Here is a 55008-nt window from a genome sequence, read left to right on the forward strand (position 1 = left end):
GGTGAATCGATCTTTCTGGGCCTCACCCCCGCCATTCAGGAAATGCGCCGCCTGATGGACGAGGCCCGCGCGTGATCACGCCCGGCTTCGTCGCCATCTGGCTGGCCTGGCTGATGGCTGGCGGCTCTCCAGGGCCTGCCACGATGGGTATTGCCGGAACTGCGATGAACGAAGGCCGCCGCGCCGGCCTGGTCTTTGCGCTGGGCATCTGTGCCGGATCTGCTGCTTGGGGCATAGCCGCTGCGCTGGGTTTGTCGGCGATCATGCTGGCCAATGTCTGGGTGTTCGAAGTGATCCGGTACATCGGTATGGCCTATCTTGGCTGGCTGGCCTTCAAGGCCCTGCGCCGCGCGATGACCTCGGACGAAGTCGCTTTGGGCAAACCTGTCACTGGTTCGCTGCCGACGATCTTTGCCAAAGGCGCTGCGATCCACCTGACCAATCCCAAAGCGATCCTAAGCTGGGGCTCCATCTATGCCATTGTCGCGCCCAATGATGCCAGCCTGTCGATGCTGTTGGGCTATTTCGCCATGCTTTATGCCGGATCGCTGCTGATTTTCATCGGGTACGCGTTTTTGTTTTCATCCGAACGCATGGTCCGCACCTACCGCCGCGCCCGCCGCTGGTTCGATTTCGCCTTTGCCGGGTTCTTTGGCGTTGCGAGCTACAAGATATTGACGGTGCGGTTTTCATGATCCTCGGCATCGGCACAGACCTTGCAAACATCGACCGCATCCAGGGCACGCTTGATCGCTTCGGCGACCGGTTCCGCAATCGTGTCTTTACTGATACCGAACAGCGCAAAGCCGAGCGCCGCCACGATACAGCTGGCACCTATGCCAAGCGCTGGGCGGCGAAAGAGGCGTGCTCTAAGGCGCTGGGCACCGGACTGCGCATGGGCATCGCATGGAAGGATATGGCTGTCACCAATCTACGTACAGGCCAGCCGGTCATGCATGTCACCGGCTGGGCCGCCGAGCGCCTTAAGGAAATGACCCCAGACGGGCACGAGGCGATCATCCACGTGACGCTGACCGATGACCATCCCTGGGCACAAGCCTTTGTGGTGATCGAGGCCCGTCCGCTTCAAGAAGCGCCCGCGCAGCCTTGACTTGCCCCCACCTGACCCGCATGTAGCACCCCAACCACGCATAGACTGGAGAGAGCAGTATGGCCGAGGAAGCCAAAACCGGAAATCCCGTTTGGGAGACGATCAAAACCGTCGTCTATGCTCTGCTGATCGCGGGCGTATTCCGCACCCTCTTCTTTCAGCCATTCTGGATCCCCTCGGGCTCGATGAAGGAAACGCTGCTGATCGGTGATTTCCTTTTCGTAAACAAGATGACCTATGGGTATTCCTACGCGTCCTGTCCCAGCCTGATCATCCCCAGCGTTGGTCTGAACGTGGATGCCGAGGATATCTGCGGCTGGATGCAGGGTGACGGTGACAGCCGCATCTGGGGCGGTGAGCCCGAGCGCGGCGATGTCATCGTTTTCCGCCATCCGGTCACGGGCCGCGACTATATCAAGCGTTTGATTGGTCTGCCGGGTGATCGTATCCAGGTTCGGGAAGGTCAGATCATCCTGAACGATGTTCCGGTTCCACAGCAACCCGATGGCGTCTTCACTGAAGTTGCCGCGCCGCAAGGCCCGCAACGTCTGCGTCCGCGCTGTGAAAACGGGCCCGTTGGCATCGGTGGTGCATGCGAAAAATCGCGCCTGATTGAAACTTTGCCCAACGGCGTATCGTATGATGTGCTGAATATCGGGAATCAGGGGTCGGACAACACCGGCATCTACAACGTGCCCGAAGGCCACTACTTCTTTATGGGTGACAACCGCGACAACTCTGCCGACAGCCGCCTTCCACAATCTGCGGGTGGCGTGGGCTATGTGCCGTACGAAAACCTGATCGGTCGGGCTGATCGCATCATGTTCTCATCTGCAGGCCGGTCGATGCTGTTCTTCTGGACCTGGCGCGGTGACCGGTTCTTCAAGGCGGTCAATTGAAGCTTTCGGCTGAAATAAAGGCGTTCCAGCAGCGTTTGGGGTATGAGTTCGCCAATCCTGAATTGCTGGTACGTGCGCTGACACATGGTTCGGTCTCGTCGTCCACTCGGCCCGATAATCAACGGCTCGAATTTCTGGGCGACCGCGTTCTGGGCCTTGTCATGGCAACGGCTTTGCTTGAGGCCGACAAAACAGCATCCGAAGGCCAATTGGCCCCCCGGTTCAACGCGCTGGTCCGGAAAGAGGCCTGCGCCGATGTGGCCCGCCAGATCGATCTGGGCGGGGTGCTGAAGCTGGGCCGGTCCGAGATGTTGTCTGGTGGCCGCCGCAAACAAGCCCTGTTGGGCGACGCAATGGAAGCCGTGATTGCCGCTATCTACCGCGACGCAGGGTTCGAGGCCGCGCGCGATGTAATCCTGGCCCTTTGGGGCGACCGCATCCACACGGTCGAGGCCGACGCGCGCGACGCCAAAACGTCGTTGCAGGAATGGGCGCAGGCCCGTGGTCAAAAACCGCCCTTATATGTCGAGATCAAACGCAGCGGCCCTGACCATGCGCCGATCTTCACCATTGCTGCCCGTCTTCAGGATGGAACCGAGGCACAAGCCACTGCGGGATCCAAACGGCAAGCCGAGCAGGCGGCGGCTAAGGCTTTGTTGGAACAGCTGAATCCCCCCGGTTCTTCTTAGGGACATGAAGATCAGGCCAGCGCAAAAGGCAGACGCTGCCAGTCTGGCTGCTTTGTCCATTGAAGTCTGGATCGGTACTTACTTGCGACATGGCGTGAGTTCGTTCTTCGCCGAGTTCGCTCTGGCCGAGTTTACAACAGCCCGTTTCGAAGCGATTGTCGAGGACGGGAATGACCTTCTGGTGGTCTCGGAAAACCGTGACGGCATTGATGGCTACATTCGGGTGTCCGAAGGCCGTGTCGCTCCTGTTGACGGGCTTTTCGGTCTCGAGATCGCGACGTTCTACGTGCAGCCGCGCCACCATGGTAAGGGCATCGGTTCGGCCTTGTTGCACGTGGCGATTGACTATTGCCGCGATAAAGGTCGGAGTGAGATCTGGCTGACAACAAATTCCGAAAACACACCCGCCATCGATTTCTATCAGTCCAAGGGATTTCGGCAGGTCGGCGTCACGGATTTTCGGATCGGAGACCAATCCTATCCGAACCACGTGTTGGCGCTGGACATTTCAACGCTGGATTAAATTCATTCCACCCGGATGAACCCGGCCAGCCCGGTTTTCTGATGCTCGATCACATGACAATGAAACGCCCAGTCGCCGGGATTGTCGGCAACCAGCGCAATTTCGACGACTTCATCTTTCAACAGAAGAAACGTATCGGTCATCAATGTCGGCAGCTTGCGCAGGTTCGACTTCAACGGCACAAACGCCAACCCGTGCAGGTGGATCGGATGCAGGTTCGGTGATTTATTGCGCATTCGCAGAACATAACTTTTACCCTGCTTCAGCACGGCCAACGGTCCGGTCCCCTGTGCTGCATCCCCGGGCCACGGTGTGCGGTTGATGGACCAAAAGCTATAACCCAGCGACCCGCAAAACCCGTCGTTTGGGGCACCTCCTTCGGGCGTCCAACCGAATACGAACTCGTGCAGTTTTGCCTGATCCAGATTGGGTCGTTGTACAGGGTTTGCAGGCAAAGGATGCAGCTCTTCCAAGGTGCGGGATTCTGATTGACCTGTTGCCCGCAAACGCGCCATGGCTCGGGGCTTTTGTCCGGGAAACTTCGCCATCACGGCTGCAGATTGACCTTCTCCATCAGGCATCCGGACCGCTAGATCCACACGCTGTCCGGGCCCTATCCAAAGGGGCGCGTCCGCTGTGGGTAGAGCCAGGTCAACCTCAACCGGATGCCCGTCCCATGCGATGATCCGGGCCTCAGCCCCTTCAAGATGCAGTTTGTAGATGCGGGTTGTGTCAGTGTTGACCACGCGCAGCCGCACAAGACTGCCCGCCGCATGATCATACACAGCTTCGGTCAGCCAGTTTGCAGTCTGTATATTGCCAAACGTACCGCTACGCGCAGCGCCGCGCGCTGTGTAAGCGGGCAGAAACGCACCCTCTTCATCCAGCCGGAAATCGCGCAGATTGATCACTTGCTCACTGTCAAAGCCGGGGTTTTCGGGCTCGGCAATCACCATGACACCGGTCAGGCCGTGGGCCATCTGGTCCATCGTCATGCAATGCGGGTGGTACCAGTACGTCCCGGCGTCCGGTGGCGTGAATTCATAGGCAAAGCTCTCGCCTTCGCCGATGGGCATTTGGGTCAGGTAGGGCACGCCGTCCATTTCGTTGGCGATGCGCAATCCGTGCCAGTGCATCGCGGTATAGTCGGGCAGAGTATTGCGCACCGTCAGCCGCATCCTCTGACCCTGCTTTCCATAAAGAACCTGTGGCGGTGCGTCCGGCGACAAGCTGACCATCCCGGTGGTTAGTTGATCGCGCAACCTGTAGCTGGCAGGCTGCAGCACCAGCTCTTCCGCGGACCCAGTGGCTGCCATGGACAAACCGCCTAAACCGGCCACGCCAGCGGCAGCACCGCTTCCAAGAAGAAACTCGCGACGTTTCATAAGGACCTCACTGAACGGATGTGTCACCGGGCTGGGAACGGCTGGGTGTCGGTGCAAGTCCTGCCACTACTGATGCATGGCTGCAATGCGACAAATCCCTCTGGCCCGCAGGCCCTTTCTGCTATAGCAGAGCGCAATTGCACACAGGAACGCCAGATATATGACCACACGCGCCGGATTTACCGCCCTGATCGGAGAGCCCAATGCGGGCAAATCCACCCTTTTGAACCGCATGGTCGGGGCCAAGGTCTCGATCGTGACGCATAAGGTGCAAACCACGCGCGCGCGCATTCGTGGCGTCGCGATGGAGGGTGACGCGCAGCTGGTGTTTGTCGACACGCCGGGCCTGTTCAAGCCCCGCCGCCGCTTGGACCGCGCCATGGTCGCGGCTGCCTGGGGTGGGGCCGCGGATGCGGATGTTGTTGTGCTTATGGTCGAGGCGCATCGCGGTATCACCGAAGGGGTTGAACGCATCCTCGAAGGTCTGGACGAGATCGGGCAGGGCCGGACCATCGCGCTGGCGATCAACAAGATCGACAAGGTGCCGTCCGAAAAACTGCTGGCGCTGACCAGCGACCTGAACGCCCGCTATCCGTTTGCCGAGACCTTCATGATCTCGGCCGAAAAGGGCCATGGTGTAGACGATTTGCGCAAATGGCTGGCCGGGGAGCTGCCCGAAGGTCCGTGGCTTTATCCCGAAGATCAGATCGCCGATCTGCCTTTGCGCATGATCGCGGCTGAAATGACGCGCGAAAAACTGACTCTGCGCCTGCATCAGGAACTGCCGTACCAGCTGACTGTCGAGACTGAAAACTGGGAAGAGCGTAAAGACGGTTCGGCAAAGATCGATCAAGTCATCTACGTCATGCGCGACGGCCACAAGGGCATCGTTCTGGGCAAGCGCGGCGAGACAATCAAAGCGGTCAGTCAAGCGGCGCGGGCCGAGTTGGAAGAATTCCTGGACCGTAAGATTCACCTGTTTCTGCAAGTGAAAGTCCGGCCCAACTGGTTGGAAGAGTCCGAGCGGTATTCAGAAATGGGTCTGGACTTCAAAGACGGCAACGCATGACCCGGTTAACTGCTGAATTCTGGGTCCACGCCTATCTGGCGCGGCTTCGGTTTCAGGAAATCCCGGCGTTTGTTGTGGCCCATGGTGACGACACCGCTGGGGCCGTTCTGGTGAAGCTCAATACGCTGGACGGGCAGGCAATTGCTTTTCAACGCAGCTTTGACCTGATGTCCGGCGCGCGCAAATGGGTCGAACTGTCCAGCGGGACTGAGACGGATGTGGATGCCGCCATTGCCAAACAACGCAGCTTTGATCCTGACCTCTGGGTGATCGAGGTCGAAGACCGGCAAGGACGGCATTTACTGGATGAAGATGGGTTGGAGTAAACTCCCTGCCAGACTGTAAAGCCGATGCAAAACTTGGTTTGAGCAGTCAGCCGTCTTCACCAAGGTAAACAAAACTCATCTTGTTTCCGTCCGGGTCGCGCGCGTAGGCGCCGAAGAAATTGGGACCATATTGCGGGCGATCACCCGGATCACCCTCGTTTGTTCCGCCATTGGCCAAAGCGGCTGCATGTGCTTCTTTCACTTCTTCTTTGCCTTGGCATGCAAGGCCAACCATATTGCCATTTCCAACTGTGGCGGCCTCTTGGTTGAACGGCGTCGCTACCCACATGCATCCACCGCCTCGCAGTTCGTAGCAGACGGCATGAGGCATATATTCGGCGACGACTTTGCCGCCTATACTGGACACAACCGCGTCATAATACGTGCGCGCGTTAACAACGTCGTTAGAACCGATCATGACATAGTTAAGTGACATTGCTGAAATCCTCTAATGGAACATATAGAGAACATTAATGCCCGAGTTACGCTGGTGCAACGTGTTTCTTGAAATGCCACAGGCGCAGTACGACCTTGGGTATTAGCCCAACAGTTTATTCACAGTCACTGACCAAGCTATTTTCCCCGGCTCCATCCATCTTCATATTCGCCCAACACTCTGGACAGATGTAGCAGAGACGCAAAAAAGCGTGCGTAGACGTCCCTTGACAACATGGGTTTGTTGTCATCCAACACCTGCAATAAATCCACAACAGCCGAGGCAAAGGTGTCATACACCTGCATATCGGCAGCTGTTGGATCAGGCGTCCAGATTTTGTGTTCGTCGTAAAAGGCGACGGGTTGTGGTTCGTCATCAGTCATAGCGCGGCCCCTTCTGTTTGAACTGCAAGTGGGGCGTGGGTGATCACGTACAAGCCGTCTGGCGCGAAGTCGCAAAACTATGGCGGTTTGAAAAAAAGAACATCCGTCTCAGGAGATTTAGAAGAGTTTACGCCCTTGCGTGCCTGTCCCGCTTGGGATTTTCTGCGGTCCAACTTAACCAGAAGGAAGGTCGATTTTTGGACTGGCGCGATCACGGCATACTCCTGACTTCTCGACGCCATGGTGAAACAGCGGCGATAATCGAGGTCTTCACCGAGGCGCACGGGCGTCACGCCGGTGTGGTGCGCGGCGGAACCAGTCGCAAGATCGCGCCCATCCTGCAACCTGGCGCGCAACTGGACGTACTGTGGCGCGCTCGTTTGGAAGAACATATCGGCACTTTTCAGGTCGAACCTTTGCGGTCCCGCGCGGCGGCGGCGTTTTCAGGGCGGCTAGCCTTGTCCGGGCTCAATGCAGTTGTTTCACTATTGTCATTTTGTCTGCCTGAACGCGAACCACATCCGGCGCTTTATGCGAGGACGGAACAGTTGTTGGACCTGCTGGGTCAGGATGAGATCTGGCCATTGGCATATCTGCGATGGGAATTGGCGTTGCTGGACGAACTGGGTTTTGGCCTTGATCTGACGGCCTGTGCCGTGACTGGCGCGACCGAAGGTCTGGTTTACGTGTCACCTAAGACGGGCCGCGCTGTGAGTGCAAATGGGGCCGGGGAGTGGGCAGACAAGCTTTTGCCGCTGCCACCCTGCCTAAAGGGCGAGGGTATGGCACCCGATCTTGAAGTCGCGGAAGCCCTGCGCACGACGGGCTATTTCCTGGAAAATCGTGTTGCACCGTCGCTTGGGCACAATCCTTTGCCCGAAGCCAGGGCGCGGTTTGTGGATCAGGTCACTCGGCGGCTGTGAAAACCATTTCGTGCTCCGCCTCATTGCGTAGGATCAGCACGTTGCCCGATACTTCGGACTGGGTCATGGCCATCAGAGCGGCAAAATAGATACCTTCGGCTTCAAGCCCGGCACAAGCGGCCCGCGTTGCCCTCAGATCTTGGATCTCGAACCAAGGGTAGGGCGCATTCAGTGTGCCGTTGTAACTGTTGCAGGGGGCGTTTCCGTTGATTTTCCCTTCTTCGGGAAACCGGAGCAACGCGCTGGCTTCATAGGGCTGCCCATCGATTTCCTGCAGGACCCATGTTTGCCCCGCCGCGCCATAGGCGGCGACGGTTTCATCCTTTTCACATTGGAACAAGGCGAGTAGGGGCAACGTAAGGATAAGGCGGGTCATCATAGGGTCTTAATCAATTTTATTGGGTGGGAAAACCTCAATAAGGGATCGCGCCGCTCAACAATTCCTGTCGCACCTCAAGGCGTGGCCTCCAGTTGTACTTAGTGTCCTCACGCACGGGTGCCCAATACAGCGCGCCGCTGTTGCGCCAGGGATCCAGGATGATCCCGTCATGCATCGAATCCCCCTTGGCGCTGATCAACGCCGAATGGTGTATAATGCGAAACTGCGTCGGCGGAGACGTGACCCAATGCAAATCAAGCGTGTCGAAATTTTCCTGCCGCAACCGCGCGGTCATGGCCTGCGCCCAGTCATTGCACAAGCCATACTCGCGAAAGCCGTTTGCGATCTTGGCGTTGTGAATGATGGCTGGATCCGTGATGTTCCATTCCCGCGCCAACTGCTGAGAATAGGTGTACGAAATCGTAGCGGCCTGTTGCGCTTCGACGGGATCAACCTGAGGCCCGAGTGACAGGATGGCTTCTGCCAGCGCATCGATATCGCTTTGGGTGGCGGTTGGCTGACTGACGGAGCAGCCACTCAGCACAAATGCTGCAAGGATCGCCCAAAGCGCAATAATCCGTCGGGTCATATTTTGTTCACCCTCACTCGGATGGGTTTGGTTTCGCTCGGTGCTCTACTGGCGACCAAAACAGATGCAAAGGGGAAGTTTGCAGAGTTGTGAACCTGTGCGCGGTGGTGCGCCGTATGCATTCCGTTTTGTGTTCATTGAAGAATTGTGGACGGTGTCGTCAGGAAAGTCACCACACAAAGAAAAAGACCCGGCACAATGGCCGGGTCAGTTGGGGAAACGGGGTGCCGTAAACCGTTAGCCAAGCAGCCGGCGTGCGATGACCTGCGCTTGAATCTCGGCAGCCCCTTCGAAAATATTCAGAATGCGCGCGTCACACAGAACGCGACTGATCTTGTATTCCAGTGCAAAACCGTTGCCGCCATGAATCTGCAGCCCGTTGTCGGCAGCGGCCCAGGCCACACGGGCGCCGAGAAGCTTGGCCATACCAGCTTCCAGGTCACAACGCTGGCCGTGGTCTTTTTCCCACGCGCTGAAATAGGTCAGCTGACGTGCAATCATGATTTCCACCGCCATCATTGCCAGCTTGCCCGAGACGCGCGGGAAGTTGATCAGAGACTTGCCGAACTGTTTGCGGTCGATCGCGTATTGCATGGCGATATCCAGCGCGCTTTGCGCCACGCCGATGGCGCGGGCAGCGGTTTGGATGCGGGCAGATTCGAAGGTTTCCATCAACTGCTTGAAACCTTTGCCTTCTTCGCCGCCCAGCAGGTTCTCACCTTTGACGTGGAAGCCATCAAAGCCCAGCTCGTATTCTTTCATGCCGCGATAGCCCAGAACTTCGATCTCTCCACCAGTCATACCAGGAGTGGGGAATGGGTTCTCGTCGGTGCCCGGGGTCTTTTCTGCCAGGAACATCGACAGGCCGCGGTGGTCGGTGCTGTCGGGATTCGTCCGTGCCAGCAGAGTCATCACATGCGTCCGCGCTGCGTGTGTGATCCAGGTTTTGTTGCCGGTGATCTTATAGTCACCGTTTTCATCCTTCACAGCGCGCGTGCGCAGGCTGCCAAGGTCCGATCCGGTGTTGGGCTCGGTGAACACGGCGGTGGGCAGGATCTCGGCGCTGGCCAGTCTAGGCAGCCAGTTGGCTTTCTGCTCGTCCGTGCCGCCTGCGATGATCAGCTCAGCCGCGATCTCGGACCGTGTGCCCAGCGAGCCCACGCCGATATAACCGCGTGACAGTTCTTCGGACACCACGCACATTGAGGCTTTGGACAGGCCGAACCCGCCGAATTCCTCGGGGATGGTCAGGCCGAACACGCCCATTTCTGCCAGTTCCTCGATGATCTCCAGCGGGATCAGCTCATCCTTCAGGTGCCATTCATGGGCATGCGGTTCGACCTTTTCCTGCGCATAGCGGCGGAATTGATCGCGGATCATCTCAAGTTCTTCGTCCAGACCAGAGGCACCGAACATGGTGGCACCGGCCTGGTCCTGCATCAGTTCAACCAGGCGGCTGCGCGCAGCCTGAGAATTGGCCTGCGCCATCAGGGTTTGAACTTCGGTCGATTGAAAGCCCGACAGCGCGTCCCAGCCCAGCCCCATATCCTGAAGGCGTACAACTTCGCCCTGGTTCATCGGAATGCCGCCAGCGACCTGATGCAGATATTCGCCAAAAGCGATCTGGTGCAGCAGCTGCTCAACCTCGCCGAACTTACCTTCGGCTTGCAGCGCTTCGGCCCAGCGTTGCATCTGTTGCAGCGATTGAGCGTAGGTGGCCAGCCAAGCCAGGCCATGCGCAGCCGTCTGGTTCGCTTCGATCAGGGCGCCCGAGACGCGCCCATCTGCAGTAACCATAGAGCGAACGGACTCGCGGGCTTTTTCAAATACCGCCTCCACCGCAGGCACAGCGGTACGGGTCAATTCCAGAAGATCGGGCAATACTGCAGCTTTTGTCATCTCGGTCATATCTTGTCCGTCGTGGGCCATGAATCGCGTCCTTTCCTCGGTCGTCTGGTCATATCATGCTGCACGTGCAGCGCAACAAAAATACTTATTACGCTACGAAAAAGTTCAAAAATTACCTGATCATTTTTGCAATGCAGAAGGAATCTTAAATGGTATCTAGAGGGTATGTCCCTGTTTTCCATTCTTTCTCCGCAAGACCTGATGCTTGCTATGGCCGTGGCTTTTGCTGCCGGTTGGATCAAGGGCATTGTTGGTTTCGCCATGCCTATGGTCATGGTGTCAGGGTTGAATTCATTCCTGACCCCCGAGTTGACCCTGGCCGGACTTATACTGCCAACTCTCGTGACAAACGGGCTGCAAGCTTTGCGCGGCGGCGCAACGGCCGCGTATTCTTCAATCCTGCGCTTTCGGGTTTTTCTGATCGTCGGGGGCCTCATGTTGGTTCTCAGCGCGCAGCTTGTCACCATGATCCCCAGTTCGGTTTCGTTGCTTCTGATCGGTGGTTTGGTTTCGGTTTTTTGCTTGTTTCAGGTTTTGGGGGTTCGGCTGGTATTGAACCAGCCATCCGCGCGTATAGAGGCTGCTGTGGGCGGAGTTGCAGGTTTTGCTGGCGGTATGTCCGGTGTTTGGGGTCCGCCAACTGTTGCTTATCTGATGGCTTTGAACACACCCAAAAAGGAACAGATCCGCATTCAGGGCGTTATTTATGGTCTTGGCGCAGTGCTGTTGCTGGCCGCTCATTTGGGGTCAGGTATCTTGCGGGCAGAAACGCTTCCGTTTTCCGCTATCCTGATCCTTCCTGCCTTAGTGGGGATGTGGGTCGGCATCAGGCTGCATGACCGAATCGATCAGGCCAGCTTTCGCAAGGCGACCCTGTTTGTGTTGTTGGTGGCTGGACTAAACCTGCTGCGACGCGGGCTGATGGGCTGATGTCTCAGCCGCGACGTTTGTCGGCGAAGCGGAACGCAAAGTAGAGTCCCAGCATCAGGAAGAACAAGCCCGAGATATCGCCGATCAAAAAGGCAATGTACTCGACGGTTGCACTGCCGAAAGCCAGATTGGTCAGGCCCGAAACCAGAAAAGATGTGATGATGCCGACACCCATGACGCAGGCCCAGCAGGGTTTGCGATCAGGACGCGGGAACAGGTCCCATCCGACGGCCTTGCACAGATAAAACACTGCCGGAACTGTGGTGACAGCTATGGCAATGGCCAATAGGCGGCTGGGTAGGAAAACGTCAGTGCCCCCCAGATAAGCAAAGACTATGAATACCCCTGGTAACAGGGCAAAGATCGCCCGCCACCCTAATAGCCATGCGGAAAGAACCCGCACGCCATGAGGCAGAAACAGCAGGCTGGCCCGGCTTGGGTATTCCGGGAAATACATATTCTGAAGAGGCATCAGAACGGCGAATGTCAGGAATGACGCCGCCACATAGGCCGATGAGGCCGCAAATGTATCAATTGCCCAAGCGCGCACGGACATTATTGGGCCGTGCGTGCTGAACAGGCGTCATCTGGGAGCATTAACGATATACCGCCCCCGGTTGGCGCTGCCGCTTTGCGAAAGATAGCCTTTTTGAACCAGTGACTTCAGCGCGCGAAAAAAGGTCGGGCGCGACACGCTTTGGACCAATGTGTGTTCGATCAAACCGAATGTGCGTACTTCTTGATCAGATTTTGAGAGTTCTTCCGCTGCGTAATAAATGTCGCGCTCAACCGGAGATAGTTTTTCCAGGCCAAGCGTCCGCTCCATGCTTTGCATCAATTTGCGGAGTTCGGTGAGTTTCGAGATTTCTGTCATGTTCTTACCTGCAATTTCCTGAGCCAACTGCCGCCGGTCTGCGACCATATGAGCCACACCAGTCCTTTCAGAAACCAGCGAGTCCCATGTTGACACTCATCCCCTTTTACCTAGACTAGGTGCCTGATTAGGTTGCTCAACCCAGCGTTGTGAGTGTACGCAAGTGAGCTTCCACAAAGTCCTTTCAGTCAATGCCCGGCGCTGATGTGCCGGGCTTTTTCGTCTTATCGAAACTAACAGGTACCCCAGATCGCAATTTGAAACAACGCACTTGTATGTGCTTTTTGCAACATACAACTAAGAGTAGATTGTACGAGCGGTTTCTGAATTGAACAAGGGGCCCGCAGGCCCCTTGTTTCTGTATCCGGTACCGCGTTAGCCAATCGCTACGGCTTTGATATCGTCGTCGATGAACGGCAGGTATTGTTCGAAGTTTTCGGCAAACATTTGAACCAGTTTCTCGGCTTGTTTGTCGAACGCGGACTGATCGTCCCAAGTGCGGCGCGGGTCCAACAGCACCTCGGCGACACCGGGTACGGAAACCGGTACATCAAAGCCGAAATTGGCGTCTTTGCGGAATTCAGCATCGCGCAGCGAACCATCCAGGGCTGCCGTCAGCAACGCGCGGGTCGCCTTGATCGGCATCCGGCTTCCTACGCCATACGCACCACCGGTCCAGCCGGTGTTCACCAGCCAGCAGGTCGCGCCATGCTGGGCGATCTTATCCCTCAACAGGTTACCGTATTCTTCCGGACGGCGCGGCATGAATGGCGCGCCAAAGCAGGTCGAGAACGTGGGCTGAGGCTCAGTCACACCACGTTCGGTCCCCGCAACCTTCGAGGTGAAGCCCGACAGGAAGTGATACATCGCCTGCGCCGGGGTCAGCCGCGCGATCGGAGGCAGAACACCAAAGGCGTCACAGGTCAGCATGATGATGTTCTTTGGATGGCCGCCCAAAGCGCTGCTGGATGCGTTCGAGATATACTCCAACGGATAGGCGCAGCGCATGTTGGCAGTCAGTGAATCGTCGTCGAAATCCAGCTCTTTGGTCTCGGGGTCGAAAACCATGTTCTCGATGACAGTGCCGAATTTACTGGTGGTCGCGTAGATTTCCGGCTCGGCCTCGGCGTTGAGGTTGATTGTCTTGGCATAACAGCCGCCCTCAAAATTGAAGGTGCCGCGATCCGACCAGCCGTGTTCGTCGTCCCCGATCAGAACACGGGCCGGGTCAGCCGACAAAGTTGTCTTGCCGGTACCTGACAGCCCGAAGAACACGGCGGTATCAACCGGGTTGCCAACGGCATGGTTGGCCGAGCAATGCATCGGCATCACACCTTTTTCCGGCAACATGTAGTTCAGCAGAGTGAAGACGGATTTCTTGTTTTCACCCGCGTATTCGGTGCCACCGATCAGAATCAGCTTACGATCAAAGTTCAGCGCAATCACCGTTTCACTGCGGCAGCCGTGCTTGGCCGGGTCGGCCTGGAAGCTGGGGCAGTTGATAATGGTGAAGTCGGCTGTGAAATCATCCAGATCCTCGCGATCCGGGCGGCGCAGCAAGTGGCGGATGAAAAGATTATGCCAGGCGAGCTCGGTGACCATACGCACGTTGATCGCGTATGCGGGGTCAGCACCGCCGACGAGATCCTGCACGAAGTAGTCGCGGCCTTTCATATGGGCCAGCATGTCTTGGTACAGCGCTTCAAAGCCTTCGGGGCTCATTTCGGCGTTGTTTTCCCACCAGATGGTGTCGACGACACTGTCGGTTTTAACGACGTGCTTGTCCTTGGGTGAGCGGCCGGTGAACTTGCCAGTGGTGACCAGAAACGCACCGCCGTTGCCAAGTGTCCCTTCGCCGCGCTTCAGCGCCTCTTCGATCAGCGCCGGTTCCATGAAGTTGTAATAGACATTGCCCAGACCCTCGATGCCCTGATCTTCGAGGCGGAATTGCGGGTTAACCCGTCCAGATGTCATGTGTGTCTTCTCCTGTGGCGGCGCGTGGCTTTGGCCGTTAGCGCCATTGGGGCAGTGAGCCGGGCAAACCGGCGGCTGGGCGCGTCTTATCACGGTCATTTGGGGCATGAACAGGCGGGTTGACGCAGTTAGCGCAACCAAGTCCGAGTTTAGCGCCACCACAAATTCAATGTTCGAAAAGCGGGCAGATTTTTGCGGGCAAAAAGGCAAATATGCCGCAGACCTGCCGCAACAAAGGCACGATTCGAGGTTACGGATTGATTCGGCGTCTTAAAACCGCCAACAATGCCTTACAAATAAGCGAATTATTGCGCGAGTGAGCAGGAATAGGGGTGAGCCCGATGTCAAAGATTGCACTGGTGGATGACGATAGAAACATTCTGACGTCCGTATCCATGACTCTTGAAGCCGAAGGTTTTGAGGTTGAAACTTTTAATGATGGCCAGGCCGCGTTGGATGCGTTCAACAAAAAGCTGCCGGATATGGCTGTGCTCGATATAAAAATGCCTCGGATGGATGGCATGGATCTGCTGCAGCGGCTGCGTCAGAAAACGCAGATGCCAGTGATCTTCCTGACCTCGAAAGATGACGAGATCGACGAGGTTCTTGGCCTGCGCATGGGCGCAGATGATTATGTAAAAAAGCCGTTCTCGCAGCGGTTGCTGGTTGAACGCATCCGCGCGTTGTTGCGCCGGCAAGAGGCAACAAGCGGCGACGCAGTGGCCGCCAACAGCAGTGACACCAAGGTTATGGAACGCGGTGACCTGCGGATGGATCCTCTGCGCCATGCAGTAAGCTGGAAAGGGAATGACGTGTCCCTGACCGTGACAGAGTTCTTGTTGTTACAAGCGCTTGCCCAGCGTCCGGGCTTTGTCAAAAGCCGTGACCAGCTGATGGATGTGGCTTACGACGATCAAGTTTATGTGGACGACAGGACAATCGACAGCCACATTAAGCGCCTACGCAAGAAAATGCGCGCAGCCGACCCCGAGTTCTCGGCGATCGAAACCCTGTATGGTATCGGTTACCGGTACAACGAAGAATAGGCGCGACGCCTGCAAGAGGTAATGGGCTCTCGTGCGCGACACCGAAGAAGCCAGAGAACTGCGCGACGGCGACGTCGTTCTTGGGGATGACTGGGTCATTCCCCAGGATCCCGAGTTTGCCGAGCTGAGGGAAAAGCGATCCCGGAGGAACCTGTTTTCTCTGCGTGGATCGCCTTTGGCCCGCAAGATCATCACCTTCAATCTGATCGCCTTGGTGATTCTGGTCACCGGGCTGCTGTATCTGGACAATTCGCGTAAAGAAAAGGTGCAGCAGACCGCGCGCAATCTGCTGGGCGACGCGCAGCTGGTCAGCAATGTCTTTGAAACTCAGCTGCGACAGGGCGCTCAAACCTCGGCGCAAAATGCCGGCAACTTGGACGTCAAGGATACGCTTTCAGGGCTCACACTTCCCGAAGGCGGCGAAGTCTTTGTCTATGACGCAAGCGGCACTCTGATCGGTTGGACGCGTGGCGCACCACAAATCTCTGACATGCCCGTGCTTCTTCGTTCGGAGTCCGAAGTGCAAACTGGCAGCACTGTCATCAGCGATACGCTGCATGCGGTGTGGATTGGCCTGTCCAACCTGTTCAACTGGTCGACCGAGACGGAATCTCCGACGCTGGCCCAGCGGGTTCAGGCGATTATTCCACAGGCGCTGGAAGGGCAAGCGCAGGTCCAAGCGGTGCAAGACAGCGCGGGGGACACGGTGATCGTTGCTGCCGCACCGATCCTGTATGCGGATAGTCCAGCCGGTGCGGTTGCCATTACCGGCCCAGCCGGGGAAATCGACGCGCTGGCCCGCCGCGAACAGGAACGCATTCTTCAGATGTTTGTGGTAGCCCTTCTGGTTTCCGTAGGTCTGAGCCTTGTGCTGGCCTCGACAATCGCCAACCCTCTGGCGGATCTGGCGGCGGCTGCTGAAATGGGCAAGGACCGCGGTACAGGGGTCAACCCCGGTCGTATCCGCATTCCTGATCTTAGCGCGCGCCCGGACGAAATTGGGCGTCTCAGCCGTGCGCTGCGGGGTATGGTGACAGCGCTCTACAATCGGATTGACGCGAATGAACAGTTCGCCGCTGACGTGGCCCATGAAATCAAGAACCCCTTGGCCAGCCTGCAATCCGCCGTTGGCACGCTGCGTATGGTCAAACGCGAGGATCAGCGCGACAAGTTGCTGGATGTGATTGAACATGACGTCCGGCGTCTGGACCGTCTGGTCAGCGATATCTCGAACGCCTCGCGTCTGGATGCGGAGCTGGTCAAAGAAGAAGAGCAACCTTTTGACCTTCTCAAGCTGCTGGGCAATCTGGGTCAGTATTTGGGCGAGGATGCACGCTCCAAAGGCATCGACTACATTACAGACCTTCCATCTGAACCGATCATCATCAACGGTCTCGAAGCCCGACTGGCGCAGGTTTTCGTCAACCTCATCACCAACGCCATTTCGTTCTGCGAGGAAAGCGATGCCATTCGCGTTTGGGTTCGTCAGCGCGACAATCGCGTTTTGGTCGTAGTTGAGGATACGGGCCCCGGCATTCCCGAACAGGCGCTGACCAAAGTGTTCAAGCGTTTCTACTCGCAGCGCCCGGCCGAGCATTTCGGCAATAACTCTGGTCTTGGTCTTGCGATCTCAAAGCAGATTGTCGAGGCCCATGGCGGTGTAATCTGGGCTGAAAACATACGCCCGACCGAGGCCGACATCACCTCGGATCCTCTTGGCGCGCGTTTCGTGGTGGGGCTGCCCGTTTAACCTATGCAAACCAATTTGCTGTCAGACGCCAAAAACCTGGACAAGGCGTGCGTTCATGCCTCCTGTGTTTCGGTTGACGGGCGCGGCGTGTTGATCATCGGTGCCTCTGGAACAGGTAAATCCGGGTTGGCCTTGCAGATGATGGCCTTTGGGGCAGACTTGGTTTCAGATGATCGTGTGATCCTTGAAATGGTCGAAGAGCGGGTCATTGCGTCCGCCGTTCCACACCTGCGCGGCTTGATCGAAGCACGCCACATCGGCCTGCTCAAGACCCCGGCGGTCGAGTCAACTCCGGTAACCTATGTCGTGGATCTGTCGCAGAGCGAGCCCGCGCGTTTTCCCGAACAGATCACCGTTCAAGTCCTGAGGCAAACTGTTCCCTTGCTTCGGGGCGCTGGCGTCCCCAATTTGGCAGCAGCATTAGTGCAGTTGCTAAAAAATGGGCGTGTAGACGCGGAATGGCCGAACACATGACTTCACAACGGCGGATCGTATTGGTCACTGGCCCATCAGGCGCAGGCCGGTCCACCGCGATCCACGTACTGGAAGATCTTGGCTTCGAGGCGATTGATAACCTGCCGATGGGGTTGTTGCTGCGCCTGCTCGATAGCGCCGAAAGCGACCGTCCAATGGCGCTGGGCGTTGATGCCCGCAATCGGGATTTTTCGACAATCGGATTTATCGAGTTGGCCGAAAAACTGGGTCGTATGGCGCAAGTGGATCTGACGGTTCTGTATCTGGATTGCAGTGATGACGTTCTGCTGCGTCGGTTTTCGGAAACCCGTCGCCGTCACCCGGTCGCAAGAGATGCAAGCCCGGAAACTGGCATCCGGCGTGAAAAAGAACTTCTGGCCCCGATCCGCGAGATTGCCGATACGCTGATCGACACCAGTCTTTTGAACGTGCATCAGTTACGCGAAGAGGTTGAAACCTGGTTTGCCCCCAAGGATGGGCGGCACCTGGCGGTTTCGATCGAATCTTTCTCGTATAAGCGCGGGCTGCCGCGCGGGCTGGATATGGTGTTCGACTGCCGGTTCCTTGCCAATCCCTACTGGCGCCCCGAGTTGCGTGCAGCGGATGGTCGACACCCGGATGTCGCGCACTATGTGCAATCGGACACGACCTATTTGCCGTTTTTTGAACGTGTCATGGATCTGCTAAATCTTTTGTTGCCCGCATTTCGGGCCGAAGGTAAAGCGCATCTGTCTGTGGCCTTTGGATGTACCGGGGGGCAACACCGCTCTGTTGCAATGGCCGAAGCCGTGGCAAAGGCCCTTGCCGAAGGTGGCCAGCAAGTGGCAATTAGGCATCGCGAAATGGAACGCCGGACGTTGAATGTGAGGTCGGATTGATCGGAATTGTGATCGTTGCGCATGGGGGGTTGGCTCAGGAATACCTGTCCGCCACACAGCATGTCGTTGGGCCGCAACCCGGTCTGGTGGCCATTGCAATTGAAGCTGAACACGACCGTGACGCCAAACAAGCCGAGATCTGCCAGGCAGCGGATAGCGTAGACATGGGCGATGGTGTCGTTGTTGTCACCGATCTGTTCGGCGGAAGCCCGTCGAATCTCAGCCTGAGGGCCTGTGCGCCTCAGGACCGGCGCATTCTTTATGGTGCCAACCTTCCTATGCTGATCAAATTGGCCAAAAGCCGCCACCTGCCTATCGGCGATGCCGTGCGACAGGCGATGGAGGCTGGACGGAAATACATAAATGCACAAAATGTGACATTGGAATAAGACCGGATTGACGACTATGACCAACCGAAGCCTTAAAATTATCAATGAAAAGGGCCTGCATGCCCGCGCCTCGGCAAAGCTGGTCGAGGTCGTAGAAGGGTTCGATGCTCGCGCCGAGGTGTCAAAAGACGGACTTTCTGCCTCAGGCGACAGTATTATGGGTCTTTTGATGTTGGCAGCTTCGCGCGGAACAACTATTGACGTCGAGACGTCGGGGCCGGATGCTGAGGCATTGGCGGAAGCTCTGGAAGCGCTTGTGAATGACAAGTTCGGAGAGGGGTTCTAATCCGCCCCGCCGCGACATGAAAACGGGAAGACCAGGAATTGGCGGAAACGACGCACGAGACCAAGACAAGCCCAGTGGTGGATGGGACCGCGGATGAGGGCGAAATCTACGACCGTAGAACCCTGACCTATGCGAACTCGTTTGACGATGCCTGGACTTCGACCGCCATTCGGGCCATCGAATGGTGCACTGGCAAGCTGACCATTCTGCGCATGGTCAACAAATTCGAAAAAAAGAACGAATACTATCGCGGCCAGCGGTTCTGGGGCGGTGCCCTTACGACTATGGGAATCGACCTGACCACACCTCAGGAACAGATTGCTCGGATTCCCAAAACCGGTCCCGTCGTTGTGGTTGCCAACCATCCGCACGGTATGGTCGATGGTATGATCCTGGCCGAGCTGATTGGACGGGTCCGCAGCGATTACCGCATTCTAACCCGCTCAGTTCTGACCGGCCTGGATGAGGCCGCAACATCCTTCATGATCCCGGTGCCTTTCCCGCACGACCCCGAGGCGCAAGCCAAGATGCTGGAGATGCGCGGCAAGGCCATGGAGCACCTGAAGAATGGCGGTGTAGTGGCCTTGTTCCCGTCAGGCGTGGTGATGTCATCGGATGACTGGTTTGGTCCAGCTATCGAGCGTGAATGGAACGTTTTCACCGCCAAAATGATCCGTCGCTCGGGCGCACAAGTGTTGCCGATTTTCTTTCCAGGCAGCAACTCGCGCTGGTACCAGATTGCCAATAAACTGTCGCCGATCCTGCGCCAGGGTTTGCTGCTGCATGAAATTGTCCGATCCTGCAACAAACCGCAATCGCCGGTTATCGGCGAGCCGATCGGTGATGAAGACATGGAACTGCTCGAGCGCGACCCGCGCGGCTTCATGGCATGGCTAAGGGATCGCACAATGTCCTTGGGCCAATCAAACAAAGCCTGATCCGCGTCTTCATCTGGCCAAAAGTACCTCGGGGGTGAGCCCGGATGAAATCCGGGTGAGGGGGCTGGCCCCCTTTCAACGTGTTGGAACCGGAACCTCTCCGCGATAGTCGTAAAACCCACGCTCGGTCTTGCGGCCCAGCCAGCCAGCCTCGACATATTTCGTCAACAGCGGGCAGGGGCGGTACTTGGTGTCTGCCAGACCGTCGTGCAAGACGTTCATGATCGCCAGGCAGGTATCCAGCCCGATAAAGTCCGCCAATTCCAGCGGGCCCATCGGATGATTCGCGCCCAGCTTCATCGACTGGTCGATGGATTGAACGCTGCCGACGCCTTCATACAGGGTATAAACGGCTTCGTTGATCATCGGCATCAAGATCCGGTTAACGATAAAGGCCGGGAAATCTTCGGCGCTTGCGGCGGTTTTACCAAGGCGATCGACCACTGCCTTGCAAGCGCTGAATGTCTCTTCGTCCGTGGCGATGCCCCGGATCAGTTCCACCAGCTGCATGACCGGCACCGGGTTCATGAAGTGAAAGCCCATAAACCGCTCTGGCCGGTCGGTGCGGCTGGCCAGGCGCGTAATCGAGATGGATGACGTATTCGACGTCAAGATTGTATGCGGCAGCAGATGCGGCTGCAGGTCCTCAAAGATAGCCTGCTTGATCGTCTCCCGCTCGGTTGCGGCTTCGATGACCAGATCGGTTTGACCAAGACGGGGCAGTTCCAACGTTGTCGTAATACGTGTCAGTGCACCCTGCATATCGTCGTCGCTGATCTTGCCGCGAGAAGCCTGACGCGCCAAGTTGCCTTCGATAACAGACACAGCTTTAGTCAGCGCGTCCTGGCTGACATCGTTCAGCAAGACCTCGTATCCCGCCAAGGCCAGGACATGGGCAATCCCATTTCCCATCTGACCCGCGCCAATAACTCCGACCGATTTGATTTCCATGTCCAGCTGCCTCTGCCCTGAAGGTTATCGCGACAGTATCGGCAGAGCGGGGCAGGCGGCAAGGGGATCGAACCTGTCAATTTTGCTTCAAATGCGCGCATTAGGAATTTCTCAACATCTGCGGCCGCAAGATGGCAACCGGGTGAGAAAATGGGGGGCTTGATATGAGCTTTCATCAATCTGGCGGTGGTGGAGACGCCGCCTGTCAATACATGGGGTCCAAACTGTGGTTTCGAGGCCCGCCGGGCGATCTGAGCAAGCCCTATGTGGCCTGTCTGGGCGGAGAGGAGACCTTTGGCCGGTTTGTTGAGAATCCGTTTCCAGTTGAGCTTGGCCAGCGTTTAAAGCTGCCCTGCATCAATTTCGGCAGCCTATTTTGTGGTTTTGAGGCCATGCTGGGTGACCCGGTGCTTTCGGAACTGGTGAATGCGTCGGAATTTTGCGTATTGCAGGTCCCCGATCTGCCGTACCAGTCGAACCGATTCTACCGGGTGCATCCGCGCCGCAATGATCGTTTCGTGGAACCTACGCTCGATCTGGTACAGTTATATCCAGAGGTCGATTTCACGGAAATCCACTTCGTGCGGCATCTGTTGGATCGGCTGCGCGCCGAACAGGGCGCCCGTTTCGAAATTGTCGTGCAAGAGCTGCAAGAAGCTTGGTTGCGCGCTTGTTCAAAGCTGGTTCGCCGCATAGAGCCGCCAGTCATACTGCTTTGGCTTCATGTGCAAAGGCAGGCCGGTCTGCATAGCGATCCTGTCTTGCCGGATGCCGCGATGATCGAACGGCTTCGACCCTTCTGTAGCGGCGTCGTTGAATGTTCGGTTTGCGTGACGGCAGTGTCAGACACGTTAGAGGATGTGTTGTTTGGGACGTTGCAGCAGCCGATGGCCGAGCATGTCATTGGCCCGTCCGCGCACAGAGAGATCGCCGGGAAACTACTACCTGTTTTGCGGGACTTGAACTGAAAAAGGCCCGCCTGTTGGCGGGCCTTCAAAGACGTGTCGAAGAAAACTTTGGCTTCAGCCGAGTTTCTCTGTCAGTTCCGGGACGGCCTGGAAAAGGTCTGCGACCAGTCCGAAGTCGGCGACCTGGAAGATCGGGGCTTCTTCGTCTTTGTTGATCGCAACGATGACCTTCGAGTCTTTCATACCAGCAAGGTGCTGGATCGCGCCCGATATGCCGACGGCGACATACAGATCGGGGGCAACAACCTTACCGGTCTGCCCCACTTGCCAGTCGTTCGGGGCATAGCCCGAGTCAACGGCGGCGCGCGAGGCGCCAACTGCCGCACCCAGCTTGTCGGCCAGGGTTTCGATCAGTTTGAAGTCCTCTTCCGAGCCGACGCCACGGCCGCCCGAGACAACAACACCAGCCGAGGTCAATTCAGGACGATCGCTCTCGGCAACCTTGTCCTCGACCCACGACGACAGACCTTCGGAGGCCGGGACCGAGATGGTTTCGACCGGGGCCGAACCGCCTTCGCCCGCTGCATCAAAGCTGGCGGTCCGCAGGGTGACGACCTTCTTGGCGTCGGAGGATTTCACTGTCTGGATCGCGTTACCCGCATAGATCGGGCGCTCGAAGGTTGAGCCATCAACCACGCCTGACGCGTCCGAGATCACCATCACGTCTAGCAGCGCAGCAACGCGCGGCATCACGTTCTTGGCGTCGGTGGTCGCAGGGGCCACGATGTGCTCGTAGCCATCAGCCAGCGACACGATCAGCGCCGCAGTCGATTCCGCCAGGCGGTGACCCAGCGAGGCATCTTCGGCGACCAGAACTTTCGACACACCGTCGATCTTGGCGGCGGCCTCACCGGCAGCGGCAGCGGAACCACCTGCGGCCAGAACGGTCACATCGCCCAGAGCTTTCGCAGCGTTGACGGCCTTGGCGGTGGCGTCCATCGACAGCTCACCATTGTTAACTTCAGCCAGCAGAAGTACAGCCATTACACAGCCCCCGCTTCTTTGAGTTTCTCGACCAGCTCGTCGACCGAGCCCACGACGATACCAGCGGCACGTGCCGGCGGCTCGTCAGTTTTGACAATCTCCAGACGCGGGGTGACGTCGACGCCGTAATCGGCGGCGGTTTTTTCATCCAGCGGCTTTTTCTTCGCCTTCATGATGTTCGGCAGCGACGCATAGCGCGGCTCGTTCAGGCGCAGGTCAACGGTGACGATGGTCGGCATCTTGACGCTGATAGTCTGCAGACCGCCGTCCACTTCACGGGTGATCTTGGCGCTGTCGCCTTCGATGTCCAGCTCGGACGCGAAGGTACCTTGCGACCAGCCCAGCAGAGCCGACAGCATCTGACCGGTGGCGTTCATGTCGTTGTCGATCGCCTGCTTGCCCGCCAGAACGATGCCCGGCTGCTCTTCCTCGACCACTTTGGCCAGGATCTTGGCAACGGCCAGCGGTTCGATGTCGGTGTGCACGTCATCAGCGGCCATAACCAGGATCGCGCGGTCTGCGCCCATCGCCAGGGCGGTGCGCAGCGTTTCCTGTGCTTGCTTGACGCCGATCGAAACGGCAACAACTTCGTCGGCTTTACCCGCTTCTTTCAGACGAATTGCCTCTTCGACAGCAATCTCGTCAAACGGGTTCATCGACATTTTCACATTGGCGAGATCAACACCGCTCCCATCCGCTTTCACGCGGACCTTAACGTTGTAGTCAATCACGCGCTTGACAGGCACCAGTACCTTCATTTTTGCGTATGCTCCTCAAAAAAACGGCAAGCCGCTGTGGCGACTCCACCAATGCTCTCGACGGACTAGATAGCGCCTGCGGCAGTGGCACAACAGAGCAAAATCGTCACGTCATGGCGTTGGGACGTCGCGTTTTGCGGTTTTTTTCGCAGAGGGGCGGGCGCTGCCGCCTGAATCCTCTGCAATTCGGGATCAGCGGTTCGCGCCGGGAACCCACAAAACGTCATCTTTGCCGTTGTTATTTGCGCAACGTGCGGCGACAAAGAACCAGTCGCTCAGGCGGTTGAGGTATTTGACCGCAACGTCGTTGACCGGCTCCATATTCGTCAATTCAACTGCCAGCCGTTCTGCGCGGCGCGACACGGTACGGCACACGTGCAAATGTGCAGCCAGACGCGATCCGCCTGGCAGGATGAAGCTGCGCAGCGGTTCAAGATGTTCGTTCATTACATCGATTTCGGCTTCGAGCCGATCGATCTGAGATGGCACAATACGCAGAGGCGGATAGTCGGCCTCGGCGTCCTTATCCATGTCCGGGCGGCAGAAATCTGCACCCAGGTCGAACAGGTCATTCTGAATGCGCGATAGTGCCGCGTCCGTTTCGCCCTCAGCCTCGCTTCTGGCTACACCGACAAAGGCGTTCAATTCGTCTACCGTGCCATATGCGGCAACGCGGCCTGCGTATTTGGCAACGCGCTCGCCATTGCCCAGAGCCGTTTTGCCGTCGTCGCCCGTGCGAGTGTAAATCTTGTTGAGAACGACCATTTATTGCACCCCTTGTCCGCGCAGATAGACGAATAGAACGATCAGCACCACGGCAATGAACTGAAAGAGGATACGCAGCCGCATCATCTTGTTGCTTTTCTTTGCGGCTTCCATGCCGCTTTTGCCGAAATTCGCAATGCCCAAGGTCAGCACAACGACAACCGCCGCCATAGCCAAAAGCAGTACGACCATCAAAAGGTCCATTTTAAGTCACCGTCCGGTTTTTTCGATTATGACCCATCTAGCGTTGAGAGGTCAAAAAGCGAACGGGAAATTTCACCTCAGATATCTGAGAGGATCCGGTCAGTGGCTTTTGTGGGCAAAATCCGCCGCAGAACTCCGGCCACATATGTGGGCGTCGTCACGTAATAACGCGGTTTGGGGCGTCGCGCTTCGACCGCGTGGGCCAGTTTGTTTGTCACAGCAGAGGCCGGTAGCTCGAACTTATCGGGTCCGCTGCTTTCATAAAGACGTTTTAGCAAAGAGGCTTCGTACTTTGACCGCAGGGCCGAGTTTTCCCAGTCGATGTACTTTTCGAACATCGGAATCGCCTTTTCCCGCAGCTTCGATGTTATGGGTCCGGGCTCGATCAGAACCACATGGATGCCGGTGTCGCGCAATTCCAGCCGCATCGTATCGGTCAGACCCTCGATGGCATATTTAGTGGCGACATAAGCGCCTCTCCAGGGAAAGGCGATAAGGCCCAAAACTGAAGAGCATTGAACAATTCGGCCGTGACCTTGTTCCCGCATAACGGGAATTATTTGGCGCGTCAGCTCATGCCATCCGAAGACATTGGTTTCGAAGATATGGCGCAATCCATCGGTCGGCACGTCTTCGACCGCCCCAGGCAGGCCGTGGGCGCCGTTGTTGAACAAAGCATCCAGAGTACCGCCCGTCGCCTCAAGTATGGATGACACACCTGAAGTTATGCTCTGGTGGTCGGTATAGTCAATTCTTGGACTTTCAAAGCCTTGTGCGCGCAAACGATCACAATCGCGCTGCTGGCGACAAGATGCGAAGACACGCCATCCACGTGCACGCATTCCGTGTGCCGCATCCAGGCCGATGCCCGAAGAGCATCCCGTAATTAGAATCGATTTCTGCATAAGCCTTCCGCACATTTACACCGCCAATAGCTATGGCGGGGTTTGCGGCAGGGCAATGACACTCTGGCGTCAGTTTGTTGTTTTCCGGACCAGTGATGCGGAAATCCACCCAACCTGTTGCCCGGGCAACACGCGCAGGCGTAGCCAGCCCGTGCCCGATTCGCTCAATACCTCGACTTGCTGGCCAAGACCGGCTTTGCCAATGATCGGATAGATGGTTCCGGGGCCGTCCCGCAGGTTGACGCGGGTGCCCGAAATCTCGCGAATGTCCTTGGGTGGTTCAACGGTCGAGGACAGGTCCACTGTTGGCAGTTCGGCATCTGTGGTGACCTGTTCAAGCGAGGCGACGCCTTGTTCCAGCGACGCCAAGGTAAGCGTAACATTCTCGTCGCTAAACAACGATGGGTTTGCCTTTAGACCCGCAGCCACCTGCGATAGAAGCGCTTTGGTTTCTTCTTCGCCCAGCTCGGCGACAGGTTCGGTAGTCACCTGCGCCACTTCGGCAGTCACCGGCACCACAGGTTCAGATTTGATGGCCGCTTGTGTGACAAGGTTTTCAACCGGCGCAGGTTCGACCACCGGGGCAGCCGGTTTTGGTGCAACGGCAACGCGTTCAGGTTTAGCTTCGCGCACACCGCGCGGTTCAAAGTCGGGACCTCCGCTCATCACGTAAAAGGTCCAGCCGAGAGCGGCAAAAGTAACAAGTATCAGGCGCATAGTGGCCGTCCCCCAAGGTAATCGTAACAACAATTTTAGGCAGCAATTATTCAATTGTTGGAATGGTAGCATAATTGTAAGTCCGAGTCGAAAATTCGGGGAAAACACACACTTGCCTCCCCCTGTTGCAAAAAGCGCGACTTGTCCCCAGCAAAATACTTGCTGCTTGCTTTACCAAGGCGCGCTTGCGTCGTATCACATCATATATGAACGATACCATCGACGACCCCAACATGGAGGCCCCCGAAGGTGGGGGCGAGGTAGCCGAACCGCTGCGCCGCGCGATAGGTGAGCGCTATCTGACCTATGCGCTCTCTACCATCATGCATCGCGCCCTGCCTGACGCGCGCGACGGGCTGAAGCCGGTTCACCGGCGAATCCTCTATGCGATGAGGGAATTGCGACTCAGTGCAACCGGAGGTTTTCGGAAGTCCGCCAAGATTTCGGGCGATGTGATGGGTAACTATCACCCGCACGGCGATGCCGCGATCTACGACGCGATGGCGCGATTGGCGCAGGACTTCAACGTCCGTTACCCGTTGGTCGACGGGCAAGGGAACTTTGGCAATATCGACGGGGATAACCCGGCTGCTTCGCGATACACCGAGGCGCGGATGACCATCGTCGCCGAAGCGCTGCTTGAAGGGTTGAACGAAGACGCTGTCGATTTCCGCGACAACTATGACGGCACCCTGACCGAACCGGTGGTGTTGCCTGCGCAATTCCCCAACCTTTTGGCCAATGGTGCCAGCGGAATCGCTGTGGGTATGGCGACGAACATTCCGCCGCACAACATTGCGGAGCTGTGCGATGCCTGCCTGCATCTGATCAAGACGCCGGATGCCCGCGACGATACGTTGCTGAATTACGTGCCTGGACCGGACTTTCCGACCGGTGGCGTCATTGTTGAGCCGCCCGAGAACATCGCGCAGGCCTATCGCACCGGGCGCGGCTCATTCCGGCTGCGTTGCAAATACGAGGTTGAAGATCTGGGGCGCGGCCAGTGGCAGATCATCGTCACTGAGATTCCGTATCAGGTTCAGAAATCCAAGCTGATCGAAAAGATCGCAGAGCTGATCCAGACCAAGAAAATCCCGATTCTCGCCGATGTGCGCGACGAATCTGCTGATGACATCCGACTGATCCTTGAGCCTCGATCTAAAAACGTGGACCCCGAGGTGCTGATGGGCATGCTCTATCGCAATTCGGACCTTGAAGTGCGGTTCAGTCTGAACATGAACGTGCTGATCGACGGCGTCACGCCCAAGGTCTGTTCGATGAAGGAAGTGCTGCGTGCCTTCCTTGATCACAGACAAGAGGTGCTAATCCGACGCTCGCGTCACCGCATGGCGAAGATCGACCATCGGTTGGAGGTCTTGGAGGGCTTTATCGTCGCCTTCCTGAACCTTGATCGTGTGATCGACATCATCCGCTATGACGACGACCCCAAAGCCGCGCTGATGCGCGAGGATTGGGGCATCGACCACGTCCGCGCCACCGATGAGTTTGACTACGTCACGCCCAAGCTGGGTGAGGGCGAACTGTCCGAGGTTCAGGTCGACGCCATCCTGAACATGCGCTTGCGCAGCTTGCGCCGTCTGGAAGAGATGGAATTGGTCCGCGAACGTGACGAGTTGATGCTGGAACGCGCCAATCTCGAAGACCTGCTGGCCGATCCCGCCCTGCAATGGGCCAAGATTGCCGAGCAGTTGAAAGAGACCAAGAAAACTTTCGGCAAAGACTACGACGGCGGCGCGCGTCGCACGATGTTCGCCGAGGCCGGACAAGTCGAGGAAGTTCCGCTTGAGGCAATGATCGACAAGGAGCCGATCACGGTCGTCTGCTCTCAGATGGGCTGGATTCGCGCCATGACAGGCCATATCGACCTGAAGCGCGAATTGAAGTTCAAAGATGGTGATGGCCCGCGTTTCATTTTCCACGCGGAAACCACAGATCGCCTGCTGGTGTTTGCTTCGAATGGGCGATTCTACACTGTCAGTGCGGCCAATCTACCCGGTGGACGGGGTATGGGCGAACCGCTGCGCCTGATGGTCGATCTTCCGAACGAGGCGCAGATCATCGATATCCTGATCCATAAGCCGGGGCGTAAGCTGCTGGTGGCCTCGGATGCGGGCAACGGATTCATGGTGCCCGAAGATGACGTGCTGGCACAGACCCGTAACGGCAAACAGGTATTGAATGTAAAAGGCGACGAGACGGCGATGATCTGCAAGCCGGTCGCAGGAGATCACGTGGCTGTCGTGTCTCAGAACGGCAAATTTCTCGTGTTCCCAACAGAAGAGCTTCCCGAGATGACCCGTGGCAAAGGTGTGCGCTTGCAGAAATACAACATGGCGCGCGGGCGTCAGGGTACGCTGGAGCTGGATGGAGGGTTGTCCGACATTACCACCTTCAACTGGGAAGAGGGGCTGAAATGGTCCATGGGTGGCGACAAAACCCGGCACGAGGCCGACATGTCCCAATGGCTGTCGAAACGTGCCAGCGTTGGTAAAAAACCGCCCTATGGCTTCCCGCGGGATTACAAGTTCTCGTGATCGCAAAAGTGGAAATCTGCCGATACGGGTTGGCACAAGCCGCATCGGTGCGCTAGATCAAAGAAAAACAGGCCTATCGAGACGAGACCATGTTGCGCATTCTGACCTTGATCACCGGATTGGCCCTAATGGGCGCTTGCACGCAGACGCAGTTATACGAAGAGCCCGAGTCGTTGGGCGAATTCAAGCTGCGCGTCAACTACGCGTTCGCTGATAAGGCCGTTCAGGGACCGGTCAGCCGGGACGCCACCCCGGACGAATGGACCGCGGCGATTCAGAATGCGGTCGATATTCGCCTGGGACGTTATGAAGGGGCTCAGGAATACGACATCGGCATCAGTCTGGAAGGCTATATGCTGGCCCCGCCCGGCATACCCGTGATCTACAATCCCAAAAGCACCGCGATTGTGTTGGTCAATGTCTATGATGTTAAGAAAAAAGAGTTCCTTGCCAAAGGAAAGCAATTTCAGGTGTTGGAAGACACGACAGGTGGAAGTGCGCTGAAAGGGTCGGGGCATGAGCGCACCAAGGAAGAACAAATGAGCGGTCTGGCACTCAAAGTTGCTGATCGCGTCGAGGAATGGCTAGCCGAAGAACACCTTGAGCAAGGGTGGTTCGACAAGCGCCCCAACCTGATCCAACCGCTGGAATCTGTCGAGGTCACGCAAAATCCGGCGTGATCGGCGTATTTCCCTCAGGATGTGCTTGATTTTCCCCCCTGAACCAAATATCTCGCGCGCGCAGATGTAACCACGGGACCAAGGGTCCCCCAAATCGCAAAAGGGCGCCTGAGGAATGGCAAAGGAAAAGTTTGAGCGTACAAAACCGCACGTCAACATCGGCACGATTGGCCACGTTGACCACGGCAAGACCACGCTGACCGCAGCAATCACCAAGTATTTCGGTGACTTCAAAGCGTATGACCAGATTGACGGTGCGCCGGAAGAAAAAGCGCGCGGCATCACCATCTCGACCGCCCACGTGGAATACGAGACCGACAACCGCCACTATGCGCACGTTGACTGCCCCGGCCACGCCGACTACGTCAAGAACATGATCACTGGTGCTGCCCAGATGGACGGCGCGATCCTGGTTGTGAACGCAGCAGACGGCCCGATGCCGCAGACGCGTGAGCACATCCTGCTGGGCCGCCAGGTTGGCATCCCGAAGATGGTCGTGTTCATGAACAAAGTTGACCAGGTTGACGACGAAGAGCTGCTGGAACTGGTGGAAATGGAAATCCGCGAGCTGCTGTCTTCGTATGAATACCCCGGCGACGATATTCCGATCATCGCAGGTTCGGCTCTGGCCGCGATGGAAGGCAACAACCCGGAAATCGGCGAAGAGAAGATCAAGGAACTGATGGCGGCTGTTGATGAGTACATCGACACCCCTGAGCGTGCTGTTGACCAGCCGTTCCTGATGCCGATCGAAGACGTGTTCTCGATCTCGGGCCGTGGTACCGTTGTGACCGGCCGTGTTGAGCGTGGCGTGATCAACGTTGGCGACGAGATCGAAATCGTCGGCATCCGCGACACTTCGAAAACCACCTGCACCGGTGTTGAGATGTTCCGCAAGCTGCTGGACCGCGGTGAAGCAGGCGACAACATCGGCGCGCTGCTGCGTGGTGTTGACCGTGACGGCGTTGAGCGTGGCCAGGTTCTGTGTAAGCCGGGTTCGGTTACACCGCACACCAAGTTCGAAGCCGAAGCCTACATCCTGACCAAGGAAGAAGGCGGTCGTCACACCCCGTTCTTCGCGAACTACCGTCCGCAGTTCTACTTCCGTACAACTGACGTGACCGGCACCGTGACCCTGGCCGAAGGCACCGAGATGGTCATGCCCGGCGACAACGTGTCGTTCGGCGTTGAGCTGATCGCACCGATCGCGATGGAGCAGGGCCTGCGCTTCGCCATCCGCGAAGGCGGCCGCACCGTCGGCGCTGGCGTCGTTTCCAAAATTATTGAATAATTTTGGAAAGCGGTGGGCGGCAGTTGCTCTGAAAGAGCAATGAGAGCCCACACCGTTGAACTAAAGAAGGCCGTCCTACAGGGGGCGGCCTTTTTCTTTTTCGGAAACGCCCGCCAAAATGCTACCCTCTTTCATATTGAGACATTGCAATTCGAAAGAGGTCATAAGATGCACGTATCGGCTCGTTCACTCTGTCTTGTTGCGGCACTCGCGTTTTCGTCTTCTTCGGCGGCGTCCCAACAAATCGCAGATCGAATCTATCTCGGTGGTCCAATTGTCACGATGAATGACGAAGGCCCCTCTGCCGAAGCCGTTGCAGTCAAAGATGGGCGCATTCTGGCCGTCGGATCGCTATCTGATCTGTCCACACATCAAGGGGATGGAACGGAAACCTTCAATCTGAACGGACGCGCGATGCTGCCGGGCTTTGTGGACAGCCACGGTCATGTCGTCATGGGTGGATTGCAGGCTTTGTCCGCCAACCTCCTTGCGCCGCCGGATGGGGACGTCGTAGATATTGCAACCCTGCAATCAACACTGTCCAACTGGGCCGCTGAGAATTCGGCAGCCGTTGAACAGGTGAAAATGATCATCGGCTTTGGCTATGACAATGCGCAACTGAAAGAATTGCGTCACCCGACACGGCAAGATCTGGACATGGTGTCCGAGGATTTGCCTGTGATCATCATTCATCAATCCGGTCATCTGGGGGTCGCAAATTCTAAAGCTCTGGAGTTGGCAGGTATCACCGCCGCTTCAGAGGCACCTCCTGGCGGGGTCATTCAGCGCGATGAAGCCGGAGAACCCAATGGTGTTTTGGAAGAATACGCGTTCTTTTCGGTCCTCGTTCCCATACTTGGAAATCTGGGCGAGGAGGGCTTGGCGGCCTTTGCCAGAGCCGGAACTGAACTTTGGGCAAAGTTTGGATATACGACCGGACAAGAAGGCCGATCTTCGGGAGAGATTGTCGAGGTGCTCAAGAAAGTTGCTGCCGAAGATGGTTTGCCCATAGACGTGGTTGCTTTTCCAGATGTGTTGGAGTCGAGAAACTATATCGGAGAAAACACCTCGGCGGATTACGGTAACCGTGTTCGGGTCGGCGGCTGCAAGCTGACAATCGACGGCTCGCCGCAAGGTTTCACGGCGTTGCGGGACCGACCCTATTACAACCCGGTTGGAAATTACGCCGCCGGGTATGCCGGTTATGCCGCAATAACGATGGAGCAGCTTCAGGATGCGGTGAACTGGTGTTATGAGAATGGCTTCCAGATCCTCGTGCATTCCAACGGCGAAGGGGCATCTGACATGTTGATCGCAGCCCTTGAAGAGGCGCAGATCAAATATGGTGACCCGGGCAATCGCCCTGTTTTGATCCACGGCCAATTTCTAAGAGAGGATCAGGTCGCCAGTTTTAAACGGCTGGGCGTGTTTCCATCGCTGTTCCCGATGCATACATTCTATTGGGGTGATTGGCACCGGGATCATACTGTGGGGCCGGTCAACGCTGACAACATCTCACCCACGGGATGGCTGCGAGAACGTGACATGATGTTCGGGACACATCACGATGCCCCGGTCGCATTTCCCGACAGCATGCGTGTACTTGCCGCGACCGTTACGCGTCGCACACGGTCGGGCGACATTTTGGGACCGCATCAGAGGGTCGACGTCATGACTGCCCTGAAAGCCATGACAATTTGGCCTGCCTGGCAGCATTTCGAAGAAGATGAAAAGGGCTCTATCGAAGTTGGAAAAGTTGCGGATTTTGTGATCCTTTCGGATGACCCCACAGCGGTCGACCCCGAAACGCTGGCAGAGCTTGAAGTGCTTGTAACTGTAAAAGGCGACGAGGTCGTCTATGAAGCAGATGAAGGCGTCCGAGAGGGTAACTTGCAGTTCTCGCCATTTTCAAACGACCCTGTGATTGCCCATCTTTTTCTGCATGCGGTTTATCAGGGCATGAAAGTTGAAGACCCATGGCTTGTAGGAAAGGAGCTTGAGTGAACGGCCCGACGAAACCAGAGGTGCGGGCACCAGTAAAAAAACGATCAAACCGATGTCGCTTTGTCAAAAGCGTCGTTCCAGCCCAAGCTCGAAATTGGTCTCAGTAAAACTATAGGCCGGGATGTCGGACTCCGTTCGACTGTACTCAATCAAACCAAACGGGGAAAACCCGTTTCCAATGAACAGGTCGTTCTTTTCAATCCGTAAACGCGACCCCCAAGAGGTTTCGTTTGGTGTTATCGCGACGACTTATGGGCCAGGGACAAATGGCGAAGCTTACGGAGTGTTTTATGGCCCGAACGCCGAAGAAGTTGGTGGGACGTTCCAAGCGTCCGGCGCCAACGGCGTATCGCATATCGGGTCGTTCGGCGCGGATTGATAGACGGAAAGGAGCCCTTTTTGTGAAGGGCTCCTTTCACCGTCGGTAAAGAGCTGAGCTACTGGCCGGTAATGTCAGTCTCGAAACTAGGACAACGCTGATTGTGCTGCTGCGCGTACAGCACGGATGTTCTCACCGTACACGTCCGGCTGGTCCACCGATCCACCTTTGAAAACAGCCGAACCGGCCACCAGTACGTCGGCACCTGCAGCTGCGACCAACGGGGCAGTTTTTGGATCCACGCCACCATCGATTTCGATATGTACCGGACGGTCACCAATCATTTCGCGCAGCTTGCGCACCTTGCCGGTCATATCGATGAATTTCTGACCTCCGAATCCGGGGTTCACCGTCATTACACAAACCAGATCGGTAAGATCCAGCAGGTGCTCGACCGCTTCTGCCGGCGTTCCGGGGTTCAGGGCGACGCCTGCTTTCATACCTGCCGCGCGGATCGCTTGCAGGGTGCGATGTGTATGCGGCCCCGCCTCGACATGTGCGGTCAGAATGTCCGCTCCGGCATCGGCATACGCCTGGATGTAAGGATCAACAGGGGTGATCATCAGGTGTACATCCATCACGGTTTTCACGTGCGGGCGGAAGGCTTTGACGGCGGGTGGGCCAAAGGTCAGGTTCGGAACGAAATGACCATCCATGACATCCACGTGGACCCAATCCGCGCCTTGTGCCTCGATGGCCTGAATCTCTGCTCCGAAGTTGGCGAAGTCGGCAGACAGGATCGATGGAGCAATCTTGATGGTGCGGTCAAAGCTCATGATGGCCTCGTATCAGAAAAAGAGTCGCCGAAGCGTATACCTGTGGGGCAGGGGGATGGATAGCCCCCGCAACGGCTGGTCCGTTACAAAACTTTCACCACGCTGACACATATCCGTTGAATGGCATCTGTAGCTGACCGCCAACATCATTTGGGGGTGGCACGTGCTGCATATCAAGAAACTGACCAAACGCTTTGGCGACAACGTTGCTGTGGATGCTGCGACGCTGGATGTGGACAAGCCTTGCATGATCGGGATTATCGGACGGTCTGGTGCAGGCAAGTCGACCCTGCTGCGGATGATCAACCGACTGACGGACTCCAGCGATGGTCAGATCCTGTTCGAAGGTCGTGACATGACCCAACTGAAGGGCCGCGAAAAGCGCGCCTGGCAAGCTGACTGCGCCATGATCTTTCAGCAGTTCAATCTGGTGCCGCGTATGGATGTTGTGTCGAACGTTCTGCATGGCACTCTGAACCGTCATTCGACCCTGGCGACCATGTTCAACCTGTTTCCGATGGAAGACATCCATCGCGCTATCGACATACTTGATCGTCTTGGTATTGCCGAGCACGCACCGAAGCGCGCGGAGGCCCTGTCGGGCGGCCAGCAACAGCGCGTCGCTATCGCACGCGCCCTGATGCAGGACCCCAAGATCATTTTGGCGGACGAGCCCATCGCCTCGCTGGACCCAATGAACGCTCAGGTGGTGATGCAGGCGCTGCGCCGTATCCACGAAGAGGACGGTCGCACCGTCATCGCCAACCTGCACACACTTGATACAGCACGCCGCTACTGCGACCGCGTGGTCGGAATGCGCGACGGGCGCATCGTCTTTGACGGGCTGCCCGAACAACTGACGACCGGTGTCGCCCGCGAAATCTATGGTGCCGATGCCAGCTTCTCGGAAGAGGCGACATCGACCGAGATCGAAACTCTGGACGCCACCCAGAAGGCCCTGATGGAAGCGGAAGCAACCATCTGAGCCACCAACCCCCTTTCATCGCCCGGCCCGATGAAAGGCCGGGGCAATCAAACTGGAGAGAGACAGATGAAAAAACTGATTGCTGCCTTTGCGGCGACAACTGCGCTTGCCGCCCCGGCCATGGCACAGGACATCAGCGAATTCCGCATAGGCATTCTGGGCGGTGAGAACGCTCAGGACCGTCTGAACAACAACGAATGCCTGCGCGAATACACCGAAGAAACGCTGGGTGTTGAGACCAAGCTGTTTGCGCCTGCCGATTATAACGGTGTGATCCAGGGTCTGCTGGGCGGCACTATCGACATGGCATGGTTGGGCGCGTCGGGTTACGCCAAAACTTATCTGAGCGATCCCGAAGCGGTTGAGCCGGTTCTGGTTAAGGTAAACGTCGACGGCGGTTACGGGTATTACTCGGTTGGTTTTGCCCGCAAGGACAGCGGCATCACCTCGTTGGAAGATATGAAAGGCAAGACCTTCGGTTTTGGCGATCCGAACTCGACCTCGGGTTACCTGATCCCGTCCATAGAAATCCCGCAGGCCACCGGTGCCACCATGGACTCAGGCGACTACTTTGGTGAAGTGAAGTTCACCGGCGGTCACGAGCAGACCATCGTCGCGGTCAACAATGGTGACGTTGATGGTGGTGTTACCTGGGCCGATGGTCTTGGCAACTGGGAAGACGGATACAACTCGGGCGCGCTGCGCCGTGCAGTTGATGCCGGTCTGGTCGACATGAACGACATGGTTGAAATCTGGAAATCCAAGCCGATCCCGGAAGGTCCGGTTGTTCTGCGTACAGCGCTGCCTGCGGATGTCAAAGAGAAGATGACAGCCCTGATGGCTGGCCTGCACGAGAAAGACCGTGATTGCTTCTACGGCGTTGCCGCAGGTGAGGCGAAAGCGTTCGAGCCGATCACGCATGATGCCTACGAAGTCATCATCGAAGCACGCAAGCTGAAGTCCAACTAAGCCTGCATACCCAATGATCGGGGTCCGGTGAAAATCCGGGCCCCGTTTTTCCACCCAGGAGCATTCCATGACAGACCTGACCGCTGGGTCCCCGACCGTCGACCAGATCCGCGATGACTATACGGCGATGACGCGCCGCAAACGGGTCTATGGTGGTATCCTCCTGATCCTGTTCGTTGCCGTTATGGCCTCGGGCTTTCGTGTTGCTGACGACCGCAACGCTGGCAGTTTCCGCGATGGCTGGACGCGTATTTTCGACTACCCCGCTGAGGTTTTGGCCGAGGCGTGGGAAAAAATCGGCGCGCTGCCGGAAAACCTGGCCAAGTTTTTCCCCGCACTGATCGAAACACTGAATATCGCGGCCGCTTCGACCTTGATCGGTGCGATTGCAGGTACGTTTCTGGCCTTGATGTCGACGCGCGGCATGGCACTTTGGCCCGCCTTGATCCCTTTGTTTCGCCGAATTGCAGATGTGTGCCGCGCCGTCCCCGAGATTGTGATCGCACTAGTTCTGATTTTCATTTTGGGCGGTGGTCCGGTTCCGGCGATGATTGCGATTGCCATTCACACAGCAGGTGCACTGGGCAAGCTGTTTTCCGAGGTCAACGAAAACGCCTCGCTCAAGCCGGTCGAGGGCCTGCATTCGGTGGGTGCGAACTGGTCGCAACGCATGTATCTTGGCGTGATCCCACAGGTCGGTCCCAACTATGTCAGCTATGCGTTGCTGCGGTTCGAAATCAATATTCGCGCCTCGGCCATCCTGGGTTTTGTTGGCGCTGGTGGTCTGGGCTATGAGCTGCGCAACGCCATGTCCTGGGGGCAGGGGCGGTACGATGAGGCCGCGGCCATTTTCCTTCTGCTTTTCGTAACAATCGTCGTCGTGGACCAGCTGTCAGGTGTCCTGCGCGACCGCCTGACTCATGGGTCGGAAAAAGGAGCCTCGGTATGAGCACCTTCGCAACCAATCTGACCGTCGATGAGCTCAAAGCCGAAGCGGATCACCTGTTCAGTCGAAAAAGACTGATGAATTTCGGGCTGCCTGCGCTGGTTCTGGTCTATCTGGTCTACGTATTTTTCGCGTTTGACGTTCCGGGCCTCGCTGCGCGTGCGAATTGGGAAAACGGCAAGACACTGGTATCAGACAGCTACAGCTATAAGACGCATATCGAGCGTGACAACCGCACTGGCGAGGTTTCGGCCGCGATCGAGGGCGAACGCAAGGGCGCATATCCTGAAGGTCAGGCCCCGGACTGGGTGGCGCTGGGCGAGACAACCGTGATCGATCTGGAAGACGGCCACGTAGTGAGGTTCGGACCGGAAACGGTCGAATATGACATCCCCGGTTATGGAACTGTTCGGGCGACGCCCAGCCGCTCGGCTGGCGTACAGGCAGAGTTGCCTGCGGGTGACGTGCCAGAGTGGATCAACGTTTCGAAGAACCGCTTGGCAATCAAGACGGATGCTGGCCGTTTGACCGTCACACGCAATCGGTCGGAAGTGTTTCGCTACTTCACCGGGTGGGAGTTGTTCTGGTTCACGCTCGACAGCCCCTATTACGGCAAGCCCTTCCCCGAACTGGCCGGGCGGGCGGCGTCGGGTGAGGCGGGTGCAATTTTCAATGATTTCTGGACCAACAAGATGTGGCGGCATCAGGACGTGGCCTGGGCGATATTCGAGACGATCCTGATGGCGTTTTTGGGCACGCTGGGCGCGGCTATGGTCGCATTGCCGCTGGCTTTCCTTGCAACGCGCAACTTCAACCCGATGAAATCCATCCGCTTTGCAACGCGTCGCGTTTTCGACTTCGTGCGCGGTGTGGACGCCTTGATCTGGACTGTCGTTCTGGCCCGTGCCTTTGGCCCCGGTCCGTTGACCGGGGCACTGGCCATACTGGTGACCGACACCGGGACGTTCGGTAAGATTTTCTCGGAAGCGTTGGAGAATGTGGACCAGAAGCAAATCGAAGGCGTTCAGTCCACTGGCGCAAATGCGCCGCAGAGATATCGTTTTGGGGTCATTCCGCAGGTCACACCAGTGTTGCTGAGCCAGCTGTTGTATTTTCTGGAATCCAACACCCGTAGCGCGACGGTGATTGGCGCAATCACAGGCGGTGGCATTGGCCTTCTGCTGACGCAGGCAATCATCACGCAAAAGGATTGGGAAGAGGTCGCATACTACATCATCCTGATCATCCTGATGGTCATGTTGATGGACTGGTTCTCGGGTTGGCTGCGCAAACGGTTGATCCAGGGCGAAACGGGCAAAAAACGCAAACCGCGCGACGCTGCGCGCAAAGCATTCTTGTTACCCTGAGCCGAGGTTGGGACACGCAATGGCACGACTGAGCGCAGATCATCCGTTTATTCACACCGATTGTCAGATCACCAACAGCAGCTTTGGCGCATATGTCGAGATTGGTGCTGGCAGCCGAGTGGCAAACTCGGTTTGGGGCGACTATTCCTATTGCGACCGGACCTGCGATATTGCCAATGCCGAAATTGGAAAGTTCGCAAATATAGCAAGCTTTACTCGCATCGGAGCGACAGATCACCCGATGGACAAGGCCTCGCTGCATCATTTTCACTATCGTTCCGCCGACTATTGGGACGATGCCGAAGATGATGCGGATTGGTTCGCGCATCGCGCCAGTCGCACCGCCCGGATCGGGCATGATACCTGGATCGGACACGCTGCGATCATCAAGCCCGAGGTCACGATCGGCAATGGTGCCGTGGTTGCTTCGGGTGCGGTGGTGACCAAAGATGTCCCGCCCTATGCGATTGTTGCAGGTGTCACAGCTCAGGTTTTACGCAACAGGTTTCCTGAGGTCGTAGCGGACAGGATGGAACAGCTTGCGTGGTGGGACTGGGACAACGCCAGGCTTCGCGCGGCTTTGCCCGATTTTCGCACGCTAAGTGCCGAAGCGTTTCTGGAAAAATACGCGTAACCCTGTTCCCGCAGATACAAGAACCGAAAACCCCCTTTGGGAGACTATTCTTCGTTCAGGGTCAGCGTGACCCGCTCACCGGCGAATACGGTTCGTCCGTACTCAACGGGCTGGCCATCTGGATCGGCGTTCACACCAACAGAGAACAGAACCGGAGCCCCCTCGGACAGCTGAAGCTGCAGGGCTTGTGTTGCCGTTGCCCCGCGTGCTGTCAAACGGGTCGAGATGCGCGTGTAATCCGCGATGCCGCTGGCTTGCAGAGCTTTTGTGACCGATTGCGTTTCGGTCAGCGTCTGTAGCAGGTCGGGAAAACGCGCGGCTGGAAAAACGCTTTGAAACACCGCCACAGGCTGTCCGTCCGCCAATGACAGGCCGTCATAGACATGCACCGGATCACCTTTGTCCAAACCCAAGGCTTCTGCTTCGGCTTCATCTGCTGCGCGTGTGGTCAGCGCGAGGATTTTCTTACCCGGCATCTTACCGCTGGCCGAGATGTTTTTGTGGTATCGCACCCTTTTGCCGATTGGATAGTCCGTGGGGCGCGCCGCTACAAACACCCCTGCGCCGCGCCTGGCGTGGACCAGACCTTGTTCCGACATGTCCGCCAACGCGCGCCGCACAGTGTGGCGATTGACGCCATGAGTGGCAGCCAATTGTGCTTCGGTCGGCAGGCGATCTCCGGTTTGATAGCGCCCTTCGGCGATGTCCGAGGTCAGGCGCAGGGCGATGCTTTTCCAGATCGGCGTTTTGCTCATGTCATCAAATCTTCACACCATCGCGGATTGCGACTCGGATGCCTAAGGGGTAATATTTGTCTAGTTGTATAGTTCATGTAGACAACCCGGCCAAGAGGCTTTGATGACAAATCAGACAGAAATCGCGACTCAGGCGCGGAAGGAGTGGATGGGTCTGGTGGCCCGCGCGCCGGACGATGCTTTGATGACGCTATGGGATGGCATTCAGGACCGCCCAAGCTTTGAATGGCTGCGCAGCCCCGAAGTGGGCGGCGTCATGGTGAGAGGTCGCACCGGAGCTACCGGAGCACCGTTCAATCTGGGCGAAATGACCGTCACGCGCTGCTCGGTCGTGCTGCAGGATGGTACGGTCGGTCACGGATATGTACAGGGCAGATCCAAGCCTAAAGCCGAAGCCGCAGCGTTGATTGATGCCATGATGCAGACGTCTTCTGCGGATGAGTTGAGGGCAAAGCTGATCAACCCGCTGCAGGCGCAAATGCAGAAGACAAAGACCGCACGCGCGGCCAAGGCAGCCGCGACGAAGGTCGAGTTTTTTACGCTGGTCCGGGGGGAAGACTGATGGCCGCGCAAACACAGTTTTCCGGGGGCTTTCAAAACGCACCTGTCCAGGCCGCCCACGCGTTCCGCGCTGCCATGACCGTCATGGCGCGCCCGGGTGATATTCGCACCCTCATGGGCAGTGAACCCCCTGCGCCTTTGTCCGTGGCAGCAGGCACGCTGTTGTTGACGCTGTGCGACCCCGAAACGATGGTGCATCTGGCCGGTGACGCTGATACCGATGCGGTTCGCAAATGGCTGACCTTCCACACGGGCGCGCCGATTGTGTCTGCGGGCAACGCTGATTTCGCCGTTGGTACGTGGGGCGCGCTAGGTCCTTTGAACGCCTATCGTATCGGGACGCCGGAATACCCGGACCGGTCTGCGACCCTAATTGTAGAATGCGACCAGCTTGAGCAAAGCGGTACCATTCTGAGCGGCCCTGGGATCAAGGACACCGCGCGGTTGTCTCTGCCGGATATTCCGGCGCTTCAGGGCAATGCGATGCTGTATCCGCTAGGGTGCGATTTCTTCTTTACCTGCGGTGACAAGATCGCGGCCTTGCCGCGCAGCACGCAGATCAGGACAGAGGGCTAAGCGATGTATGTAGCTGTCAAAGGGGGCGAAAAAGCCATCGAGAACGCCCATACGTGGTTGGCCGAAGAACGCCGGGGCGCAACGGATGTAGCGGAGCTGAGCCTAGAACAGATCCGCGAACAACTGAGCCTTGCCGTGAACCGGGTGATGGCCGAGGGTTCATTATTCGACCCCAACCTTGCAGCGCTGGCGATCAAACAGGCGCGTGGCGATCTGATCGAAGCGATCTTTCTGGTCCGTGCTTACCGTACGACGCTGCCGCGCTTTGGCTATTCCAACCCGGTCGAGACCTCTCAGATGGCGTGTGACCGCCGAATCTCGGCCACGTTCAAGGATGCGCCCGGCGGACAGGTTCTGGGGCCGACTTTCGACTACACCCACCGTTTGCTGGACTTCAAACTGGCTGCCGATGGTGAAGCTCCTAAGTCACCCGAAGGCGCGGCACGTCAGGAGCCCACGCCGCACATCACCGAATTCCTGAAGGGAGAGGACATCATTCAGGATGAACCTGCCAGCGATGACACCCCGGGGGACCTGACCCGCGAGCCGATGGAGTTTCCGTCAAACCGACCGCTGCGCTTGCAATCACTAACCCGTGGGGACGAGGGCTTTGTACTGGGCATGGCCTATTCCACCCAGCGCGGCTACGCCCGCAACCATGCGTTTGTCGGAGAGCTTCGGATCGGCAAGGTCGCTGTGGAAATGGAGATCCCCGAGCTGGGGTTTGCCATTGATATTGGTGAAGTCGAGCTGACTGAATGTGAGACGGTCAACCAGTTCACGGGCTCCAAGACAGAACCGCCACAGTTCACACGTGGCTATGGTCTGGTCTTTGGTCAGTCCGAACGAAAATCCATCGCGATGGCTCTGGTCGATCGCGCGCTGCGTTGGGAAGAACTGGGCGAAGACAATCTGGGTGCACCGGCGCAGGACGAAGAATTTGTCCTGAGCCATGCGGATAACATTCAGGCCACAGGTTTCCTCGAACACATCAAACTGCCGCATTACGTCGACTTCCAGTCTGAGCTGGAGCTGGTCCGCAAACTGCGTCGCGAGGCTGAAGAACGCATTATGCCAAACGAGGCCGCAGAATGAAGGCCGTCGTTTTTGACATCGGAAATGTGCTGATCCGATGGGATCCGCATCTGGCATGGTTGCACGAGATGGGCAGCCGCGAAGCCGTGGCCGAGTTCCTGACCCGCATCGATTTTCAGGATCGCAATCTGAGGGCGGATGGCGGCGAGAACTTCGCCGATCTGGCGTCAGAACTGGATGACGCCGAAGACCGGCAACGTCTGAGTGTGTATGTTGAGCGTTATGCGATGACCGTTCCGCAAAAGATCGAAGGAACCTGGCAACTGCTCTATCGATTGAAAGAGCAAGGCACGCAGGTTCACGCAATTACAAATTGGTCGGCGGAAACATGGCCGGTTGGTGTTGGCGCGCATCCCGAGTTGGGCGACGTCTTCGGTGTGACCATCGTGTCCGGTCAGGAAAAGCTGTTGAAACCAAAGCCCGAGATTTTTCATCGCTTGTGTGAGCGGGCCGAGCTTGCGCCTGAAAACTGCATATTCATCGACGACGGGCTGCATAACGTCGACGGCGCGCGCGCCGTTGGCATGGATGGCATCCACTTTACGACGCCTCAAGCGCTGGAAGGCGCGTTGATTGAAAGAGGTCTCCTATGAGCGAGTACAACTTCGCCTACCTGGACGAACAAACCAAGCGGATGATCCGCCGGGCGATCCTGAAAGGTCTGGCTGTACCTGGGTATCAGGTTCCCTTTGCCAGCCGCGAGATGCCCATGCCCTATGGCTGGGGGACGGGTGGCGTTCAGGTCTCGGCGGCGACACTGACGCCCGAGGATACGTTCAAGGTGATCGATCAGGGTGCAGACGACACCACCAACGCCGTGTCGATCCGCAAGTTCTTTGAGAACACCGCTGGAGTTGCCACCACGGAGGAGACGGAAAAAGCCACTGTCATCCAGACTCGCCACCGCATCCCCGAGGCGAAACTGCGCGAAGACCAGATCATCGTCTATCAGGTGCCGATCCCGGAACCTCTGCGCTTTTTGGAGCCGCGCGAGACTGAGACGCGAAAGATGCACAGCCTTGAGGAATACGGGCTGATGCATGTCAAGCTGTATGAGGACATCAGTCAGCACGGCGCGATCTCAACCGCTTATGCCTATCCGGTCAAAGTATCAGGCCGGTATGTGATGGACCCGTCTCCGATCCCGAAATTCGACAACCCAAAGCTTGAGATGGACGCGATCCAGCTTTTTGGTGCAGGGCGAGAACAGCGTATCTATGCGGTGCCTCCGCATACCAAGGTCGTGAGCCTCGATTTCGAGGATTACCCGTTTGAGGCCACCAAAGCCAACCATCCCTGCGATCTGTGCGGTGCCGAAGACAGCTATCTGGACGAGGTTATCATGGATGACGCAGGCAACCGAATGTTTGTCTGCTCGGACACCGATTATTGCCGGTCGCGCCGCGAAACAGGCCACGTGGGCCAACTGGCTGAGGAGAACGCGGCATGACCCCCCTGTTGCAAGTCAAGGGCATCGAAAAACGCTATGGCGCGCGGATCGGATGCACAGATGTGAGCTTCGATCTCTACCCCGGAGAAGTGATGGGGATCGTTGGCGAAAGTGGGTCGGGCAAATCAACCTTGCTGAATTGCCTGGCAGGTCATCTTGAGCCGGACGCCGGGCAAGTGATCTTTGATACCCGAGGGGACGGACCGGTAGATACCGTGACCATGTCCGAACCGGAACGCCGAATGCTCGGCCGCACTGATTGGGCCTTTGTGCATCAGCACGCACGCGACGGGCTGCGGATGTCTGTCAGCGCGGGCGGCAATATTGGTGAGCGGCTGATGGCCGTTGGCGACCGGCACTATGGCGACATTCGGGACAAGGCTATCGACTGGCTGGGCCGGGTCGAGATTGAAGCAGCCCGTGTGGATGATCGCCCCAGCGCGTTTTCTGGCGGGATGCAGCAGCGCCTGCAAATCGCGCGCAATCTGGTGACGGGCCCTCGGCTGGTGTTCATGGACGAACCGACTGGAGGGCTGGACGTGTCCGTGCAGGCGCGCTTGCTGGATTTGCTGCGCGGACTTGTGCGTGAAATGGGGCTGAGCGCCATCATCGTGACGCATGATCTGGCCGTGGTGCGCTTGCTGGCGGATCGGCTGATGGTGATGAAAAGCGGTCATGTGGTCGAAGCTGGGCTGACCGATCAGGTGCTGGACGACCCGCAGCATGCCTACACGCAGTTGCTTGTGTCCAGCGTCCTGCAGGTTTGAGTATTTGGGAAAAGATGAAGCGATGATTGAATTGATCGATGTGAGCAAGAGCTTCACCCTTCATAATCAGGGCAGCGCCGTGATCCCGGTTATGGAAGGCGCGAAGTTGAAAGTAGTGCCGGGGGAATGTGTCGCCCTGACGGGGGCGTCCGGTGCAGGTAAGTCCACACTCATGCGGGTGATCTATGGCAACTATCTGGCCGCTACTGGTCAGGTGCTGGTTGGGGGGCTGGACGTCGCGAAGGCCGAGCCGCGCCAGATCCTGTCGTTGCGTCGCGATACGTTGGGCTATGTCAGCCAGTTCCTGCGGGTTGTGCCTCGGGTGCCGACGCTGGAGGTTGTGGCAGAGCCGCTGCTGGCCGTAGGCACGGACAAACAAGTTGCGCTGGATATGGCAGCTGGGTTGCTGAAACGGCTGAATATTCCCGAGCGTTTGTGGACCCTGAGTCCAACAACATTTTCCGGCGGAGAGCAGCAGCGGGTGAACATTGCGCGCGGCTTTGCGCATGAATATCCTGCGATGTTACTGGATGAGCCGACGGCGAGCCTGGATGCGCAGAACCGGGAAACCGTGTTGTCCCTGATTGAAGAGGCAAAGCACCGTGGTGCGGCGATTGTTGGGATTTTTCACGACATTGAAGCGCGTGAACGGGTCTGTGATCGTGAAGTCAATGTCTCGGACTTTACGCCGGGGCTGGCTGCATGACGCTTGCCCCTGTCATAGCTGTTGTCGGCCCTTCGGGTGTCGGCAAAGACAGCGTCATGGGGGCGTTGGTGGCCCATGCGCCCGGTATCCAGCGCTTGCGCCGAGTGATTACCCGTCCCGAAGGGGAAGAGGGTGAGGATTTCGACCGGGTTTCCGTCGCGACGTTTCAACAGATGGAGCAGGCCGGGGCTTTTGCGCTGAGCTGGCCTGCACATGGGCTGTTTTACGGTGTGCCGAACAAGATCACACAGCAGCGGCAGATAGCTGACGCTGTTCTGGTCAACCTGTCTCGTGCCGTGTTGGTGCAGGCGCAGGAGGTGTTTGGGGACCTGATCGTGATTTCCCTGACTGCCGAAGCTGATGTTTTGGCGCAGCGCCTCTCCGCAAGAGGGCGGGAAAGCGCAGCAGAACAGGCGCGGCGGCTGGGTCGTGCCAAAGCGCCTTTGCCTGATGGTTTGAACCGGGTCATCGAAGTCGACAACTCCGGTGCGCTGGAAGACACCGTCGCCGAGATCCTTGCGCGACTTCAACCGGAAAGCGCGTAGCGATGGATCAGGTGAAACCGACCATCCTCAGCCTCGCCCATCAGCGCCAGATCGGTGATCTGGAAGGGCTGCGGCAGCAACGGGGCCAGATGGGCTTGCAGCGCCTCTTGGGTGGCCCGAAGGGTCGGTTTGTCCAGCTTGCCGCTGAGCGTGATGTGAAAGCGAAAACCGTCCAGCACATAAGGATAGCCCCATTGAACCAGATTGGCCTCCTGTTCCGGTGTCAGGCCAGCGGCGCGGCGGCGGGCCAGTTCAGCCTCGGTTGCGGCTTCGCGAAAACTGTCCAATTGCTGAACACAAGCGGCGGCCAGGGTGTTCAATGCTTGCGTCTCACCCATGGGGCGCAGGGCCAGAAAGCGGCCAAGCCGCGCGATCTCGAGGCCATCCAGCGTGACAGGAGGTTGGTTGGAGGCGAACGAACCGCAAGCTGCGTGCAAGGCGTCGAAGGTCTGGACTGCGCGCAGTCGGAAGGGGGGTTTCATCGTCGCGTGCAGCCCGTATTTACGTGGCACTTCCGTGACTGCGGCAACGTCGATGTCTCCGACTACCGGATGCGCGACCAAAGATCCGGTTTCCATGTCCCAACCCAGCCAGCTGGTTGCAAATTTCGTCCACTCCGCCTTAGCGGGTGGCGCAAAATAGATCGCGTATCGCGTGAATGTCACATTGGCCTCCTATTGCGTGGCCTTCCACTACCTCAAACTGCGTGAAGTTCAGATGACAGAAGACTTGATCCTTGCCAATGCCACGCTTGTGTTGCCGAATGAAACCGTAACCGGCAGCGTCCGGATTGTGGGCGAGACCATCGCCGAGATTGATACCGGAAACGCGGTTCCGTCTGGTGCAATCGATTGCGAAGGCGATTATGTCAGCCCTGGTCTGGTTGAATTGCACACAGACAACCTTGAACGCCACATTCAACCCAGGCCACGGGTAGACTGGCCTCATGCAGCTGCGATCCTTGCACATGACGCGGAATTGGCCAGCACCGGGATCACGACCGTGTTTGATGCCATGCGGGTCGGATCGATCCCGTCAGGAGCAGCGCGTTATGGAAAATACGCGCGTGGCCTGTCGCAGGAATTGTGGGATCTGCGCGAACAGGATGCGTTGAAGATCAGCCATTTCCTGCATTTGCGGGCCGAGGTGTGTTCTGAAACTTTGGTCGAAGAGCTGGATGAGTTCGGGCCAGAGGATCGGGTTGGTCTTGTGTCCATCATGGATCACACACCCGGACAGCGGCAGTTCCGCGACATGACCAAACTTGAGGCATATATGAAGGGCAAACATGCGATGGACGATGACACATTCCTGCAGCATGTGGCCCAGTTAAAGGGTCTTCGCGACCGTAATGGCGATGTGCATGAGGTTGAGACCGTCAAAGCCGCGCGTCGTTTTGGGGCGGTTTTGGCCAGTCATGACGATACGACGGAAGATCAGGTGAAAGTCTCGGCAGGTCACGGTATCCGATTGGCTGAGTTTCCGACCACGGTCGAGGCAGCGCGTGCCTGTCACGATCACGATATCAAGGTCATGATGGGGGCACCCAACATCATTCGCGGTGGCTCGCATTCGGGCAACGTCGCGGCGCGCGATTTGGCCGAACTTGGGCATCTGGACATCATGTCATCGGATTATGTGCCGTCGGCCCTGCTGTTGTCGGCGGCCATGCTGGGCGAGATGTGGGATGATATAGCGCGCGGTATGAAAACGGTCACTTTGGCCCCTGCGCTGGCCGCGGGACTGGAAGATCGGGGTGAGTTACGCGCCGGCGCCCGAGCCGATGTCATCCGTTTCCGGATGCGGGCCGGGGTTCCTGCGCTTAATTCGGTCTGGGCGCGTGGTCGGCGTGTCGCCTGATCAGGCGGTGTAGAACAGGTATCGGTCCGGGGCAATCGTCTCGGGCCCTTTGATCTGGTTAAAGCCGACAAGGGGCTGACCGGAAATCAGCAAACCGCCGGGCTGCATGACTTGCGCGACCAATGGACTGAGCCGCGCGGCTTCAGCCACATCTTCCTGTTTGATCCCGCGTCCGAAATCGTAATGTGCCAACGCGATCTTTTGCCCGTCTGCCGCCAGTTTCTTGAGCATCGGCTCGGCCTCACCTTGCAGGAAATCTTCGGCCGGAGGGGTGCTGTCCGGGTGGCATTGCAGGACCCGGTCCATCACCCAGATCCGGCGTTCCGGTAGGATTTCGCGCAGGTGATCATAGGTGCGGCCATTGCCCAAACCCATGTCCAGCACATCACCTGGCTGTCCGCTGATGCGCTGGGCAGCCCAGTTCAACCCGTCGCGTTGAGCCGTCAGTCGGCGCAGCATGGAATCCAGTCGGCTCATGGTGGTGTCCTTATTCGTTCTTAGGCGCGACCCAGATCGTGGCCGGGCCTTTCAACAATTTGCGCAGCAGGGCCTCGGTAAAGGTCCAAATGTCCTGATCATGGACCAGATGATGGGTCAATATGCCAAATGGTTCAGCGTTGTCTGCGCGTCCTTCGCGCCGGTCGCGCAACAGATCAACTGTCTGCGCGATCAGGATGTCGGGGTTGATCAGACTGCGTGTGCCGCGCCAGTCAATCGGGTCAAGATGGGTGTTGATTTGTTCCAGCCCCGGTGCGGCAAAAGGTGTTTTGCGCGGCGTCGCAGTGGACAGGACACGAAAGCCCAGACCGGGAAGCCGCGCGACCATCTCGGGCGCGATGCGGTTCCACGGGGGAACAAACATGGGACGCAGGTTACCACCGAACATCGCATCAAGACGGGCCATCCCTGCCTTTGCATCATCAACCATCTGGTCCAGCGATCGATTGAGTTGGAACTCGGCCTTCTTCTCTCCCGCAGGCGCGTGGTTATAGTGCGCCCAGCCATGCACCACAGGGATCAAAGAGGGTCGATCCGCGACATACTCGGCCAACGCCGGGGTCGCGTCGTGGGGGATGACAGCCAGATGAACAGGCAGGCCCAATTCCGCAGACAGATCAGCCAATTGGACCAATTGAGGAGTTGGAGCGACGGCGTCATCGTCACGCCACCAGAGCGGAAATGACAAACCCGAAGCACGCCAGTGATCCAGCTCGGTGTCCAAAGGATGCCAGTCGGGGGTCATGCACGCTGCTCCAGCAGGCGTTTGGCGATGCGTACGCTTTGGGCGGCGCCGTCAAATCCGAAATCCTGTTTTGCGCGAGGACCATCATCAACAACCCGTTTCACAGCTTCGGCTAGGGCGGTTCCGTTCAGGGCCTGACTTTCCAGAACTTCGATTGCGGACAGCCCGGACAAGCTCTGCCCGCGCAGACCTTGCTCAACCTCTTTGCCATCATCGAATGGGACAAAAACCGCAGGTGTGCCGCTTTGCAGAATATCCATGGCGGTGTTGTAGCCGCACATGCTGACCGACGCTGCCGCTAGCGGCAACATCTGGCGAAAATCCGGGCGCACCGGTTCAAGAATGACCGAGGTTCCTTTGGCCTGTTCCGACAGTTCGGCAATCCGCGCCTTTGCATCCGTACCGCCCACCAACAGACGCCAGCGCCTGTTGGGCATCTGGCGGGCGGCCTCGATGGCTGCACGAAAGATCGGCTGCCCCACGGACCCGCCACCGGCGCTGACCAGAATTTCACCTTCACCCACCAAATCCGGGTGAGGTTGGGGCAATTCAGGCGCAACAAAGCCGGTATAGTGCAACCGGCCCGCCAGTTGATCTGAAACTGGCCAGCTAACGGATAGGGGTGTCACGCTTTCGGTCGAATGAACCAGTACGCCGTCATAGTACCGGGTCACAATATCATCTGCGCGCTCGGCTTTGGCGGGTTTTGAGGGCGGGGCCAGAATGTCCCGGATCGACCCCAGAATAACCGGACGTACCGGCAGCTCTGTTGCCGTTTTCAACGCTGCGTCGAATTCGGCGGCCAGCGATCGGCGGCCAAAGGGATAGAGCTCGGTGATCAGCACCTGTGGCTGGAACGTCCTTACGGCCTGAACCAGAGCCGTCACACGCGCCTCATGATAGGCGGCGTCAGCCTCTCCACCGGTTTCAGTCAGCAAGCGGGTGAAATTGGTGCCGTCCGACCTTAAAGGAGGCAGGCCAAACAACGTCATTCCACTGCTGTCCAACTGAGGTGCAGGCATTCCACCCGTCACAACCATGACCTCGTGCCCGTCATCTCGAAACGCGCGCCCAAGGGTCAAAGCGCGGCTGAGATGACCTGTTCCCAACAGGTGTGTGACGATGAGCATCACCTTCATGGCAAGGTCTCTCGTTTTGGCAAGCGTATGGGATCGGGGTCAGCGGTCATGGTGTTCATATCGACGATATACAGCCGATTGCGTTTGATCTTGAAGGGGGCAGGGCCAGCAAAATTCCAACCCCAGGCTTGGGCCAGAATGACCCGCATGATGCCGATATGGCAGACAGCGACCGCATCGTTTTGCAGCGCGGACAGCCAAGGGCGCAGCCTGTCACGAACATCTGCCGGACTTTCGCCATTTGGCGCTCGGAAATCCCAACCCCAATCTTCGATATGCTTGTAACCGCTTGTTGTGTCCGCGATCAGATCAACGCCGCGTTGACCTTCCCAATCGCCCCAGTTCATCTCGGTCAGCGCGTCTGACTTCTGCGGACTGCGACCCGAGACGATTTGGGCCGTCTCATAGGCGCGTTGTAGCGGGCTGGACCAGATTTCTGCCTGTGCCCATTCGTGTGGCAGGCAGTAGCCTGACAGCTCTGAGCGCGCGTCATCGTCCAGGGGAATGTCGCTGCGGCCCTGTATCTGACCGGCGCGGTTCCAGTGTGTATGCCCGTGGCGAAGCAGCGCAAGCTTGGTCATGGCAAATCCCTCAGTAACGGGCGGAGAGTTGCCCAAAGCCGGGCAGTCGCTTGTGGCACAAGATGACGGTCAGCCACATACTCGCGAGCAGCCGCACCAAGGGTGCGACGCAGCGATGCGTCCGCCAGCAGGGTTTGTAGGCGGTCTGCAAAGCCTTGCGCCCCGGCGTCGATCGAAGGGTAAATTGCGGGGGCCAGCACATCCCGCACGCCCGGTCGATCTTGTGCAAGCACCGGTACGCCCGCAGCCTGTGCCTCGAGGTAGATCATGCCATAGGCTTCGTTCACACCGGGCCAAACCAGCAGAGAGGCGTGTTCGTAGGCCGCTTGCAGCGCATCGCGGTCGAGTTGACCCAGAAAGCTGACCTTTTCTCCAAAGGTCTCCATCAAAGCCTCGACCTCGGGTCGAGCGGGTCCATCGCCAGCGATGTTCAGATGCCACTCACCTCCCAGATGCGAAAGCGCTTCGGCCAGGATCTGGTAAGAGGCCAGCTTGTCCCCGTGGCGCATCATGCCAACGGTTAGCATGGGGCCTTCTCCACTGGTTGCGGGGGGCAGCTCGGACTGCGGCAGAAAAGGCGGCAATTCGATCAAAACCTGATCGCCAAAGCGGTCCCGTTCCAATGTGATCAGGTCGTTGGCGGTGTGGTAAAAGATGACATCGGCGGCGTCGCAGGCTTGGTGTGCGTCGGCTGCAAAATCGGCCCAAGGCCCGGTCAACCGACTGGATGCGCGAGTGCTTTCCAACTGAACATAAGGAATGCCGCGCGCCTTGCAGACTTGCGGCCCCAACAAATCGGGGGCTTTGTAGTAGTTGTGATATGTCACCCACAGAGCCATGTCCGAAGGCAGGTCGGAAATTAACCTCTGTGCTTCTTCTTCTGCCGCGCCGCGCAGGGTGCGTTGCAGGTCGGGATCGCCGCTCTTGTCATAGATTCTAAGGTCCGACACCAGATCAACCCTGTCGCCTTCAGTGGCCAGCGCCTTGATCAGGTTCCGCGCCATTTCGCGGTCGCCCGAAGGGGTCGGGCTGTCGGGGGATTTCATTGGTGCATAAAATGCGACCCGCGCCATCATGCGATTTCCATGCACATGGCGCTTAGGCGTTTGGAGAGTTGAGCGATCCCTGGGTCCATCCGAAATTCGGCGATCAGCCGATTATAGGCGGCGCGCGCCATCTGAGACGCCTGTTGCGGATCCTTGGCCAATGCTTCGATGGCTGCTGCCAACGCGGCCGGATCGTCCTCGGACAAGATGCCATGTGTCCCGGTTTCGATGAACTCCGGGATTGCCGACACCGGGGTCGACAAGATGGGCAACAGCTGAGATGCCGCCTCCATCAACACATTCGGCAGTCCGTCGCGGTCGCCATCTGCCGCAATACGGCTGGGCAAAACAAAGAGATCGGCCTTTCGCATCGCATCGATCACCTCGGGCTGATCGCAGGCACCTCTCCACGCGATGCGATCCCCAATGCCAGCTGCGTTCGCCTTTGCCCGCAACGTATCGCCTAGAGCGCCGCCGCCAATATGGGTCCAATGCCAGTCCAGATTATCGGGCAACAAGGCAAAAGCCGCGATCAGCCGGTCGAATCCCTTTTTCTCAACCAGTCGCCCAACTGAGATCATATGAAATGGGCTTTCAACTGAGCGCAAAATTCGGGTCGGCGGGTTCGGAAACCGCGATAAGTCGAGCCCGTGATAGATCAGATCCATGCGATCGGGATCATCCGCCAGACCCCGCAAATGCTCGGCCCCAATTGCTGTACAGGTGGCACCGAACGTGGCGCCATGTGTTGCGGCCTGCAGCTTTTCGCGCTTTTCCCATTCGGGCGACGTCCAGATGTCCTTGGCGTGGGCCGAAAAGCTCCATGGCAAGCCGCGCATGATGGCCGCATAGCGGGCAACAGACGACGGTGTGTGCATGAAATGCGCGTAAAGCCCCAGAACTTCGGGGGGTAGTTCTGCAGCCAGAACACAAGCTTGCCCAAAGCGCCGGATGCGATTTGGTGTTGGATCGCGACGCAAGTCCTGCCGCCAGATCCGGTAAGCTTCGGCATAGCCGGGCAGGGTTTGCGCAATTGCACGCGCGGCCCAGACTCGCTGCGGCTCCTGATACAGGTATTCGGGCAAATAATGCACCTGCCCGGTGAAACGGTCGTGCAAGGGATGGCGCTTGGTGTCGGTCGGGTGACGCAGCGACCAGATGTCGAACCGATGGCCCGCGTCCTGCAAGGCGACAAGCTCCTGCGCAATAAACGTTTCAGACAGTCGCGGCCAGCCTTTGACCACAACCGCCAGCGTAGGTGTTTCTGAGGTCATCCGGTGGCTCGTTCCTGTTCCCAGGTCAGCAGGTCGTCGATGCGGTCGGTGACGTAGTCCAGACCGTCGAGCAAACCGGTCTGGATAGCCTGCGATGGTAGGGTTTGATTGGGCAGGTTACGGATCGCTGCGATCATCGCCTCGGGGGTCAGGCCGTCACGGTGTTCATCCAGCATTTTGACCAAGCCCAGCTCTTCCGCGCGTGAGGCGCGAATCCACTGTTCCAGCCGGGGCGTGGTGCGCGGAACGATGACGGCGCGCTTGTCGAAGGACAGAACCTCGCAAAAAGTGTTGTAACCGCCCATGCACACAACGCCCTCGGCCCCCGCAAACAGCGTTTCGATCTGAGATTCAAAGCCAACTGCTGTCACGCGCCCGTTCAAAGCGGCAACACGTGTTTCGAATTCCTCGCGCAATTCGCCCGACAGGAAGGGGCCATAGACCAGCATTGCACGTGGAGACAGGTCTGGGTCTTTCTCGTAAGCAGAAAGAACCAGGTTCACCATCGCTTTGCCATCTCCGCCCCCGCCAGGGGTGATCAGGATATAGGGTTGCTCAGGCGGCTCACCCACCGGGCCCAGATCCCGCCGCAGATAACCTGTCCAATGAATGCGGGATTGCGCGGCGGGGCTCAGCGGCAAGCCTTGAGTTGGGTCATAGATCGATTTCAAGCCATAGACCCAGATTTCGTGATAAAACCGCTCGGTCGCCTCAACAGCTTCTTTGCGTGCCCACTCGGCGGCCAGAACTTCGGGTTCATCCAGAACATCCCTTAACCCCAGCACCAGTTTTGTGCCACAGTTCCGCTCCAGATAATTCAGCGTTGGCAGCAGTTCACCGCGAAACCCGGTCGGTTCTTTGTCGACGATCAGTACGTCGGGGTCGAATTGCTGAACGGCCGTCTGGATCAGGCCCGAGCGAAGCTCGGTCACTTCATCGATGCCCATTCCGATCGTACGTGCCGCGTAAGAGCCATCGGCGCGCTTGGTCACACCGGGCAATCTCACGTGATCGACGCGGCGGGGAAAGGTAAACCTTCCTGCCACCGGAGAACCGGTCAGGATAAGCGCAGACGCGCTGGGGTCGGCCTGCGTGATTGCAGCGGCCAAAGCCCGCGACCGGCGCAAGTGGCCCAAGCCAAAGGTGTCGTGGCTATAAAACAGGATACGCGGCGCGCGGTCCGGTTTTGAGGTGGTGGTGCCAAGGCTCATAGAGTTGCCCGTCTTCTTGATCTCGATGCGAAATCCGCGCGTTCGCAAGCGTTATCGTATATTTTTTTGTCGTGCTTGCCAAAGGCGGAAATGCGCCCCTGCAAATGTTCCAAGCATTGCGATTTGGCAACAGCATATTGACGAGTTAGCGACATATCGCACCAAAGCTTGGATAGGATTGCAAAAGCATCAAAGAAATCGCTGACATAAGGGTGCCCGCAACCTGTGCTAAGTCATATTCAATTTTTGCCAGATTGAAAATAGCTGCAACACGCCTGTGCGCCAATACCACGCCTCTACACGATATTGAGACAGAGACGTGCGAGTGTTTGAACTGCCTTCAACGCTTGTTTATTCTGACCTGCATCGGAAAAACTGGATGCAAGACCCTATGAAACATACTTTTCTGGCCGCATTAGTCCTGGCTTTGTGGGCTTTCGTTCTGGCTTTTCCGGTCAGTGTTTCGGCGCAGACTTCGTTGATTCCCGGTTACGGCTCGGGATCGAGCAGCACATCCGATACGGTGCCTGAAAACGATCTTGCCGCCGCGATCCGCGCTGCCAGCGAAGCTGGTGCAAGTGTGATTGTCATAGACAGCGCCGGTCAGGTTGTGACAACGGCGGGCGGAGCAGAAGCAGGCTCAGCCGAAGGCGGCGGTGGGGCAAACAACCCTATGAGCGACGGATCGCAGTTGATGAAGGCGCAGGAGCGGTTCTCGAAATTCCGCGATTCGATGCAATCGAGGCTCGAGGCGCTACCTTATTCAATGTTCGAAGTTCAGTATATTCTGCGTCAGACCAGCCCTGACGGGCGTATCCAGACTTATGTTGAGGTCTTGGGCTGGAACGTCCTGTTCCTGCTGTTGGGGCGTTGGCTGTCGATCGAGATTTACGGCAAACGCTTTGCTCGGCGCTGGGTCGTGGCCCGGGTCAAAGACGACCCTGTTGGATACCGCGAAAAGATGCCGTTCCTTGTCTTCCGCTTTGTGATGGGGATCGGTGGCACGATCTTTGCCATGCTTATGGCGCTGATTGTTGGGTATCTGTTCTTCGGCGAGGCCGAGGACATCTCGATCCAGTTTACAGTCACGGCTATTTTCACGGCGTTCTTCCTGGCGCGTACTGTATCCGATCTGTGGCGGATGGTTCTGTCGCCCTATCTGAGCCAATACAGACTGCCACCTTTCTCGGACAAAAACGCCC

At 57.6% G+C, this 55008-nt stretch carries 64 protein-coding genes (2 of these 64 cut by a window edge); 38 read left to right on the forward strand and 26 right to left on the reverse strand.

What is annotated here, in order from left to right; genetic code table 11:
- The 6 genes in view from ACXADZ_RS03765 to ACXADZ_RS03790 are tightly spaced (at most 59 nt apart) and all read left to right on the forward strand, a layout consistent with a single transcriptional unit that may run on beyond the window.
- Positions 1-75, forward strand: the final stretch of a protein-coding gene (locus tag ACXADZ_RS03765; RefSeq protein WP_475192729.1) for a pyridoxine 5'-phosphate synthase. The gene continues 672 nt to the left of window position 1, outside the view; the window shows 75 of its 747 coding nt (coding positions 673-747); its start codon lies beyond the left edge, outside the window; it ends in the stop codon at positions 73-75.
- Positions 72-695 (forward strand): LysE family translocator, encoded by a 624-nt coding sequence (locus ACXADZ_RS03770; protein ID WP_475192731.1) that lies wholly within the window; start codon positions 72-74, stop codon positions 693-695. The genes ACXADZ_RS03765 and ACXADZ_RS03770 overlap by 4 nt, the downstream gene beginning before the upstream one ends.
- The gene (gene acpS / locus ACXADZ_RS03775; protein ID WP_171096103.1) at positions 692-1111 is read left to right on the forward strand and encodes a holo-ACP synthase; all 420 of its coding nucleotides are present in this window, start codon (positions 692-694) and stop codon (positions 1109-1111) included. The genes ACXADZ_RS03770 and acpS overlap by 4 nt, the downstream gene beginning before the upstream one ends.
- Positions 1112-1170: 59 nt before the next feature.
- Positions 1171-2010, forward strand: coding sequence for a signal peptidase I (lepB, locus tag ACXADZ_RS03780; RefSeq protein WP_475192732.1), 840 nt, complete (start codon positions 1171-1173; stop codon positions 2008-2010).
- Positions 2007-2699 (forward strand): ribonuclease III, encoded by a 693-nt coding sequence (rnc, locus tag ACXADZ_RS03785; protein ID WP_475192733.1) that lies wholly within the window; start codon positions 2007-2009, stop codon positions 2697-2699. The genes lepB and rnc overlap by 4 nt, the downstream gene beginning before the upstream one ends.
- A 4-nt stretch (positions 2700-2703) precedes the next feature.
- Positions 2704-3222, forward strand: a complete 519-nt coding sequence (locus ACXADZ_RS03790; RefSeq protein ID WP_475192735.1) for an N-acetyltransferase family protein — start codon at positions 2704-2706, stop codon at positions 3220-3222.
- 2 nt (positions 3223-3224) lie between these two features.
- On the opposite strand, the gene ACXADZ_RS03795 is transcribed toward ACXADZ_RS03790, so the two are convergent.
- Positions 3225-4607, reverse strand: a complete 1383-nt coding sequence (locus ACXADZ_RS03795; RefSeq protein WP_475192736.1) for a multicopper oxidase family protein — start codon at positions 4605-4607, stop codon at positions 3225-3227.
- A gap of 160 nt (positions 4608-4767) precedes the next feature.
- Here ACXADZ_RS03795 and era point away from each other — a divergent pair, with 160 nt between their 5' ends.
- Together era and ACXADZ_RS03805 are read left to right on the forward strand one after the other, a co-directional pair.
- On the forward strand, positions 4768-5676 hold the full coding sequence (era, locus tag ACXADZ_RS03800; protein ID WP_475192737.1) for a GTPase Era: 909 nt from the start codon (positions 4768-4770) through the stop codon (positions 5674-5676).
- Entirely contained in the window at positions 5673-6002 is a 330-nt protein-coding gene (locus tag ACXADZ_RS03805) for a DUF1491 family protein (protein WP_475192739.1), read from the forward strand. The genes era and ACXADZ_RS03805 overlap by 4 nt, the downstream gene beginning before the upstream one ends.
- A gap of 46 nt (positions 6003-6048) precedes the next feature.
- Here the strand turns inward: ACXADZ_RS03805 and ACXADZ_RS03810 are convergent, their stop codons facing one another.
- Both ACXADZ_RS03810 and ACXADZ_RS03815 read right to left on the reverse strand, forming a co-directional pair.
- On the reverse strand, positions 6049-6438 hold the full coding sequence (locus ACXADZ_RS03810; protein ID WP_475192740.1) for a VOC family protein: 390 nt from the start codon (positions 6436-6438) through the stop codon (positions 6049-6051).
- Between the two features lie 137 nt (positions 6439-6575).
- Positions 6576-6821, reverse strand: coding sequence for a hypothetical protein (locus ACXADZ_RS03815; protein WP_171096088.1), 246 nt, complete (start codon positions 6819-6821; stop codon positions 6576-6578).
- Between the two features lie 197 nt (positions 6822-7018).
- Here ACXADZ_RS03815 and recO point away from each other — a divergent pair, with 197 nt between their 5' ends.
- Positions 7019-7744 (forward strand): DNA repair protein RecO, encoded by a 726-nt coding sequence (recO, locus tag ACXADZ_RS03820; RefSeq protein WP_475192741.1) that lies wholly within the window; start codon positions 7019-7021, stop codon positions 7742-7744.
- Here the strand turns inward: recO and ACXADZ_RS03825 are convergent.
- From ACXADZ_RS03825 to ACXADZ_RS03835, 3 genes are all read right to left on the reverse strand, one after another.
- Positions 7728-8120 (reverse strand): META domain-containing protein, encoded by a 393-nt coding sequence (locus ACXADZ_RS03825; RefSeq protein WP_475192742.1) that lies wholly within the window; start codon positions 8118-8120, stop codon positions 7728-7730. The two genes, recO and ACXADZ_RS03825, sit on opposite strands and share 17 nt — an antisense overlap.
- A gap of 37 nt (positions 8121-8157) precedes the next feature.
- Complete coding sequence (locus ACXADZ_RS03830; protein WP_475192744.1) at positions 8158-8712, reverse strand: hypothetical protein; 555 nt, start codon at positions 8710-8712, stop codon at positions 8158-8160.
- A 237-nt stretch (positions 8713-8949) separates the two neighbouring features.
- Complete coding sequence (locus ACXADZ_RS03835; protein WP_171188949.1) at positions 8950-10641, reverse strand: acyl-CoA dehydrogenase family protein; 1692 nt, start codon at positions 10639-10641, stop codon at positions 8950-8952.
- A 144-nt stretch (positions 10642-10785) separates the two neighbouring features.
- Here ACXADZ_RS03835 and ACXADZ_RS03840 point away from each other — a divergent pair, with 144 nt between their 5' ends.
- A complete protein-coding gene (locus ACXADZ_RS03840; protein WP_475192746.1) occupies positions 10786-11550 on the forward strand; it encodes a sulfite exporter TauE/SafE family protein in 765 nt (254 codons plus the stop codon).
- 4 nt (positions 11551-11554) lie between these two features.
- Here ACXADZ_RS03840 and ACXADZ_RS03845 read toward each other — a convergent pair whose 3' ends face one another.
- The 3 genes from ACXADZ_RS03845 to ACXADZ_RS03855 form a co-directional block, all read right to left on the reverse strand.
- The gene (locus ACXADZ_RS03845; protein WP_171096076.1) at positions 11555-12106 is read right to left on the reverse strand and encodes a hypothetical protein; all 552 of its coding nucleotides are present in this window, start codon (positions 12104-12106) and stop codon (positions 11555-11557) included.
- A 27-nt stretch (positions 12107-12133) separates the two neighbouring features.
- The gene (locus ACXADZ_RS03850) at positions 12134-12520 is read right to left on the reverse strand and encodes a hypothetical protein (protein ID WP_256367976.1); all 387 of its coding nucleotides are present in this window, start codon (positions 12518-12520) and stop codon (positions 12134-12136) included.
- A 279-nt stretch (positions 12521-12799) separates the two neighbouring features.
- Positions 12800-14398 carry a phosphoenolpyruvate carboxykinase gene (locus tag ACXADZ_RS03855; protein WP_475192748.1) on the reverse strand — a complete coding sequence of 533 codons (1599 nt, stop codon included), beginning with the start codon at positions 14396-14398 and terminating at the stop codon, positions 12800-12802.
- A gap of 341 nt (positions 14399-14739) precedes the next feature.
- Here ACXADZ_RS03855 and ACXADZ_RS03860 point away from each other — a divergent pair, with 341 nt between their 5' ends.
- Genes ACXADZ_RS03860 through ACXADZ_RS03890 form a run of 7 tightly spaced genes read left to right on the forward strand, consistent with a single transcriptional unit; the run spans position 14740 to position 20159 of the window.
- Positions 14740-15444, forward strand: a complete 705-nt coding sequence (locus ACXADZ_RS03860) for a response regulator transcription factor (protein ID WP_475192749.1) — start codon at positions 14740-14742, stop codon at positions 15442-15444.
- Between the two features lie 31 nt (positions 15445-15475).
- Positions 15476-17194 carry an ATP-binding protein gene (locus ACXADZ_RS03865; protein WP_475192751.1) on the forward strand — a complete coding sequence of 573 codons (1719 nt, stop codon included), beginning with the start codon at positions 15476-15478 and terminating at the stop codon, positions 17192-17194.
- A gap of 3 nt (positions 17195-17197) precedes the next feature.
- Positions 17198-17668, forward strand: coding sequence for an HPr kinase/phosphorylase (locus tag ACXADZ_RS03870; protein ID WP_475192752.1), 471 nt, complete (start codon positions 17198-17200; stop codon positions 17666-17668).
- Positions 17653-18546 carry an RNase adapter RapZ gene (gene rapZ, locus ACXADZ_RS03875; RefSeq protein WP_475192753.1) on the forward strand — a complete coding sequence of 298 codons (894 nt, stop codon included), beginning with the start codon at positions 17653-17655 and terminating at the stop codon, positions 18544-18546. The genes ACXADZ_RS03870 and rapZ overlap by 16 nt, the downstream gene beginning before the upstream one ends.
- Positions 18543-18935, forward strand: a complete 393-nt coding sequence (locus ACXADZ_RS03880; RefSeq protein WP_171096064.1) for a PTS sugar transporter subunit IIA — start codon at positions 18543-18545, stop codon at positions 18933-18935. Before rapZ ends, ACXADZ_RS03880 begins: the two co-directional genes overlap by 4 nt.
- A gap of 16 nt (positions 18936-18951) precedes the next feature.
- Positions 18952-19221: an HPr family phosphocarrier protein gene (locus tag ACXADZ_RS03885; protein WP_171096062.1), complete on the forward strand. Its 270-nt coding sequence runs from the start codon at positions 18952-18954 to the stop codon at positions 19219-19221.
- 38 nt (positions 19222-19259) lie between these two features.
- A complete protein-coding gene (locus ACXADZ_RS03890) occupies positions 19260-20159 on the forward strand; it encodes a lysophospholipid acyltransferase family protein (RefSeq protein WP_171180739.1) in 900 nt (299 codons plus the stop codon).
- A gap of 75 nt (positions 20160-20234) precedes the next feature.
- Here the strand turns inward: ACXADZ_RS03890 and ACXADZ_RS03895 are convergent, their stop codons facing one another.
- Entirely contained in the window at positions 20235-21110 is an 876-nt protein-coding gene (locus tag ACXADZ_RS03895) for a 3-hydroxybutyryl-CoA dehydrogenase (RefSeq protein WP_171188964.1), read from the reverse strand.
- Positions 21111-21274: 164 nt separating this feature from the next.
- Between ACXADZ_RS03895 and ACXADZ_RS03900 the strand changes: the two genes are divergently transcribed.
- Entirely contained in the window at positions 21275-22078 is an 804-nt protein-coding gene (locus ACXADZ_RS03900) for a DUF6473 family protein (protein WP_253746760.1), read from the forward strand.
- Between the two features lie 54 nt (positions 22079-22132).
- Here ACXADZ_RS03900 and ACXADZ_RS03905 read toward each other — a convergent pair whose 3' ends face one another.
- The 6 genes from ACXADZ_RS03905 to ACXADZ_RS03930 form a co-directional block, all read right to left on the reverse strand.
- Entirely contained in the window at positions 22133-23062 is a 930-nt protein-coding gene (locus tag ACXADZ_RS03905) for an electron transfer flavoprotein subunit alpha/FixB family protein (protein WP_171188966.1), read from the reverse strand.
- Positions 23062-23820 carry an electron transfer flavoprotein subunit beta/FixA family protein gene (locus ACXADZ_RS03910; RefSeq protein WP_475192759.1) on the reverse strand — a complete coding sequence of 253 codons (759 nt, stop codon included), beginning with the start codon at positions 23818-23820 and terminating at the stop codon, positions 23062-23064. Before ACXADZ_RS03910 ends, ACXADZ_RS03905 begins: the two co-directional genes overlap by 1 nt.
- Before the next feature lie 192 nt (positions 23821-24012).
- A complete protein-coding gene (locus tag ACXADZ_RS03915; protein ID WP_171096051.1) occupies positions 24013-24585 on the reverse strand; it encodes a cob(I)yrinic acid a,c-diamide adenosyltransferase in 573 nt (190 codons plus the stop codon).
- Positions 24586-24789: a twin transmembrane helix small protein gene (locus tag ACXADZ_RS03920; RefSeq protein WP_171180728.1), complete on the reverse strand. Its 204-nt coding sequence runs from the start codon at positions 24787-24789 to the stop codon at positions 24586-24588.
- 77 nt (positions 24790-24866) lie between these two features.
- The gene (locus tag ACXADZ_RS03925; protein ID WP_475192761.1) at positions 24867-25694 is read right to left on the reverse strand and encodes an SDR family NAD(P)-dependent oxidoreductase; all 828 of its coding nucleotides are present in this window, start codon (positions 25692-25694) and stop codon (positions 24867-24869) included.
- Positions 25695-25763: 69 nt separating this feature from the next.
- Positions 25764-26411, reverse strand: coding sequence for an SH3 domain-containing protein (locus ACXADZ_RS03930; RefSeq protein ID WP_475192763.1), 648 nt, complete (start codon positions 26409-26411; stop codon positions 25764-25766).
- A gap of 206 nt (positions 26412-26617) precedes the next feature.
- On the opposite strand from ACXADZ_RS03930, the gene parC reads away from it, so the two are divergent.
- From parC to ACXADZ_RS03955, 5 genes are all read left to right on the forward strand, one after another.
- Positions 26618-28966, forward strand: a complete 2349-nt coding sequence (parC, locus tag ACXADZ_RS03935) for a DNA topoisomerase IV subunit A (protein WP_475192765.1) — start codon at positions 26618-26620, stop codon at positions 28964-28966.
- A gap of 89 nt (positions 28967-29055) precedes the next feature.
- Positions 29056-29646: a hypothetical protein gene (locus ACXADZ_RS03940; protein WP_171096044.1), complete on the forward strand. Its 591-nt coding sequence runs from the start codon at positions 29056-29058 to the stop codon at positions 29644-29646.
- A gap of 115 nt (positions 29647-29761) precedes the next feature.
- Complete coding sequence (gene tuf / locus ACXADZ_RS03945) at positions 29762-30937, forward strand: elongation factor Tu (RefSeq protein ID WP_171136109.1); 1176 nt, start codon at positions 29762-29764, stop codon at positions 30935-30937.
- A gap of 168 nt (positions 30938-31105) precedes the next feature.
- On the forward strand, positions 31106-32941 hold the full coding sequence (locus ACXADZ_RS03950; RefSeq protein ID WP_475192768.1) for an amidohydrolase: 1836 nt from the start codon (positions 31106-31108) through the stop codon (positions 32939-32941).
- A gap of 121 nt (positions 32942-33062) precedes the next feature.
- Positions 33063-33320 (forward strand): transferrin-binding protein-like solute binding protein, encoded by a 258-nt coding sequence (locus tag ACXADZ_RS03955; RefSeq protein WP_475192770.1) that lies wholly within the window; start codon positions 33063-33065, stop codon positions 33318-33320.
- 86 nt (positions 33321-33406) lie between these two features.
- Here ACXADZ_RS03955 and rpe read toward each other — a convergent pair whose 3' ends face one another.
- On the reverse strand, positions 33407-34096 hold the full coding sequence (gene rpe / locus ACXADZ_RS03960) for a ribulose-phosphate 3-epimerase (protein ID WP_171094455.1): 690 nt from the start codon (positions 34094-34096) through the stop codon (positions 33407-33409).
- Between the two features lie 163 nt (positions 34097-34259).
- On the opposite strand from rpe, the gene phnC reads away from it, so the two are divergent.
- The 5 genes from phnC to ACXADZ_RS03985 all read left to right on the forward strand — a co-directional run bounded on the left by phnC (position 34260) and on the right by ACXADZ_RS03985 (position 38997).
- A complete protein-coding gene (gene phnC / locus ACXADZ_RS03965) occupies positions 34260-35081 on the forward strand; it encodes a phosphonate ABC transporter ATP-binding protein (RefSeq protein WP_475192772.1) in 822 nt (273 codons plus the stop codon).
- Between the two features lie 66 nt (positions 35082-35147).
- Positions 35148-36050: a phosphonate ABC transporter substrate-binding protein gene (gene phnD / locus ACXADZ_RS03970; RefSeq protein ID WP_171094452.1), complete on the forward strand. Its 903-nt coding sequence runs from the start codon at positions 35148-35150 to the stop codon at positions 36048-36050.
- A 67-nt stretch (positions 36051-36117) separates the two neighbouring features.
- Positions 36118-36999, forward strand: coding sequence for a phosphonate ABC transporter, permease protein PhnE (phnE, locus tag ACXADZ_RS03975; protein ID WP_171094450.1), 882 nt, complete (start codon positions 36118-36120; stop codon positions 36997-36999).
- Positions 36996-38363, forward strand: coding sequence for a phosphonate ABC transporter, permease protein PhnE (phnE, locus tag ACXADZ_RS03980; protein WP_475192776.1), 1368 nt, complete (start codon positions 36996-36998; stop codon positions 38361-38363). Before phnE (ACXADZ_RS03975) ends, phnE (ACXADZ_RS03980) begins: the two co-directional genes overlap by 4 nt.
- Positions 38364-38382: 19 nt before the next feature.
- Complete coding sequence (locus ACXADZ_RS03985) at positions 38383-38997, forward strand: LbetaH domain-containing protein (RefSeq protein ID WP_475192778.1); 615 nt, start codon at positions 38383-38385, stop codon at positions 38995-38997.
- 44 nt (positions 38998-39041) lie between these two features.
- Here ACXADZ_RS03985 and phnF read toward each other — a convergent pair whose 3' ends face one another.
- Positions 39042-39752: a phosphonate metabolism transcriptional regulator PhnF gene (phnF, locus tag ACXADZ_RS03990; protein ID WP_171669378.1), complete on the reverse strand. Its 711-nt coding sequence runs from the start codon at positions 39750-39752 to the stop codon at positions 39042-39044.
- A 103-nt stretch (positions 39753-39855) separates the two neighbouring features.
- On the opposite strand from phnF, the gene phnG reads away from it, so the two are divergent.
- The 8 genes from phnG to phnN are packed head-to-tail and all read left to right on the forward strand — an operon-like array spanning position 39856 to position 45452.
- Positions 39856-40314, forward strand: coding sequence for a phosphonate C-P lyase system protein PhnG (gene phnG / locus ACXADZ_RS03995; RefSeq protein WP_475192781.1), 459 nt, complete (start codon positions 39856-39858; stop codon positions 40312-40314).
- The gene (gene phnH / locus ACXADZ_RS04000) at positions 40314-40889 is read left to right on the forward strand and encodes a phosphonate C-P lyase system protein PhnH (RefSeq protein ID WP_171669376.1); all 576 of its coding nucleotides are present in this window, start codon (positions 40314-40316) and stop codon (positions 40887-40889) included. The genes phnG and phnH overlap by 1 nt, the downstream gene beginning before the upstream one ends.
- Before the next feature lie 3 nt (positions 40890-40892).
- Positions 40893-41984, forward strand: a complete 1092-nt coding sequence (locus ACXADZ_RS04005) for a carbon-phosphorus lyase complex subunit (RefSeq protein ID WP_475192784.1) — start codon at positions 40893-40895, stop codon at positions 41982-41984.
- Positions 41981-42577: an HAD family hydrolase gene (locus tag ACXADZ_RS04010; RefSeq protein ID WP_475192786.1), complete on the forward strand. Its 597-nt coding sequence runs from the start codon at positions 41981-41983 to the stop codon at positions 42575-42577. Before ACXADZ_RS04005 ends, ACXADZ_RS04010 begins: the two co-directional genes overlap by 4 nt.
- Entirely contained in the window at positions 42574-43434 is an 861-nt protein-coding gene (locus tag ACXADZ_RS04015) for an alpha-D-ribose 1-methylphosphonate 5-phosphate C-P-lyase PhnJ (RefSeq protein ID WP_475192787.1), read from the forward strand. The genes ACXADZ_RS04010 and ACXADZ_RS04015 overlap by 4 nt, the downstream gene beginning before the upstream one ends.
- Positions 43431-44201, forward strand: coding sequence for a phosphonate C-P lyase system protein PhnK (phnK, locus tag ACXADZ_RS04020; protein WP_475192789.1), 771 nt, complete (start codon positions 43431-43433; stop codon positions 44199-44201). Before ACXADZ_RS04015 ends, phnK begins: the two co-directional genes overlap by 4 nt.
- Before the next feature lie 22 nt (positions 44202-44223).
- On the forward strand, positions 44224-44907 hold the full coding sequence (gene phnL, locus ACXADZ_RS04025; protein ID WP_475192790.1) for a phosphonate C-P lyase system protein PhnL: 684 nt from the start codon (positions 44224-44226) through the stop codon (positions 44905-44907).
- On the forward strand, positions 44904-45452 hold the full coding sequence (phnN, locus tag ACXADZ_RS04030; RefSeq protein WP_475192792.1) for a phosphonate metabolism protein/1,5-bisphosphokinase (PRPP-forming) PhnN: 549 nt from the start codon (positions 44904-44906) through the stop codon (positions 45450-45452). The genes phnL and phnN overlap by 4 nt, the downstream gene beginning before the upstream one ends.
- Here the strand turns inward: phnN and ACXADZ_RS04035 are convergent.
- On the reverse strand, positions 45434-46117 hold the full coding sequence (locus ACXADZ_RS04035) for a DUF1045 domain-containing protein (protein WP_475192794.1): 684 nt from the start codon (positions 46115-46117) through the stop codon (positions 45434-45436). The two genes, phnN and ACXADZ_RS04035, sit on opposite strands and share 19 nt — an antisense overlap.
- Positions 46118-46169: 52 nt before the next feature.
- On the opposite strand from ACXADZ_RS04035, the gene ACXADZ_RS04040 reads away from it, so the two are divergent.
- Positions 46170-47312, forward strand: a complete 1143-nt coding sequence (locus ACXADZ_RS04040) for an alpha-D-ribose 1-methylphosphonate 5-triphosphate diphosphatase (RefSeq protein WP_171647622.1) — start codon at positions 46170-46172, stop codon at positions 47310-47312.
- On the opposite strand, the gene ACXADZ_RS04045 is transcribed toward ACXADZ_RS04040, so the two are convergent.
- From ACXADZ_RS04045 to ACXADZ_RS04075, 7 genes are read right to left on the reverse strand one after another with little or no spacing between them, the layout of a single operon-like run.
- A complete protein-coding gene (locus tag ACXADZ_RS04045) occupies positions 47313-47789 on the reverse strand; it encodes a class I SAM-dependent methyltransferase (RefSeq protein ID WP_171647601.1) in 477 nt (158 codons plus the stop codon). It abuts the gene before it with no gap.
- Between the two features lie 10 nt (positions 47790-47799).
- Positions 47800-48555 (reverse strand): polysaccharide deacetylase family protein, encoded by a 756-nt coding sequence (locus ACXADZ_RS04050; RefSeq protein ID WP_475192796.1) that lies wholly within the window; start codon positions 48553-48555, stop codon positions 47800-47802.
- Entirely contained in the window at positions 48552-49694 is a 1143-nt protein-coding gene (locus tag ACXADZ_RS04055; RefSeq protein ID WP_475192797.1) for a glycosyltransferase family protein, read from the reverse strand. The genes ACXADZ_RS04050 and ACXADZ_RS04055 overlap by 4 nt, the downstream gene beginning before the upstream one ends.
- Positions 49691-50275: a histidine phosphatase family protein gene (locus ACXADZ_RS04060; protein ID WP_171094420.1), complete on the reverse strand. Its 585-nt coding sequence runs from the start codon at positions 50273-50275 to the stop codon at positions 49691-49693. The genes ACXADZ_RS04055 and ACXADZ_RS04060 overlap by 4 nt, the downstream gene beginning before the upstream one ends.
- Positions 50272-51348 (reverse strand): glycosyltransferase family 4 protein, encoded by a 1077-nt coding sequence (locus ACXADZ_RS04065; RefSeq protein WP_475192799.1) that lies wholly within the window; start codon positions 51346-51348, stop codon positions 50272-50274. The genes ACXADZ_RS04060 and ACXADZ_RS04065 overlap by 4 nt, the downstream gene beginning before the upstream one ends.
- On the reverse strand, positions 51348-52595 hold the full coding sequence (locus ACXADZ_RS04070) for a glycosyltransferase family 4 protein (protein ID WP_475192801.1): 1248 nt from the start codon (positions 52593-52595) through the stop codon (positions 51348-51350). Before ACXADZ_RS04070 ends, ACXADZ_RS04065 begins: the two co-directional genes overlap by 1 nt.
- Positions 52592-53806: a glycosyltransferase family protein gene (locus ACXADZ_RS04075; RefSeq protein ID WP_171094413.1), complete on the reverse strand. Its 1215-nt coding sequence runs from the start codon at positions 53804-53806 to the stop codon at positions 52592-52594. Before ACXADZ_RS04075 ends, ACXADZ_RS04070 begins: the two co-directional genes overlap by 4 nt.
- Before the next feature lie 391 nt (positions 53807-54197).
- On the opposite strand from ACXADZ_RS04075, the gene ACXADZ_RS04080 reads away from it, so the two are divergent.
- Positions 54198-55008, forward strand: the 5' end (the start) of a protein-coding gene (locus tag ACXADZ_RS04080) for a mechanosensitive ion channel domain-containing protein (RefSeq protein ID WP_475192804.1). The gene runs 1571 nt beyond the window's last position; only the first 811 of its 2382 coding nucleotides appear in the window; the start codon lies at positions 54198-54200; its stop codon lies beyond the right edge, outside the window.

Source organism: Ruegeria sp. ABM4_193 (genome assembly GCF_056158705.1).

Coding starts and splice junctions, on each gene's coding strand:
- ACXADZ_RS04045 (WP_171647601.1), bottom strand. CDS start 47,789: ATGAGCCGACTGGATTCCATGCTGCGCCGACTGACGGCTCAACGCGAC.
- ACXADZ_RS03815 (WP_171096088.1), bottom strand. CDS start 6,821: ATGACTGATGACGAACCACAACCCGTCGCCTTTTACGACGAACACAAA.
- ACXADZ_RS03925 (WP_475192761.1), bottom strand. CDS start 25,694: ATGCAGAAATCGATTCTAATTACGGGATGCTCTTCGGGCATCGGCCTG.
- ACXADZ_RS03900 (WP_253746760.1), top strand. CDS start 21,275: ATGAGCTTTCATCAATCTGGCGGTGGTGGAGACGCCGCCTGTCAATAC.
- phnE (WP_475192776.1), top strand. CDS start 36,996: ATGAGCACCTTCGCAACCAATCTGACCGTCGATGAGCTCAAAGCCGAA.
- phnG (WP_475192781.1), top strand. CDS start 39,856: ATGACAAATCAGACAGAAATCGCGACTCAGGCGCGGAAGGAGTGGATG.
- ACXADZ_RS03920 (WP_171180728.1), bottom strand. CDS start 24,789: ATGGACCTTTTGATGGTCGTACTGCTTTTGGCTATGGCGGCGGTTGTC.
- ACXADZ_RS04040 (WP_171647622.1), top strand. CDS start 46,170: ATGACAGAAGACTTGATCCTTGCCAATGCCACGCTTGTGTTGCCGAAT.
- ACXADZ_RS04015 (WP_475192787.1), top strand. CDS start 42,574: ATGAGCGAGTACAACTTCGCCTACCTGGACGAACAAACCAAGCGGATG.
- ACXADZ_RS03905 (WP_171188966.1), bottom strand. CDS start 23,062: ATGGCTGTACTTCTGCTGGCTGAAGTTAACAATGGTGAGCTGTCGATG.
- ACXADZ_RS04075 (WP_171094413.1), bottom strand. CDS start 53,806: ATGAGCCTTGGCACCACCACCTCAAAACCGGACCGCGCGCCGCGTATC.
- phnE (WP_171094450.1), top strand. CDS start 36,118: ATGACAGACCTGACCGCTGGGTCCCCGACCGTCGACCAGATCCGCGAT.
- ACXADZ_RS04065 (WP_475192799.1), bottom strand. CDS start 51,348: ATGGCGCGGGTCGCATTTTATGCACCAATGAAATCCCCCGACAGCCCG.
- ACXADZ_RS04060 (WP_171094420.1), bottom strand. CDS start 50,275: ATGACCAAGCTTGCGCTGCTTCGCCACGGGCATACACACTGGAACCGC.
- ACXADZ_RS03950 (WP_475192768.1), top strand. CDS start 31,106: ATGCACGTATCGGCTCGTTCACTCTGTCTTGTTGCGGCACTCGCGTTT.
- ACXADZ_RS03930 (WP_475192763.1), bottom strand. CDS start 26,411: ATGCGCCTGATACTTGTTACTTTTGCCGCTCTCGGCTGGACCTTTTAC.
- ACXADZ_RS03985 (WP_475192778.1), top strand. CDS start 38,383: ATGGCACGACTGAGCGCAGATCATCCGTTTATTCACACCGATTGTCAG.
- ACXADZ_RS03910 (WP_475192759.1), bottom strand. CDS start 23,820: ATGAAGGTACTGGTGCCTGTCAAGCGCGTGATTGACTACAACGTTAAG.
- phnK (WP_475192789.1), top strand. CDS start 43,431: ATGACCCCCCTGTTGCAAGTCAAGGGCATCGAAAAACGCTATGGCGCG.
- ACXADZ_RS03955 (WP_475192770.1), top strand. CDS start 33,063: ATGTCGGACTCCGTTCGACTGTACTCAATCAAACCAAACGGGGAAAAC.
- ACXADZ_RS03895 (WP_171188964.1), bottom strand. CDS start 21,110: ATGGAAATCAAATCGGTCGGAGTTATTGGCGCGGGTCAGATGGGAAAT.
- parC (WP_475192765.1), top strand. CDS start 26,618: ATGAACGATACCATCGACGACCCCAACATGGAGGCCCCCGAAGGTGGG.
- ACXADZ_RS03870 (WP_475192752.1), top strand. CDS start 17,198: ATGCAAACCAATTTGCTGTCAGACGCCAAAAACCTGGACAAGGCGTGC.
- era (WP_475192737.1), top strand. CDS start 4,768: ATGACCACACGCGCCGGATTTACCGCCCTGATCGGAGAGCCCAATGCG.
- ACXADZ_RS04050 (WP_475192796.1), bottom strand. CDS start 48,555: ATGACCCCCGACTGGCATCCTTTGGACACCGAGCTGGATCACTGGCGT.
- ACXADZ_RS03810 (WP_475192740.1), bottom strand. CDS start 6,438: ATGTCACTTAACTATGTCATGATCGGTTCTAACGACGTTGTTAACGCG.
- ACXADZ_RS03845 (WP_171096076.1), bottom strand. CDS start 12,106: ATGTCCGTGCGCGCTTGGGCAATTGATACATTTGCGGCCTCATCGGCC.
- ACXADZ_RS03840 (WP_475192746.1), top strand. CDS start 10,786: ATGTCCCTGTTTTCCATTCTTTCTCCGCAAGACCTGATGCTTGCTATG.
- acpS (WP_171096103.1), top strand. CDS start 692: ATGATCCTCGGCATCGGCACAGACCTTGCAAACATCGACCGCATCCAG.
- rapZ (WP_475192753.1), top strand. CDS start 17,653: ATGGCCGAACACATGACTTCACAACGGCGGATCGTATTGGTCACTGGC.
- ACXADZ_RS03860 (WP_475192749.1), top strand. CDS start 14,740: ATGTCAAAGATTGCACTGGTGGATGACGATAGAAACATTCTGACGTCC.
- ACXADZ_RS03790 (WP_475192735.1), top strand. CDS start 2,704: ATGAAGATCAGGCCAGCGCAAAAGGCAGACGCTGCCAGTCTGGCTGCT.
- ACXADZ_RS04010 (WP_475192786.1), top strand. CDS start 41,981: ATGAAGGCCGTCGTTTTTGACATCGGAAATGTGCTGATCCGATGGGAT.
- ACXADZ_RS04055 (WP_475192797.1), bottom strand. CDS start 49,694: ATGAAGGTGATGCTCATCGTCACACACCTGTTGGGAACAGGTCATCTC.
- ACXADZ_RS03825 (WP_475192742.1), bottom strand. CDS start 8,120: ATGACCCGCCTTATCCTTACGTTGCCCCTACTCGCCTTGTTCCAATGT.
- ACXADZ_RS03940 (WP_171096044.1), top strand. CDS start 29,056: ATGTTGCGCATTCTGACCTTGATCACCGGATTGGCCCTAATGGGCGCT.
- phnD (WP_171094452.1), top strand. CDS start 35,148: ATGAAAAAACTGATTGCTGCCTTTGCGGCGACAACTGCGCTTGCCGCC.
- lepB (WP_475192732.1), top strand. CDS start 1,171: ATGGCCGAGGAAGCCAAAACCGGAAATCCCGTTTGGGAGACGATCAAA.
- rpe (WP_171094455.1), bottom strand. CDS start 34,096: ATGAGCTTTGACCGCACCATCAAGATTGCTCCATCGATCCTGTCTGCC.
- phnL (WP_475192790.1), top strand. CDS start 44,224: ATGATTGAATTGATCGATGTGAGCAAGAGCTTCACCCTTCATAATCAG.
- ACXADZ_RS04070 (WP_475192801.1), bottom strand. CDS start 52,595: ATGACCTCAGAAACACCTACGCTGGCGGTTGTGGTCAAAGGCTGGCCG.
- ACXADZ_RS03915 (WP_171096051.1), bottom strand. CDS start 24,585: ATGGTCGTTCTCAACAAGATTTACACTCGCACGGGCGACGACGGCAAA.
- ACXADZ_RS03835 (WP_171188949.1), bottom strand. CDS start 10,641: ATGGCCCACGACGGACAAGATATGACCGAGATGACAAAAGCTGCAGTA.
- ACXADZ_RS03795 (WP_475192736.1), bottom strand. CDS start 4,607: ATGAAACGTCGCGAGTTTCTTCTTGGAAGCGGTGCTGCCGCTGGCGTG.
- tuf (WP_171136109.1), top strand. CDS start 29,762: ATGGCAAAGGAAAAGTTTGAGCGTACAAAACCGCACGTCAACATCGGC.
- ACXADZ_RS04005 (WP_475192784.1), top strand. CDS start 40,893: ATGTATGTAGCTGTCAAAGGGGGCGAAAAAGCCATCGAGAACGCCCAT.
- ACXADZ_RS03830 (WP_475192744.1), bottom strand. CDS start 8,712: ATGACCCGACGGATTATTGCGCTTTGGGCGATCCTTGCAGCATTTGTG.
- ACXADZ_RS03885 (WP_171096062.1), top strand. CDS start 18,952: ATGACCAACCGAAGCCTTAAAATTATCAATGAAAAGGGCCTGCATGCC.
- ACXADZ_RS03805 (WP_475192739.1), top strand. CDS start 5,673: ATGACCCGGTTAACTGCTGAATTCTGGGTCCACGCCTATCTGGCGCGG.
- phnN (WP_475192792.1), top strand. CDS start 44,904: ATGACGCTTGCCCCTGTCATAGCTGTTGTCGGCCCTTCGGGTGTCGGC.
- phnH (WP_171669376.1), top strand. CDS start 40,314: ATGGCCGCGCAAACACAGTTTTCCGGGGGCTTTCAAAACGCACCTGTC.
- ACXADZ_RS03855 (WP_475192748.1), bottom strand. CDS start 14,398: ATGACATCTGGACGGGTTAACCCGCAATTCCGCCTCGAAGATCAGGGC.
- phnF (WP_171669378.1), bottom strand. CDS start 39,752: ATGAGCAAAACGCCGATCTGGAAAAGCATCGCCCTGCGCCTGACCTCG.